Origin of the sequence: Nocardia speluncae NBRC 108251, assembly GCF_001613245.1 — a bacterium.
GTDB lineage: Bacteria > Actinomycetota > Actinomycetes > Mycobacteriales > Mycobacteriaceae > Nocardia > Nocardia speluncae.
The window spans coordinates 1-49,285 of sequence record NZ_BDBZ01000038.1 but is presented as its reverse complement, the minus strand read 5'-3'; the positions used below and the strand labels follow the sequence as shown (position 1 = coordinate 49,285).

Here is a 49,285-nt window from a genome sequence, read left to right as displayed (position 1 = left end):
CCGGCCGGGCCGCCCGATGGGCCGCGACGACGGCGGCGGGGTCCGCGCCGACCTTCGCCGCGACTGCGAGCACATCGTCATCCGTGGACGACTCCAGCTTGCCCTGCGGTACCAGGTAGAGATGGCCCTCCTCGGTGTTCGTGCCGATGAGCAGGCCGACCTCGCCGGCCGGCCCCTCCGCCAGGGCTTCGGCCGGCTGCACGGGCAGGACCAGGGAGAACGGGCTCAGCTCGACGAGTGGGTCCGTGGCCGTCGCGGTCCGCAGGTCGATCCCCGCGAGCGCCGGCAGGATCTCGAGAAACCCCTCGTCCGGGATCTCGGCGAATGCCTCCGCGGTGGGCGGCACGCCCAGCGCCCGGGCAGCCGCCGCGGTGACCCGCCGCGCCTGTTCGGGAGTGAAGGCGCCGGTGCCGCTGCCGCTCTGGATGATCGCGCGCCGGAACAGCCCCTTGGCTTCCGGCGTCGCCAGCAGGGCTCCGGTAATGGTGGCACCCGCGGACTGGCCGAACAGCGTGACGTTCGCGGGATCGCCACCGAACGCAGCGATCGTGTCCCGCACCCAGCCGAGCGCGGCGAGGACGTCGAGCAGCCCGCGGTTGGCGGGGGCGCCGTCCAGGTCGAGGAAGCCGGGGATGCCGACGCGGTAGTTCACCGTCACCAGCACCACGCCGTCGCGGGCGAATGCCCGGCCATCGTAGAGCGCGGCGCGGGTGGAACCGGTGACGAACCCGCCGCCGTGCACGAAGACCATGACCGGCCGCTTCCCGTCGTCCGCGCCGGGCGTGCGGACGTCGACAGTCAGGTATTCCTCGCCACGCACCCAGCCCGGACCGAAATAGGGGATCATGTCGAGCCGCCCGAAGTCCCGGGCCGGCTGCGGCGCAGTCGGCGACGGTGCGGTGGCGTCCCGGACACCGGACCAGCCCGGGTGGGACGCCGGTGGCGCGAACCGGCCGGCACCCCGGGGTGCCGCCGCGTACGGGACGGCGCGGTAGAACTCGCCGAAGCGGTCACGAACACCGCGCACGGCGCCCGCCGGGGTCTCTACGATCGGATTTGCCTGCTGGGGCACAGGAAACGCTTCCTCTCTCGGGTTACTGCGGGGCAGGGGCCGGCCCCACCGGGCTCAGGCGATGCGGGAGAAGCCCGCCCACTCCTTGATGGCGAACTTCGACCCGTCGCGCTCGACCTCGGCGCCACCCTGGCCGCCGAGGTGCGCGGGGAAGACCAGCGCGTTGTCCTCGGCCGCGCGGCCGAGGAGCTTGTGGCGGGTCACCCGGGCCTCGGCCGGGTCCTCGCAGAAGCAGGAGTTGGTCTCCGGCTCCACGAGCTGTAACGGGGTGTGCACCAGATCGCCGACGAACAGTGCGCGGTCGCCGCCCGATTCCAAGGTCAGCACGGACGACCCGGGGGTGTGGCCGGGCGCGAGATCCAGCCGGAGGTTCCGGTCGATCCGGTACGAGCCGTCCCACAGGTGGACCAGCCCGGCCTCGTGCACCGGAGCGACGCTGTCCTCGAAGACGTTCTGGTTGCCGCGACCCAGCACCGGTTCGTGGTTGTCGGCCGGGTTCCAGAAGTCGAAGTCCTGCTGCGTGATCAGGTACGTCGCGTTCGGGAAGGTCGGCACCCAGGTCCGGCCGTCGAGGTAGGTGTTCCAGCCCACGTGGTCGATGTGCAGGTGGGTGTTGATGACGACATCGACGTCTTCGGGCCGGACACCGGCGGCGGCGAGGTTGTCCAGGAAGTTCGTGTCCAGGCGGTTCCAGACGGGCGCGTAGGGGCGGTCCTTGTGGTTGCCGACCCCGGTGTCGACGAGGATGGTGCGGCCTTCGCTGCGCAGCAGCCAGGTCTGGATGGCCGAGAGGCATTCGCCGGTGCCGGTGTCCAGGAAGTCCGGGGCGAGCCAGCTCCGGTGCTCGTCCCAGGCACCGTCGGGGCTGTCGGGGAAGAAGTCCGCGGGGCCCATCTCGACGGAGCCGTAGTACTCCTTGACTCGGGTGACTGTCACGTCACCCAGCTCGATCTGATCCATGATCACTCCTCGTGAATCGGGGGCAGCTGCCCTGACCAGGTCGAGCCTGATCGTGTCCGTGCGCGGCAACCAGCCCCGCCTTGTCCTACCCCCGGCAGGGTGTGGCTGGGCGGTGCCGTCGGCGTGGATAGTGGAGTAATGGACGGACCAAGCCCGCTCGGCGACTTCCTGCAGGCACGGCGGGCCAGGCTGCGCCCGGAAGACGTGGGGCTGCACGACCTCGGGCCACGCCGACGGGTGGCGGGGCTGCGCCGGGAGGAGCTCGCGCAGCTGGCAGGGGTCAGCGTGTCCTACTACACCCGGCTCGAACAGGGCCTGTCCCGTGGCGCGTCGGCGGAGGTGCTCGCGGCGATCGCCGGCGCCCTGCTACTCGACGACCATGAGCGGGACCACCTGGAACGCCTCGCCGGGGCCTCCCGCCGGGTACCGCAGGCGCGAAGGCCCCGCCCCGAGAAGCTCGCCGACGAGACGCGGGACCTGCTGCGCTCCTTCGACGGCGTCCCGGCGCTCGTCCTCGGCCGGCGCACGGACGTGCTGGCGTGGAACCCACTCGGCCACGCCCTGCTCGCCGGCCACGTCGACCCGCTGAGCCCGGAGGACCCCGCGCGCCGGCCGAACATGAGCCGGATGCTGTTTCTGGACCCGCACTGCCGAGAGCTATACGGGGACTGGCGGCGCAAGGTGCGCGCGGTCGTGGGCAATCTACGGATCGCCGTCGGCCGTCATCCGGAGGACCGGCTGCTCGCCGAGCTGATCGGCGAGCTGACGATGAAGAGCCCGGAATTCGTGGCGTTGTGGGGTGACCACCGGGTGACGCCGTGCGACGCCGCCACCTACGAGCTGCGCCATCCTGTCGTCGGCACGGTGACGGTCACCCAGCAGACCCTCGCCCTCGCGCGTTCGCCGGGGCAATCCGTCGTGGTGTGCACGACGCCCGCCGGGTCACCGTCGGAGGCGGCCATGGCCCTGCTGCGTCAGGCGAGTGCGGCAGAGCGGTCCGGCCGGAGCGGTGGACCGGCCCTGCCCGACCGCTCCCCCGCCGCCCGATGACCACCTCGTAGCCGGGCCCCGACGCCCACCCCATCCGGATCAGCGCTACGTCTCCGGGTTTCGGCTCGGGTCCGGCCGCGAGGTCCGCCACCCCCCACGGCGCCGTGCTCGGGTGGGGGGATGGTTCCCGGAACTGGTCCGCCACTACTGGCGTGCGCACCGCTGGAAGTGTTCCCTTCGTGATCTCTCGGGCCTTCCGCCCTTTCGGCTGTGCACAGCATTCGAATGCTATCTGCCCTAGTGTGACGGAATATCCTTCCGGCAGCGCTCATAGCAGCGGTATCGGTACGCCTGACCGCCGTTACACCGCGAGTGATCCGGGAGCGGGTGTTCCGTCGTTGTTTCGGCCGCTTCCTGCGCGTCGTTATCGCTGTTCCGCGGCCTCGATTGCGAGGCTCGTGGCAGTGTCGATCGCCTCGACGATCTTCGGCGGGGTGTGAATCGCACCGTTGTCGACCAACTCCACCAGAATCGATTTGGCCTGCCGCAGATACACGGCGCGTTCGGGCGATGAGGCGGCGCCCTCGGCGTGACGGAGCAGTTTGGCTGCCTGCTCGAGCTTGCGCCGGTCCCTCGGATCAAGGTAGGTCGTGCCTTCGCGTTTCGCGGTGCGTTCGGCGGTCGCCCAAGCGACTGCGAGGCGGCGCACCGAGTCCCGGTATGCGGCCGCGAACTTCGAATCGGAGGGCATCGTCTCGGTGCGCAGCGCATTCGCCTCTTCCATGGCGTCATGGAAGCCTGCCGTCGCCGGTTGCGTGATATCGGTGAGCGCGGGATAGCGCATGAGTATCAACGGTTCGGTCTCGTAGGGCAAGTAGGCGAGTAGAACCTCGTCGTGTTTGCGCGTCGCTGCCGCCCAGAGCTTCTCGCCGGAAGAGGGTGACGCAAGGCCGGTCGGCGATTCGGGCGCAGCCGCCGGGGCTTCCAGCGGCCGCTTCGGTGGTCTCGCTGCTTGCGGTTCGAGCGCGGCGGGGCCGGCTGTCCGCCGCAGTTCACGGACTATCCGGTCATTGACCGGGTTGTTGTGGGGATCGGCGGCGACGCAGAAGATATCGTTGCTACGCAACGTGATCTGGATGTAGTGGTGCATCCGCCGCCGGAAATCGTGGCTGGGAGCCGCCGCCGTCGAGCTACCGGTCCACGGGCCGTTGCTCATCGTAACCTTCGTGACGGCGGCCCGTGGGAATCGGAAGGTGCGTTCCGGCCAGTTACCCAGCATGACCTCGGTGGGGCTGAGCTGGATCCCGAGTCGCGGCGGACGGCGCCTGGCTGCGAGGAGGACCGCCCCCAGGGCGATCACCATCGGGATCATCAGGGCGACCGTGGCGAGGACGCTGTCGCGGCCGAACTCCGTCCATGCCCAGCCGCTCACCATGAGCGTCGTCAGGGAGCCGACCCCGAACGCAACCGGGAACACCGGATCGCGGTCGGCAGCGACATACATGCCGTACTGGAGATTGTCGAGATTGTCCGTGCCGACACTTGCGACCGGAGTGCGCTCCGGAGCACCCCGCTCACCGGCGGATCGCGATTCCTCGCGAGAGGTCCGTAGAGGCACGTCGGGGTTTACCACACTTCGATATAACTACACGAACAGCCGGTTGCACAGCGTGTTAGCCTCGGGCCATGCCAGAGGTCACCCGCCGGTTCTCCTTACGGGCGACCGTTATCGGCGCTGCTACCGGCGCCGTATCGTTCACCGGTCTCGCAATCGCGGCCGATAATTCCTCGGTGTTGCTGTACGGTGCCGGCGCCGGAATCGCTGCTCTCGCGCTGCTGGCCGGGTCGCTGCGCTTACGCGGATCCGCCGACGACCTCATCGTGCGCCCGGACCTCGCTGCGGGCGGTCCGCGGCAGGCTGCTGCCGTGGACTCACCACATGCCAAGATCGCAGCAATCCATTCGGTGGAAACAGACCTCACCGGCGACACCCGGACCGCTGAGTTCGGCCTCACCGTGGTCGATCGGCAGTCCCAGGAGGGCTCCTACGCTACGACCACCCGCGCGATCGCTCCGCCCAAGGTGCTCGAATCGGCCGTCGGTGAGCGCCGGATGGCCACCGTCGAAGAAGTGCACCGGCTACCCGGCGCGGTCGTGATGCCGTGGAAGGACGCCGAACTCCAACAGTACGGTCAGGCGCTGGCTGCGGAGATACCCGAGGAGATTCCCCCTGAGCGCGTGTACACCGTGCCGCGCGACGGGGTCGTCTCACCGGCGCGGGTCATCCTCTGCTTCTGTACCGCCTTCGCGGTCTCCGGCGCGGCGACCGGACTACTGCTACCGGATACCGCGGGCCTGAGCTCCGCTATTCCCACCGCAATTCCTGCGGTCACCGATCTCGGCACCGGCACACACGAAATCGACAGCGCGATCGGCCGGTTCGGCCTCGATGCGCTCGCCGCGTTGACGGCAATGGCCGAAAAGAATATTCAGGGCAGCACCGCACATGTCCTCGAGCTGACCTTCTACGGTTTCTGGGCCGAGCTCGTCGTCCTCGACGAGGCGAATGCGCAGCGCGTCACCTATCACGCCAGCCAGGACTCGTACGGCAACTATGACGCCGAGCGGGTGGACGTTTCCCGTGGGTCGGGCAACGATGCCTCGGCCCGGGTCCGGAATACATTCCCGCTTTCGGCCGTCGATCCATCGGTTGTGGTCGCGGCCTACGACACCATCACCGCGACACTCGGAATCGACCAGACAGGTGATGATCGAGTCGAGATCAGCAAGGAGTCGCCGGACGCCGAGCCGCGAATCGAAGTACGCGTCGAAGTGAACGAGAACAGCGGCACCTACCTGGCCGAGCTCGACGGGACCATCGCGCCGATCTTCGACGTCCGCGATCCCGAGGCCGCCCTCGCGCAGGTCGCCGCCGCACTCCCCCTGGCCGGTATCGGCGCGACCGCACCGGGAATCGAGCGTCTCTGTCTCGGCTGCAATTCTCGAAAGATCGAGCTGGTTGTCCATCCGGCTACCACGCCGGGCGACCGGATCAGCATTTCGCTGGCATCGGGAGTCTTTCCAACGACGGAGACCGAGGCAGACACCCCACCGGATCCGGCCGGACTATTCGGCCTATCAGAGATCACCGCCAGCCGACTCGCCGCCATCGCCATGGCCAATGCCGCCCGGGTCGGCGCAGAACCAGCCGACACCGCCTCGGCGAGGTTCGAGATCACCACGCAGCAACTTCCTGACGCCGAGGACGACGCCCCGCCGGTCCATCAGGTACGTATCGAGTTCGCGACGATGAACGGAAGCGGGGCGATCTACCTCCCCGACGCGACCTTCGTCACCACCGATTAGCTTCGCCGAACTGATATTTCACGGATTATCGTCGGGGCGTGGTTCCAGAGCATCGCCGGAGGTGATTCCACCGCGAATCTGTGCGTTATCAGACCGGTGGTTCAACGCTCCTGCGCAGAATCTTGCCTGTAGGGCCTTTCGGCAAGCTGGGCACGAACCAGATTCGGCGGGGATACTTGTAGTCCGCCAGCCGTTCCCGCACGAAGTCCATTATTTCGGCGGGCTCGGCGTGGGCACCTGGCTTGAGTGCCACGGCAGCGCCGATTTGTTCGCCGAGATATCCGTCTTCGATCCCGACTACTGCCGCCTCGGCTACGGCGGAGTGCTCGTACAGCACCTCCTCCACTTCGCGTGGATACACGTTGTATCCACCCCTGATGATGATGTCCTTCTTCCGGTCCACAATGCTGTAATAGCCTTCGCGGTCTCGGGTTGCGATGTCCCCGGTACTGAACCAGCCGTCCACTATGGCTTCCTCGGTCGCCGCTGGGCGGCCCCAGTACCCCTTCATGACGTTCTCACCTTTGATCTGAATCTCCCCTGGCTCATCGAATCCGAGCAGTTCGTTGCCGTGGTCATCGACCAGGCGAAGCAGGCAGCCGCGGACCGGAATTCCGATCGTTCCAGCTCTACGCGGCGTTCCCTGCTGATTGAAACAAGCGATGGGAGCGGTTTCCGAGAGACCATATCCTTCGTATATCTCGCACGCGAATTTTTCCTCGAATGCCTTCAACACTTCGACGGGCATCGGTGCGCCTCCTACGATGCAGCAGCGAAGATGCGATAGATCCACGGAATCGGCATCAGCGGAATTCAGCAGCGCGGAGTACATGGTGGGAACGCCCTCGAGAACCGTGACGTTGTCCCGCACGAGAACACGAAGAGCTGTTTCGGCGTCGAACCTGGGAATCAGGGTGAGCAGAGCACCCGACTTCACGGCGGCGTTCAAACCGCACGTGAGACCGAATACGTGAAAGAGTGGCAAGCACCCCAGAATAATGTCATCGGGGGTTGTCTGGATGAGCGTATCGACGGTGGTGGACGCGTTTGTCGACATGTTGTCATGTGTGAGTTCAGCGCCTTTGGGGCTGCCCGTGGTACCGGAGGTGTAGAGCAGCACAGCAGTGTCGTCCCGACCGCGCCACACAGGTTCCTCGACCGGAAAACCGAGCAGATCCGCTCCGGTCGGCCCCAACTCCGTAATGAGAAATGCCGGAATGCCCGCCGCGCGTGCTGCTTCCGACACCACGTCCCCCGCTGTCAGCGAGCCGTAGACGAGCGACATCCCGGAGTCTTCCACGTAATACGTAACCTCCCGTGCCTTCAGCAGGGGATTCATCGGGACCGCGACGGCACCCGCCATCAGGATCCCGTAGAAGAGGATCGGAAACGCCGGCACGTTCGGCAGCACGATACCGACGCGGTCGCCGGCGCGGATTCCCCTGGCTTGCAGATCACCCGCCACGGCCGCTGCCGCGCGCCCGAGTTGGGAATAGTTCAGCGTGGTGGTTTCAAGTCTGATCGCCGGCCGATCCCCCAGGTAACGAGCAGTGTCGATGAGATTGTTCGCGAGATTTGACGATAGGGAAAGCGTCGAAGACATGGTAGAAGACATAAAGGAGTACTCCTGTTTGATCCGAGCGGCGTCACGAGGCAACTCGACCTCGTCGACAGCGGCTCGAGCCAGCGACAGTGGGAACCACGGCCGCATGGAAGCGTGGGCCGCACATCGTCACTGTGTACGAATGCGCGGCCCACTTGTCGTGCCCGGTCGGTGCTATTGAAGGGCTACCCGAAAGACCTGGAACTCGATCACCGGCCCCGGTGTGACGCGCCCCTGCCCCACGAAAATTGTCTGGTTGACCCAGCTGTACCTGGGATCGCCGGACTCGAGCCGCGGAGTGGTGACGAAGTAGTGATCGCCGAACTCTGTGCCCGAATCCCCTCCTGCCAAAGCGGCTGCCGCCACGTCCGTGACCTCGACCAGCCCCTGGTAGTTCATGTAGATGACGGCACCGTCGTCGGTATCGAACTGCGCGCGCACATCCAACCGCCCGAAGCCGTCCTCGCCGGCGAGGAGCCAGTCGCCGCCGCCGATGGCCGCCTGACCGCTGAGCCGGTCGCCCGTCACCGTACCGCCGGTGACCGGGAGCACTTGCCGTAAACCGTACGGCCCGGGGCCGACAATTTGCGGGGCACCCAACTCCGCGGTGTACGAGAACTCCGGAATGAGCTTCACTTGGAAACCTCCAGGCCCGCGGCAGCCATTACTGTGGCCATACCTTCACCGATCAGTTCGACTCCGAAAGCTCCGACAACGACGTTCGGATCGAAGTACTCGCGAATCAGAGTTACCTTGCCGTCCCTGGCACGCATATGCGTGCAATAGGTATTCGCATAGATATTCCCGTTCTGCGCCACGGTCGCCCGGCCATGAAGTTCGAGAACAAAGAGCTCAGGGTCTGTCGTGTCGTGGACGACCAGCGAATCGATCACCAGATCCGGCACGGATCCGAAGAACCAGTCGACGAAGTGGCCGATGAGCGCGCGGCCGGGGACTGCCTTCGCGAGCGGCTCTGGGGCGAACGGCATTTCCCAGACAGCCTCTTCCGCGAACCAGTCCTTCCACTCCTCCAGCTTCGCTCCGGACGGCGGCCCGCCATCGAGATCGCTCCAAAAATGGTCCACTACCTTGCGATTTTCCGCTTGGGTACTCACAATCGCCTCCTCGTTGCGGCCTGGCGACGGCTGATGTTCCAGTCGTCGTAACGTGAGAGAATGCCCGACCTGTCGGCGATAGTCAACAGTGTGTCGACAATTGGGATCGAGCGTCGTGGCGCTCACTGAGGTCGAATAGACATGGTGTTGACGATAATCCACTCCAAGTCTATTCTCAGGGTCTGGTTTGACCCGTGAGGCGCCCGAAATCATCTACGGACATGGGTTCCGGCGGTGTCGTCAGTCCGCGCATCAACCCTTACCTGCCCTTTCAGGAGACGTCATGAGCACACTTACCAACAGGCTCTATCGATTGCGGAGTCGACCGGAGGGGGAAGTAACGGACGCGAATCTAGAATGGACCGAAGAGCCAGTTCCCGAGATTTCCGAAGGACAGGCACTTATCCGCACACACTATTTGTCTGTGGACCCGACGAATCGGGTATGGATGAGCGCGATGCGTTCCTACATACCCCCGGTCGAACTGAACGCGGTCATGCGGGGGGCAGGTGCAGGCCAGGTGGTGGCCAGCAAGCGCGAGGATCTTCCCGTCGGCGCACATGTCGTGGGGTTGACGGGTTGGCAGGATTACTGCGTGGCCGATGCAGCGCGTGCGGATATGCCGTTCACGGTCCTGCCCGATCCATTGCCGGCGCCGCTCCCCGCGTTCGTCGGCGTGCTCGGCCACACCGGAATATCGGCGTACCTGGGCGTTGAGTTCGGGGATCCCCGGCCGGGCGAGACGTTCTTCGTCTCGGGCGCGGCCGGAGCAGTGGGGGCGGTTGCGGGCCAACTCGCGAAGCGGCGGGGAGCCCGAGTGGTCGGGATCGCCGGCGGTGCCGAGAAATGCCGGTACCTCGTCGAGGAGGTCGGCTTCGACGCCTGCGTCGATCGACATGCCGACGACTGGAAGGCGCAACTCGACCGGGCAACACCGGACGGAATCGACGTCGATTTCGAGAACGTCGGCGGCGAGATCATGGATCATGTACTCGATCGACTCAATATCGGTGCGCGCATCACGCTGTGCGGTCTCATTTCTGAATACAACGATTACAGCACCGCCGGCACCCAGCGCGGGCTACGTAATCTCAGCCAGCTATTGATGCAGCGGGCCACTCTGCGGGGTTTCATCGTTTTCGATCACGTGGATCGGTACGGCGAGATCATCGAGCAGCTGTCCCGGGACCTCAGCGCAGGCGCGCTGCAGGCCGAGGAAACGGTGGTCGATGGCCTGGAAAATGCGCGACACACTCTCAATCGTAGTATCGCAGGTGAGAACAGAGGGAAAGTCGTCGTTAAAGTCATCTAATCCTCGCGACCAGGCGCTGCGGCCGAATTCACGCATTACGGGCCGCAGCGCGTCTGCTCGAAATCGGCGGACATCTGCGGCACTCCGGCTTCCGAGTCGATCCCCCCACAGTCGTGACGTCGATGATGTCTCGGGCCAACGGAAGCCCGGCCGGTCACGTGCCGGACCGGCCGGGCGACCGGGAGCTGACGTAGCCTGAACGATTCGACGTATCTACTGCTCCACGGACGTACTGTCCACTAGCGCAGCAACCTGGATAGCTTCTCCGCGAAATCGGCGATGCAACGCTCGCCCTCGTCCAGCACACCGGCCAGCAGAAAGAAGCTATGCGGCATGCCCGCATACTCGTGGAACTCGGCCCCGACGCCCGAAGCCTCTAATTCTGCCGAGTAGCGCCGAGCGTCATCCGAGGCCGGATCGATTTCCGAGCTGAAGATGAGCGCAGGAGGAGACGCCGTCAGGGTTTCCCTCATCAATGGCGATACGGCCGGTGACCGTCGAGTCAGTACATTCGGAAAATACTGATCAATACACCATTCGAGAACGGGCCGCGACAAAATGGGCGCCGCGCTGTACCGCTCGGCGGACGTTCCGGTCATGGTCGCATCGAGGACAGGGCACAGCAGTCCCTGCGCCTTCACCGTCGCACCACGGGCGCGTGCCCGAACGTCTACGGCGGTCGCCGCCGCGAGCATCGCTCCTGCGGAGTCACCGGCGACTGCCAGTGCGTCGCTGTCGATATTCAGCTCATCGGAGTGCTCCGATACCCAGAGGAACGAGTCCATCGCATCGTCGTGCGCGCTCGGATAGGTATTTTCGGGAGCCAGTCGATACTCGACGGCGATGACGCTGAGCCCAGCCTGGACGCTCAACTCCCGGCACAGCCTGTCATGCGAATCGAGACTGCCCCTGACGAATCCGCCACCGTGGAAATAGATGACGCCGGGTACGCGACCTATCGCGCCTTTCGGGCGATAACCGCGCGCACCGACAGTCCTTCCGGGAAGTCGTATGTGAAAGTTCCGAACCTCGCAGCCGCGATTGGGTTCGCCCGCCAACGTGATCAGCTTCTCGCCGGCCGATCTATATGAGGAAATCGGCACGTCCCAGGGCTGCGCAGGTGGATTCCTGGACAGTGACTCGAGTAATTCGATTACCTGATCATTCAGAGTTCCCATTATCGAACCGCACAATCGGATGCGCGGAGATGATTCGTTTCCTGAAGCAATGTCATTGGTCCTCCTGGAGTCGGGCGCCAAAGTCTCGCGTGCGAACTCTGATGCCTGAGCGCATACGAGCGAGGAGCATTGTGCACATGATGTCGTGGATTGTCAACGATCTGTCTAGTTGAGCTACAGAGCCAGCTTGCGACGGGGTGGCATTCACTGCGATACCACCTCTCAACAGCTAGTTCATGAATACTAGACACACTGTTGACTCGAGCCAACAGTGAGTCTAGTCTCAATCCTGTTCAAGGTAGAACGCAGCTACTCGCCCCGGCGAGTGAACGAAAGGGACCCCCATGGTGACCCAGCCAGGTGTCGATCAGATCCAGCCGTCGACAACCCGAGACGGGGAGAGTTACGTCTCCCACCGCGATGACGTGCATTTCAAAATGACCGGCGATTTCATGACCGGTGTGGATTTCTGGATTCATGCGACCGGAGAGACCACTCAGGGCCAGCTAGTTGTCATCGAGACGAACTGGGTTCGCGGAACCGAGCCGGTCTGGCATATCCATCACCGCGAAGAAGAGGGCTTCTTCGTAATGAGCGGGGAAATTACGATTCACACCGAAGCGGGGTCGTACAATGCGGGCGCCGGCCAATTCGTGTGGGGGCGTAAGGACCAGCGGCATACCTATGAGGTCGTCGGAGAAGAGGCGAGGATCCTCGTCGTGTTCGTACCGGGACCAGCCGGTACTTTCGCACCCGGCAGTGGCATCGACAAGTACTTCTACGAGGCTCGCGATCGCGAACTGCGTACGCCCGAGCAGCTCGCGGCAGAGGTCGAGAATCTCAAGACGAATTACGGATTGGAAATGTTCCCGGAGCTGCCCCACCCTCGGGAGAAAAAATCCTGAACCTTCGAGAAATAATTCGCCAATTCGCTAATTTGGAGTAACTGTGACTACAAACGGTGTCCATCTCGAAACCGTTCCGCACTGGATCGCCGGCGCTCCCGTCAGCTCGACAAGCGCGACAAAGTCCGAAATCGTAGACCCGGCGACAGGCCACCCGATACGGGCCGTCGAGCTGGGGGGCGCTGACGTCGTCGACAAGGCTGTCGCCAGCGCACGAAGCGCAGCGGAAGCGTGGGCGTCGACTCCCACCCCCGCTCGGGCCACGATTCTTCTGGCATTTCGCACACTCTTGCTGGAACACGGCGAGGAGCTCGCATCGATCATCACCGCGGAACAAGGAAAGACCCTGGCTGACGCGAGGGGCGAGGTGGCCCGTTCTGTCGAAGCCGTAGAGGTGGCAACATCCGCGGTTCAACAGCTCAAAGGCGAGTTCGCGGAACAAGTCTCCCGAGGCGTCGACACATACTCCTTCCGCCAACCGCTAGGAGTATGTGTCGGCATCACGCCGTTCAACTTCCCCATTATGGTGCCGGTGTCGATGTTCGCGGCAGCGCTCGCGTGCGGCAACTCGTTTGTGCTCAAGCCCAGTGAGAAGGTCCCGTCGGCGTCTGTGCGCCTAGCGCAACTTCTGGCCGAAGCCGGTCTGCCCAGCGGTGTCTTCAACGTCCTGCACGGAGGCGTCGACGCGGTCAACGCGCTGATCGACCATCCCGATGTCGCCGCCATCTCTTTCGTCGGCTCCACTCCGGTCGCGCGGGAGATCTACCGCCGCTCGGCCGATGTCGGCAAGAAGGTGCAAGCGCTCGGCGGAGCGAACAATCACCTGGTCGTGATGCCCGACGCCGATCTGGATGCGGCGGCGGACGCGTTGGTGTCGGCCGCGTACGGCGCCGCGGGCCAAAGATGCATGGCTGTGCCCGTGGCGGTGGTGGTCGGAGACATCGCCGACCGGCTCGTTGCCAAGACAGTGCAACGAGCCGAGGCATTCCGCACAGGCCCGGGAGACGCGGCGAGTTCCGATATGGGGCCGCTCATCTCGGAGTCGGCGGTCGATCGAGTTCGCAGCGCCCTCGATACAGCTACCGGCCAAGGCGCAACGGTCGTCCTGGACGGTCGAAAGGACGACACCCATGACGCGGGGTACTTCATCGGCCCGAGTCTGGTCGACCACGTCCAGACCGACAGTGACCTCTACAAAGACGAGATCTTCGGCCCGATCCTCAGTGTGGTCCGCGTCGACGATCTCGACGAGGCCCTTCGCGTCGTCAACGCGAGCCCGTACGGAAACGGCGCGTCGATCTTCACCACAAGTGGAGTAGCCGGTCGTCGATTCGCCCACACTGTGCGGGCGGGAAGCGTCGGGATCAACGTCCCGATCCCGGTGCCGATTTCCTGGTTCGGGTTCGGCGGATGGGGCGACTCACGGTTCGGTGACGACGGATTGAATTACGACGCGTATCGCTTCTATACCAAGGCCAAGGTGATCACCCAGCGTTGGACCGAAACCCGCCAAGGTGTCGCGCCGCACTTTGTCGCCGCCGGAAGTCAATGACGATGCCGAAGCTGTCACCGGACGTCGCTGACGGGACCGAGGAACAATTTCCGCGTCTCGACCACGTCGGCGTATTGGTTCGCGACCTGGAGCAGGCTTCGGCCCAATGGCAGAGCAGGTTCGCAGTTCCCATCACGTCCACGTTCGAAGCGCCCGCACTCAATATTCGGGCAACGTTCTTCAACCTTGGGTCGGCAAAAATCGAGTTGTACACCATTGATGAGCCGAAGACCCTCGAGTACGCACTGGGCAGTGCACCGGCCAAAATAGATCATATCGCTCTCGCGTTCGGCGCGAGCCTGAGCGACGCCGATCTGAACGGATGCACCATTCGAGGTCCCGGCCGGCCCGATCCGATCAGTTCGCCATTTCGGATCGGCAGTTCTGACCATATCTGGACCGAGCCGCCCGGAATCGACATTCTGCTACAGCTGATCACGCCGTCCGACACCGCGTGATAGTTCTCCTGATTATCATAAATACCCGGTCTTGATCGTTGGATATGCCATTGATCCACGTCGCTGCGCGTCTGACGCGGAGATCGTCAACGCGCTTTACTGCCTTGGGTTCCGAGCCCCCGATGCGCAGTAATTGATTCACGAAAACCCCGCTCAAAGAGGAGATAACAATGGGACGAATGGATGGAAAAGTCGCTCTGGTGACCGGAGCAGCACGTGGAATGGGGCGAGCTCATGCGATTCGCCTCGCAGAAGAGGGTGCCGACATCCTTGCCCTCGACTGCCCCACCGACACCGGACTCCCCTACGCGACCGGATCGCCGGAAGATCTCCAGACCACCGTCGAAGAGGTCGAGGTATTGGGACGGCGCATCATCGCACACGAGGGCGACGTTCGAAAGCAGTCCTCGATCGATAAATTGGTCGCCGACGGCGTAAAGGCATTCGGCGGCCTGGACGTTGCCGTCGCCAATGCCGGAATTTGGACCGTTCGCCCGTTCGACGAAATCCCCGAAGAGGAGTTCGCGGCCGTCCTCGACGTCAACATCACCGGAGTATGGCGAACGTTGAAAGCTGTCACACCCGCGATCAAGGCGCGGGGCGGCGGGTCGATCGTGGTGACGTCCTCCGGAAACGGCGTTGAGGGATCGCCACACTATGTGCACTACGTCGCCTCGAAGCACGGCGTGATCGGGCTCGCGAAGAGTGCCGCGCTCGAGTTCGGGCAGTACGGAATCAGAGTCAACATTCTTCTTCCTGGGCCGACTGACACCCCTGCGCTGGATTGGCAGGGCGGATACGACCTCTGTTCGGGCAAGGGCCCGGGGCAAGGAGTCAAGGAGGATCTCCAAGGCGCGAAGTATTGGTCCGCCCTTCGCGACGTCGGGTTGCTCCCACCGCGCGCCATGAGCGAAGCCGTACTCTGGCTGGCATCCGATGAGTCGCGTTGGACCACCGGGCTGGAAATGCTCGTCGACGGCGGACACATGCTGATGCCTGGATTGAACATGGCAAAGATGGCTGCGGATCAACAGCAGTAGCGAGATCTCGACACCGAATTGCACCGTACAACATCGGCGAAAACGTACGTTGCGTACAACTATGACCAACTGAACAGACATCCGATCGCAGCGAACCGCTTCCTACGGAGTCCGGTTTGCTGCGATCGTACTATTCGACTCAGGCGTGGTTCGTCGTTCCCGCATATTCGAGGCCGAATACAGTTCTGAGCCACACGGTAGTCACCGTCTCCACCATATGTTCAGTCGGGATGGCATTCGCGCTGCGCATGCTCATCAGACCAAGATTTCTCTCACCCATCCATATAAGTGCTACCGCCAGCGCGCGGGCCGGGGGCCCGTCGATCGCCACGCCCGTGGAACGATCGCGCTCGATAGCGACAGAAGCGGCCTTGATGAATCGGCCCAATATTTTGTCCCACTGCGCCTGCAAGGCAGGTTCCGCCGCCGCGGCGTCACCAACTTCGCGAAGAATGTGACCGTGCCTCTCCCAGACAGCCGTGACTTCGGAAACCGCGTGCTCTATCGCGGCCTCCGGCGGGATTCCGGCCGGCCGTTCGAAAATCATCGACGACGCGACGAAAACATCGTCGGTCACACTCGACAGCAGCGCGGAAAGAACCTGCCATTTCGATTCGAAATAGAAGTAGAAGGATGACCGCGACAATCCTGCGCTCTTGGCGAGGTCATCGATCGAGACCGTACGCATCGACTCGGTGCGCAGCGTTTCATAAGCACCCTGAAGGATCGCTTGCTCTCGCATATCGCCCTTGAGGTTCCGCCGACCGGCCCGGGGTTCGGTGCCGTTGAGTCCGTTTGAGAACGAAGCCGCCATGGCCTCTATCGTAGTGACCGGCCTCGGGCATGGCGGCAGCCCGGTCTCAGAGTTGTTCGTTGTCAGGGGTATTCGATTGAGGGTCCACGCGGGACACGGAGCCTTCCGCGGCCTGCACCCGGTATCGCCCCGGTGTAGTGATGAAGGGTCTTCTACCTGGCTCTGTTCCGGACGTTGCCCGGACCAGGTTCAGTTGTCACGGCTCAGGTGTCGGCCAGTAGGTTGCGGACCGCGCGGGTGTGGACGGCGACAGTCGTAGCCCGCAGGCGTCCCGGCCCTTTGCCGGGGTGGTCGAACCAGGGCCTCGTTTACGAAGTCGGCTCCGGCAGCGGTGGCGAGGTCCGGGCCGAGGACGCCGGCCGGGGTGTGAGCGCCGGGCCGGCCCTTACCCGCAGCGAGCTGGAGCGCGGTCTGCGTGGCGACGGCAGAGGTGAACTCCATCGCGTCACCGGCCCGCAGCCAGCCTTCGCGGACGGTGCCGTCGGGCCAGGTGATGACGGCGTGGCCCCAGGTGTACGGGTGTGGGCGTGGGGCAGCCTTGGTCTTGATTCCGGCCATCCAGCCGATCGCGAAGGTCCGCACCGCTCGAACTCGCAGGATCGCCGAGAGCAGCGGTAGGGCCGCCCGAACGGCGAGCGAGGCGGGAATGAGCCCGGAGGTCGCTGACACCGAGGGAGCCCCACTGACCCGGTGTGCAGCGATGAGTTCGCCGGAGGGCACACCGACCGAGGACATGCGCTGCCCGTCGGGCAGGGTCAGGTGATGGACTTCCTCGCCGAGGCGGGTCTTGACCAGTCGGCCGCCCTCGTAGCGGCGGCCGCCCATCGCGAAGCTGTCCACGATGCCGGTGGCAAGGGCGGTGCCCAGCACGCCTTCCTCGACGGCGACCGAGGCGAAGGTGTCCACCCGGACCCGGCTCGGAACGGGATGGTTCGCACACAGGCGTGCCACGATCGCCTCGGTCCCGACGACGCCGAATCCCGCACCCGCCACCAGGGTGCTTCCCGCGGCGATGGCCTCGTCGTCGAGGGCGAACAGGCGACGGAAGGCGGCCGGGTCGTTGGCCTGGTCGAGGTAATGGCCGCCCGGCATGCAGGCACGGGCGAGCCGGACGGCGGTCTCGGCGTAGCCGCCGATGGTGTTGACGACCACGGCAGGCCGCTGCCGGGTGATCTCGGCCGCCATGGCCTCCGCCCCGGACGCGACGACAATCTTCGAGTCGGCGTCGAGCCCGAGGTCGGCGGCCGCGGTGCGCAGCCGACCGGCATCGCGCCCGACCAGCACGGGGCCAGCCCCGGACGCCACGATCTGCGCCGCGACGGCCCGCCCGACCCGTCCGGTGGCTCCGAGAATCCAGATCTCACCCTGCGCCATGATTCCTCCATCCGTGATGTCTCACTGTGTCATCACACGTTAGCATCGATGTCACAGTGAGTCACCGCGATAGGTAGGATGCGGGCATGGCACGGTGGGACCCCGGAGCACCGGAACGCCTGCGACAGGCTGCGTTGGACCTGTTCGGCGAGCACGGCTACGACGCCGTGACGGTGACGCACATCGCGGAGCGGGCAGGGCTGACCCGGCGGACTTTCCACAGGCACTTCCCGGACAAGCGCGAGATTCTCTTCGCCGGCTCCGAGCGGCTTCCAGCCGCCGTGTCCGAAGCGGTGCTCGCTGCGGACCCCGGGCTTGCGCCACTGCCGGCGGCACTGTCGGCCCTTCGCGAGGTCGGTGCGGCGGTCAGCGGAACGGTCGCCGACTCCGGACGACGCCGAGCGATCATCGAGTCCAGTACGGAACTGCTGGAACGCGAGCGCAGCAAGTCGGCAGCGATCACCGCCGCGCTCCGGGACGCCCTGCAACAGCGCGGGGCCGGGCCCAGCGAGGCGCGCCTCACCGCGCGGGTGGCCTCGATCATTTCCGAGGAGGCGTTCGGTCGCTGGGCCGACGGCGGGGGCGCATTTCCCGAGTGTTTCGACGCCGCCGAGGCCGCGCTCCATGCGGTACTGGCCGGGGACGCCTGAGCCGACGTCGTACCGCTCGCGGGAACGGGTCGATGCCGCCTGGCCGAGTGAATCCGCTCCACCGGGTGGACCGCGCCCGCGGACCGGGTCCGTTCCTAGTACTCCAGCCGTAGGCCGTGATCTTGCCGGGCCCGCCGCCGACAGAACGACGAAGTAGCCGCCTTTCGGCGTTCCGGAGCCCGTTCGACGATCACCGGCTGCCAGGCGGGCCCGCTGGGCGTTACGGTGTCAGCCGAGGCGTTCGATGATGGTCGCGTTGGCCATTCCACCGCCCTCACACATGGTCTGGAGGCCGTAGCGACCGCCGGCGTCCTCGAGGTAGTTGACCATTGTCGCCATCAACCGTGTCCCGGAGCCGCCGAGAGGGTGGCCGAGGGCAATCGCGCCGCCACGGGGGTTGAGCTTGGTCGGGTCCGCATCGAACTCTGCCGCCCACGCGAGCGGTACCGGCGCGAACGCCTCGTTGACCTCGTACGCGTCGATATCGCCGATAGCAAGTCCGGCCTTCTCGAGGATCTTGTGCGTCGCTGGGATCGGGCCGGTCAGCATGATTTCAGGGTCTGATCCCACGACAGCGAAGCTGTGGAACCGGGCACGCGGAGTCAGCCCGAGCTGTCCGGCCTTCTCCTCGCTCATGATCAGTGCCGCGCTTGCGCCATCGGTCAACGGCGAGGAGTTTCCCGCAGTGATGTGCCATCCGATCTCCGGGTACCGACCGGCCGTCTCGTCGTCGTGAAATGACGGTTTCAAACCGGCCAGCCCTGCCACGGACGTCGTCCCCCGGATGGTCTCGTCCTCGCTGTGAAGGCTGCCGCCCGGAAGCGCGATGGGGACTATCTCCTGGCCGAAGTCTCCGCCGGTGGCCGCCGTCGCGGCGCGGCGATGCGACTCGGCGGCGAACGTGTCGAGAGCCTCGCGGTCGAGCTTCCATCGGGCGGCGATCCGTTCGGCGCCGATGCCCTGGTCGGGCAGGGACGGGAATCGCTGCTCGAGGGGCGCCCGGGGATGCCCGCCGCGAACCGAGGAGAACATCGGGGCGCGGCTCATCGATTCGACGCCGCCGGCGATCACGACGTCGTACGCGCCGGCGATAACGCCCTGGGCGGCAAAGTGTGCCGCCTGCTGGGAGGAACCGCATTGTCGGTCGAGGCTCGTGCCGGGCACCTCGATCGGGAAACCTGCGGCCAGGACAGCATTGCGGGCGATGTTGAGGGCCTGGTCGCCTGCCTGGGTGACACAGCCGGCGATCACGTCGTCGACAACGGCCGGATCGAGGTCGTTGCGCTCGGCGAGCGAGGTGAGCAGGGTGGCGAACAGGTCGACCGGGTGGACCCCGGAGAGGACACCGCCTGGTTTGCCCTTCCCGGAGGCGGTTCGGACGATATCGACGATGACAGCTGAGTTCATGGTGGTGGCTTCCTTCCGGCCCGGTGTCGATGATCAGCGAGGTGCCAATCGCAAGGCCCCGTCCATGCGGATGGTCTCGCCGTTGAGGTAGTCGTGCTCGACGATGAACGCAACGAGGTCGGCGTACTCGGATGGCCGCGCGAGGCGCTTGGGGAACGGCACACCCGCGGCGAGGCTCTTCCGGACTTCCTCGCCGAGAGTGGCGAGCATAGGAGTGTCGACGATTCCCGGGGCCACGGTGTTCACGCGTATGCCGTGCTGGGCGAGGTCGCGGGCTGCCGGGAGGGTCAGGCCGACCACGCCGCCCTTCGAGGACGAGTAGGCCGCCTGGCCGATCTGTCCTTCGAACGCCGCGACCGATGCGGTGTTGACGATGACACCGCGTTGGGCGTGGTCGAGTGGTTCGGTTCTCGCGATCGCCTCGGCGGCGAGTGCGAGCACGGTGAAAGTGCCGATCAGGTTGACCTGGACAACCTTGGCGTAGTGGGCCAGGTCATGGACGCCGGCCTTGCCCAGGATGCGGGCGGGTGTTCCGATGCCGGCGCAGTTGACGACGATTCGCAGCGGACCTTGCTCGGCGGCGTGCGCGACTGCGGCCCGTACCTGGTCTTCACTGGTGACGTCGGCCTCGAGGTAGGTGACGCCGTCGATTTGAGGGGCGGTGGCGATATCGAGGTCGAGCCCGAAGACGCGGGCGCCCTTGGCCGCGAGTGCCGCGGCGGTCGCGTTGCCCAGCCCGGATGTGGCGCCGGTGACGACGGCCGCGACATTGTCGATCTGCATGATTCTCATTCCGTGGTGTCGGTCGATGGGTGGTGATCAGCTGGTACGAGGTCTCCGGTCAGGTGGGCCAGTCCACGCTGAGGTACTGCGTTTCCTGGTATTCGCGCAGGCCCTCGCGCGACCCCTCGCGCCCCAGGCCGCTCTGCTTCACGCCGCCGAACGGTGCCGACGGGTCGGAGACCATGCCGCGGTTGACCCCCACCATGCCGACCTCGAGCCGCTCGGCGATGCGGATGGCGCGGGCCAGGTCACCGGCGAACACGTAGGCCGCCAGACCGAGCTCGGAGTCGTTGAGGTGGTCGAGGAGGTCGTCTTCGTCGGTCCATTCGAGGATCGGGGCAACGGGTCCGAAGATTTCTTCGCTCACGATTGCGGAGTCGCGTGCGACGTCGACGAGGACGGTCGGTGGGTAGAAGTGGCCGGGTGCCGCGGGTAGCTCGGCCGCGTAGGCCACCCGCGCTCCGTTGCGGACGGCGAGCTGCACCGCGTCGCTGACGCGTTGCCACTCGTTCGCACTCACCAGTGGGCCGATCACGGCGCCGTCGAGCGCCGGGCCGACCGTCAGCTTGTCGACTGCGGCAACGAACGCGTCCAGGAACGGCCGGGCGATATCGGCGTGGACGTAGACGCGGTTGGCTGCCGTGCACGCTTGTCCGCCGTTGCGGAACTTGGCCACCAGTGCGCCCTCGACGGCCGCTGCCAGGTCCGCGTCCTCGGTCACGATCACGGGTGCATTGCCGCCCAGCTCCATCGACGCGTTGACGATCCGGTCCGCGGCCTGACGCAGCAGCGTGCGCCCGACCTCGGTGGAGCCGGTGAACGAGATCTTGCGGACGCGGTCGTCCTCCATCCAGGCCGAGACCACCGCGCCGGAGCTCCGTGTCGTCACCACCTCCAGAACTCCCTCGGGGAGACCGGCCTCGCCGAGGATCCCGGCAATCGCGAGCATGGTGAGCGGAGTGAGCGCTGCCGGTTTGACGACCGCCGTGCATCCCGCGGCCAGCGCGGGTCCGATCTTGCGGGTGGCCATCGCCGCGGGGAAGTTCCACGGAGTGACCAGCGCTGCGACCCCGACGGGTCTGCGCGTCACGATCGTGCGGGCCTCCCCCGCCGGTGAGTTGCCGTACTCACCGTCGGCGCGCACCGCCTCCTCGGAATACCAGCGGAAGAACTCGGCGGCGTACACCACCTCGTCGGTCGCGTCCTGGACGGATTTCCCGTTCTCGCGCGAGATCAGCGTGGCCAGCTCATCTCGGTCGCGCAGCATCAGCTCGTACGCGCGGCGCAGGACGTCGGCGCGGCGGCGCGGGGCGGCGCGGGACCAGCTAGAGAACGCGGCCGCAGCACGGTCGACCGCGGCTCTGGCATAGGCCGGACCGAGGTCGCGGACGTGCCCGACGACCTCGAGGGTGGCCGGATCCTCCACTGCGAAGGTCGGCGTGGTGATCTGATCGATCATGGTGGCTGCTCTCGGTAGGAGTGGGACCACTCAGAACAGGCTGAGCAGGTTGAGGTTGGTGCGCGCATCGCGCAGGCGCGCTCGATATTCGGCGCGAGCGACCAGTGCGTCGTCGACCGAGACCGGCTCGAAACGTATGGTGTCGGGCGCTCGTGCCTGAGCCAGCAGATCGAGGTCGGCACTGATCACCGTGCCGAGCGTCGCGTAACCACCGCCGGTGACGGCGTCGCGGAGCAGGCAGATCGGCTCGGCGCCGTTGGGGACCTGGACCGACCCGACGGGGTAGCCGAGATCGACGACGTTGCTCGGGTTGTCGCCGGCGCCGAAGGGCTGCTCCCGCTCCACGAATGTCAGCCTCGGGCCGTCGAGGCGGCAACCGATACGGTCGGAGCGGGGGGTCATGGTGTAGGTGCTGGTGAAGAACTGCTCCAGCGACTCGGCGGTGAAGCGGTAGTTACACAGTCCCGGGACGACCCGGACCGTCACCTGGTTCCCGGGGCGGCCGTGCAGGCGGTAATCGAGGTGTGCCCCCGGCCGCGGTGGTGCCACGGTCTCGGAACCGACTTGCAGAGTGTCCCCTGCGGCGAGGCATGTGCCGGCGAGGCCGCCGATTCCGGCAGCGGTGTAGGTCGAGCGGCTGCCGAGGAACGGCGGGCAGTCGATGCCGCCGCGCACCGCCAGGTACGACCTGGCGCCGGCTCGGGCCGTACCGATCGCCAGCTGCTGACCGGCGTGGATCGTATGCGCCGCCCAGGTCTGCACGTGACGGCCGTCGACGGTGACGGCTACATCCGCGCCGGTGATCGCGACGAGGGAGTCCTCTTCGAACTCGAGGGTGGGCCCGGCCATGGTCGATTCGAGGGTCGCGGCCGACTCGACGTTCCCGACCAGCAGGTTGGCGCACCGGTGCGCGTACTGGTCCAGTGCACCGGAGGGTGGCAGTCCCATGGCGTAGTGGCCGGGGCGGCCGACGTCCTGGATCGTCGTGTGCGGACCGGGGACGAGGATCGAGATCATGACAGGAGCGCCGCGAGCTCGAGCGCGTATTCCACCGGGTCCGCATCGAATTCGGCGAGTGAGAACTCGGCGGGCGCGCGGCGAACGACGTGCTGGTCGACGGCAACGAGACGGCGTATCTCGTCGTACTCCGCCCGATCGACCGGGCGGAACCGCAGCAGGGTCGAGATCGGGGTCAGCACCGGCGAGCGGCGGAACTCACGGGTGGCCTGGCCGAGGTCGACGACCGGGATCGCGCTGCGTCCGAGCAGCTGGTAACCGCCTACCCCGCTCGAGGGGTAGATGACCGTGAAGGCGCCACCGTGGGCGACGGCCCGGGCGGGCGTCTCGGTGCGCGGCGTGAGGTACTTGGGCGCCTGGAGTTGCCGCTCGTGCGGCACCAGCTGATAGGACTCGGCATTGCCGGGCTTGAAGCAGGGAAAGGTCACGATGAACGGCGCGCTCGAATGAGCCCGGACCAGCTCGTCGACGGAGGCGAAGCCGTTGATCCGTGCGGTGTACTCGATATCGCTCTCGGTGGCGGACTGATGCCCGCCGCGGAATCGCATGCAGATCTCGGCCGACCACGGATCGTCGTAGAGGACGGGCACGTCGAGGATTTCGGTGGAGATCGTCGTCGCGGTGGCCTGCCCGGCCTCGTGGACGTCGGCGAGGGCGCCGAGTGCCCGGCGCGGGTCGAGGGTGTCGGGGTCGACGCGGATCAGGTAGCTGCTGTTGGCGGGCGCGATATCGAGAACCCCCGGCAGCTCCAGATCGGCAATGCGTGCCGTAATCGACTGGACCCGGAGCGCGGTGCCGAGACTCATCGCCTCGTCGAGCTCGACGAAGACGTACTCGTCGCCTCCGAAACTGGCGCAGCTCCCATCGGAGAGCATTGTGTACATGGTCGAGTCCCGCACGGCGTCACACCCACGGCTCGGCCGGGCGGATGGCGAAGCCGGCGGCGGTGAGGGCACGGTTGACCGCCGCGGCGATGGGTACGGCATTGGGCCGGTCGCCGTGGACACACACCGAGCGCACCGGCATCTCGATACTGCGACCCGATACGGTGACCGCCCGGCCGCGTGCCACCGTCACGGCGGTCTCGGCGATTCGATCGGGGTCCTTGGCCATGGGCCGCGGCTCGATGACGTTGATGCCGTCGTCGGTGAAGTCGAGGTCGACGGCGTTCTCGGGGATGACCGGGTGGCCCGCCGTCCGTACCGCGGTGAGGGCAGTGGTGGGCGCCATCATCAGGGGCAGTTCGAATCCGGCGCTGCGCAGACCTGCCGCGACCTCGACAGCGAGCTCGGGGTCGCCACAGATCGCCCCCATCAGCGCCCCGTGCGGTTTGACGTGCCGGAGCCGGACGTCCTCGCTCTCGGCGATCGCGGCCAGTGCTCCGACCTGGTACACAACAGAGTCGACGGTCTCGGAGATCGACATCGCGAGGGCACGACGCCCGAATCCGGCCTTGTCGTCGTATCCGGGGTGCGCACCGACCGCGATACCGGCGTCTCGCGCGTTCCGGACGGCCGCCCGGAGGGTGGAGGGGTCGCCGGCATGGTGGCCGCAGGCGATATTGGCGCTGGAGACGAACGCGAACAGGCCGGCCTCGTCGCCCAGCCGCCAGCGGCCGAAGCTCTCGCCGGCGTCGGCGTTGACGTCTATCGATGTGGGCACCATGGCTCATACCTTCCGTGCGGTGCGGTCGACCGATCGGAGGGCCGCGGCGAGGGTCTCGGCCAGACGGTCGACATGGGTCTGGTCGAAGGTGAGCGGCGGGCGGATCTTCAGCACATTGCCCTGAGGTCCGGAGGCCGAGATCAGCACCCCGGCCCGGCGCATTCGGTTGACGACCTCGCGGGCGATCCGGGCGTTGTCGCCGCTGCTGCCGCCGGCGGACAGTTCGACGCCGTAGAACATCCCGACGCCGCGGACCGCGCCGATGAGGTCGGTCCCGTCGGCCAGGTCCCGCAGGGCGTCCCCGAGCGACGCGCCGACCTGCCGGGCGCGGGCGACCAGGTCCTCTTCCTCGATGACCGTCACGACGGCCTGTGCCGCCACGGCGGCGGTCGTACTGCCGCCGAAGGTGTTGAAGTAGCGGACCGCCGTCTCGAAGGCGCGGCCGATCTCGGCACGGAGCACGACCGCGGCGACCGGGTAGCCGTTGCCCATCGGCTTGCCCATCGTGACGATGTCCGGGACGAATCCATGGCGGGCGAAACCCCACCAATCGTCGCCGGTACGGCCGAAGCCGGCCTGGACCTCGTCGGCGATCAGCACCGCGCCGTAGGAGCGGACTTCGTCCGCGAGCGCCCGCAGGACACCTGGCGGGTGGGTGAAGACTCCGTCGGAGGAGAAGACAGTGTCGAGGAGACAGGCACTCACCCCGTACCCGGCACGGGTCAGATCGTCGGCGGCACGGCGTACATCGTCTCGCACCGCGGCAATCAGTGCGACCTCGTCGGGGTAGGCCGCCGGGTCCGGCGCGGCGATGGTGCGCACATGCGGACCCAGGGGTGCGCCGGGACCGAGAGAGGGCGAGTAGGCCGCCACGCTGCTCGTGACCCCGTGGTAGGCATTGGCGGTGACGATGATGCCGCCGGCGCCGGTGTGGTGCCGGGCGATCCTGGTCGCCAGATCGTTCGCCTCCGAGCCGGTGCAGGTCAGCGTCACCCGATCGAGCGGCGCCGGGAAATGCGCGAGAAGGTGCTCGGCCAGGTCCAGCAGTGGCTTCTGGAGGTAGCGGGTATTGGTGTTCAGGGTCGCCAGTTGGCGGGAGACCGCCTCGACCACACGCGGGTGGCAGTGCCCGATCTGCGCCACATTGTTGTAGGCGTCGAGGTACTCGGTCCCGTCGCGACCGTAGAGGTACACCCCCCGGGCGGCGGTGACCTCGATCGGATCGGCGTAGAAGAGCTGGTATCCGGGCCCCAGGAGCCCGTTACGTCGCTCGATCATCGAGGCGATATCCGCGGGCTGGGACGCGAGGTCGGCGACGTCGAAGCCGTTGACCATGCCGACGGGGCCGACGGCTGCGCGAAGTGGCGGTGATGACACGGACGTGATCCCTTGACTCGTGAGGGGCGGGTGGTCAGGTGGCTGCGAGGAAGTGTTCGGTTCCGGTGTCGAGGGTCTGGATCGCCGCCTCGGCGCGAACCCAGTCGTGGCGCGAGTGCTGCTCGGCATAGGCCGCGCGGGTGGGATCGACGGTGGCGCGCCACTGCGAGATCAAGGCCCGTTGCACACAGCGGGCGGCGGCGGCCGCGGCGAGGGTGCGGAGCTGGGCAGGTGCGACGTCGTATACGCCGAGGAAACCTCGCACATGCGCGGACGCCGACGTCCACGGGTCTGTGAGACGGTGGTCGAGGAGGTTGGCCACCGCGACCGCGAGGTCGTAGAGCACCGGCGCGATATGCACGTCACCGAAGTCGATGACGCCGGTGACGAAGCCTGGGGCGGCCGGGTTCGCCAGTACGTTGTGCACGCTGTAGTCGCCGTGCACGACCTGTCGCGCTCCGCCCTCGGCGACGGGACGAACGACGCTCGTGAAATGGCCGACCACCTGAGTGGCCAGCTGTGCCTGTGACCGCGGGGGCGTGATGCTGTCGGCAAGCTCGGGCAGCCCGGACAGATCCCAGAGGAGCCGGCGGGCAGCGGCGGGGTGCCGGAAGTCGGCGAGCGCCGCGGTGACCTCGCCGTGGACGGTGCCCACTCGCTCCGTCTGCTCAGGGCTGAGCCGCTGCTCGGCGAGGCCGGCGCCCGGCAGACAGGAGATGACGTAGACCAGCCGGTCGGGCCCGCCGCCCGGCCGTTCCCACCGGGTGATCGTCTCGCCCGCAGGGGTCGGCACGGCGACCGGCACCGGGACCGTCGTGGCTCGGGTGAGGTAATCGGTCACCGCGAGCTGGAGCTCGACGATCGCACGCGGCTCGCCGGGAGCGCAGACCTTGACGATCAGGTCTGCGGCCGATGTGCCGGACGCACGGTAGGTCTCGTCGCGCTCGGAGCCGAGGCGGGTGAGCGCGACATCGATGGCGTAGCGCACACGCAGGTATTCTGCGAGCTCGTGCTCGGGCACTCCCGGTAGCTCGGTCAACTGGCGATCCATCCGCCGTCGATCAGCAGGGACGACCCGTGGATGTAGGACGCGGCCGGTGAGGCGAGGAAGACGACCGCGGGTGCGATATCGCCGACCTCTCCGATGCGCCCGGCGGGGGTGGCCGCGAGCATCTGCCTCTCGTAGTCCGGGTCGGCGAGCAGATGCTCGTTGATGCTGGTCCGGATATTGCCGGGTGCGACCGCATTGACGCGGATGCCCCGCGGAGCGAGTTCGGCAGTAAGCGCCTTGACCAGGAGCTCGACCGCGCCCTTGATGGCGCAGTAGGCCGTCGAATTGGGGAATCCGGCGTAGCCGCAGATCGAGGAGACGAAGATGATCGACGAGCCTTCGCCGAGGTGGCCGGTGGCAGCGCGGGCGAGCCGGAACGGCGCCCGCACGTTGGCGTCCCACTGATCGTCGAGGTTCTGGTCGGTTGTCTCGAGGAACGGTGCCGGGGTGAAAACACCGGCGGCGTTGACGAGGATGTCGACCCGGCCGAACCGGTCCAGCGCACGTTGTACGACGGCGTCCGGTGCGGCCTTGTCGGTGAGGTCCACGCTGAGGGTCTCGGCCCGGCCCCCGTCCGCCTCCAGGCGCGCAGCGCTGGCGGCCAGCCGCTCCTCGTGCCGGCCCACCAGGAGGACCTCGGCGCCGGCTCGGTGCATCTCGCGGGCGATCTCGGCGCCGATTCCGGAGCTGGCGCCGGTGACGACGGCAACCTTGCCGGACAGGGGGTCAGGATTGACAGGACTCATGGACAGTACTTCCTCTCGGATATGTGGTCGGTCGTGACACGAGGCGGTGGCGTGCGGCGCAGGTCAGTCCGGGACGAGCACGACCTTGCCGAAGGCGCGCCCCGATTCGGCCCGGGTATGGGCCTGCGCTGCCGCGCTCATCGGAAAGACTCGGTCGAGCTTGGGCCGCAGCACGCCCCGCCGCACCATGTCCGACACTGCCTGCATGCCGGCACGATCGGCGTCCGCGAGCATGCCGATCACCCGGACTCCGTGCCGGCGGGCCTCGTCCACCACAACCTCGCGTCCGGTGGGCATGAGAGTGACCAGCGTGCCGCCCGGCCGGAGCACCGTGAGCGACCGGTTCGTGACCTCGCCACCGACCGTGTCGAGTACGACGTCCACGTCCGAGAGCTCGGCCTCGAAAGCGGTCGTCCGGTAGTCGAGAAGCTCATGGGCACCGATCTCGCGGAGGTAGTCGTGCTTCGAGGCGCTCGCGGTGCCGATCACCACTGCGCCCCGGTCGCGGGCGATTTGCACGGCGAGGTGACCGACACCGCCCGCGGCGCCGTGGACGAGCACCCGCTGCCCGGCCCGGATCCGCGCGCGTTCGACCAATGCCTGCCACGCGGTGAGCGAGGCGAGTGGGAGAGCTCCGGCCTGCGTGTGATCGAGTCCGGTGGGCTTGTGCACGAGTGCCCGAGCAGGGGCGAGCACGAGTTCGGCGTGTGCGCCGTGCCCGCGGGGGTAAGGCAACATTCCGAAAACCTCGTCGCCGGGGCGGAAATCGGCGACTCCGTAGCCGATCTCCGCCACGACACCGGATACGTCCCACCCGAGCACGAAAGGCGGGGGACCGAGAAAGACCCGCCGCGATCTGTGCTTGAGGTCCGTCGGGTTGAGACCGGCAGCTCCCACCCGTACCAAAACCTGGTTGGGTGTGACCCGTGGACGCGGGACCTCGGCCTGATGAAGGACCTCGGGACCACCCAGGACATCCTGGCGGACAGCCAGCATCGTCTCTTTCGTCCCTGTCACGACGAGGCTCCCTCATCGGTGCGTACCCGGCCGCGAAGGACGTGCTTCAAGATCTTTCCCGACGGGTTGCGCGGAATCTCCCCGAGAACAAGGCGGTGCGGGGCCTTGTAGTCGGCAATGAGCGTCGATACATGGGCCCGCACGTCCTCGAGCGTGATCGCGAAGCCCTCGCGAGGCGTCACGACGGCCACCACGCTCTCGCCGTAGACCGGGTGGGGCGCCCCGACTACCGCACAGTCCGCCACGCCGGGGTGGGCGGCCAGCGCGTTCTCGACCTCGACCGAGTACACGTTCATGCCGCCGGTGATGATCATGTCCTTCATGCGGTCGACGAGTGTGATGCAGCCGTCGTTGTCGATGCGCGCCACGTCGCCGGTGTGCAACCAGCCTTCGCGCAGGGCCTGCGCCGTGGCTTCCGGGTTGTTCCAGTAGCCCTTCATCACGGATTCGCCCCGCAGGACCACCTCGCCGGTGCTGCCGGCGGCGACGTCGCGTCCCTCGCTGTCCACGACCCTCGCCTCGGTGTTGAGGATGGCCCAGCCGTTGGCGCCCGGGCGCTGTGCGATGTGGTCGGGCCCGAGCCCGACGCCGCCCGGGCCGGCCTCGGTCGGTCCGCAGAGGTTGAAGAGCCGCACCCGCGGTGCCGCCTTCCGGAGTGCTTCTATCGTGGTCGGTGGCATGGGAGCCGCACCGAACAATCCGATACGCCAGCTCGACAGGTCCCGTCCGGCGAAGTCCGGGCTGTCCAGGAGCATCCGGTACATCGTGGGGACGCCGAAGAAGGTCGTGATCCGCTCGGACTCCATGAGTTCCAGGACGACGGCCGGGTCGAACGTATCGAGGAGCACATGGGTGGCTCCCACCGCTGTACCCCCGTGCAGGAAGAGGTTGAGTCCCGCGGAATGGTAGAGCGGAGCGACCTGCAGGATCCGTTCACCGTCCGCCAGCCCGGCGGTCAGGCTCACGTTGAGCCCCGCCCAGATCACCCGGTGATGGTCGAGCAGGACACCTTTGGGCCGGCCCGTGGTGCCCGAGGTGTAGAGGATTTCGGCGTCGTCGGACTCCGAGAGCGATATCGACGGCTCATGGTCCGCAGCGTCGGCCATGAGGCTTTCGAGGTCGTCGGGGCAGTCCGGCAGCGGGCCGAGCGCGAGGTGGGTCCGCGGTGGTGTGGACGCCGCGGCTCGTGCCGTGTCCGCGACGGTCGCGAGACTCGGGTGGAAGACGAAGCCGGTGGCGCCGCTGTCGTCGAGCAGCCAGGTGACCTCCGGCGCCGCCATCCGGGGATTGACCGGGACGACGAGAAGCCCGAGCTTTGCCGCGGCATACAGGACGACGACGAAGTTGTCGGAGTTCGTGCTCATCACCGCGAGCCGCTCGCCCTTGACCATGCCGCGGCGGTGGAGCACCGCGGCGGCACGGTTGACCGCACTGTCGAGCGCCGCCCAGGTGATCCGCCTTCCGTTGTAGACGAGCGCGTCGCGGGTCGGGGCTCGGTGGGCTTGTCGGGCCACCAACTGGCCGAGCGTAGGCATGGATATCTCCTGACAAAAGGGGAGGGCGGGGGCGGAACTCGTTCGGACCGGCTCGTCGTACCTGCTCAGAGCCAGGACGGGTCGAGGTCGACGGTGGTGCGGTCGAGAGAGGCGAGCAGATCGAGCCGAGGTGCGACCCCCGGGAGCTCATACGATCGGAAGTAGCGCGCTGCCGCGCGTTTACCGCGGGCGAACGCGTCGTCTCGGTCACCGAGCGCTATGAGCTGCTCCAGCCAGATCCAAGCGAGGACGATGTGTCCGGCGGCCTCCAAGTAGATCGAGGCATTACCCAGCCGGGTGACCGGCTCGGGGTGTGCATGGAGCAGCTTCGTCACCTCCAGGAGGCGCGCTCGGGCGAGGTCCAGATCGGCAGCGTGGGCCGAGGTCTCGGGCCCCAGCCGCGAGCCGGCCGCGACGGCTCGGCGTATCTCCTCGTCCAGCACTTGCAGACCCGCCCCGTCGTGTATGGACGTCTTGCGGCCCAGCAGATCGATCGCCTGAATACCGTGTGTGCCCTCGTGGATCGGGTTGAGGCGGCTGTCACGGTAGTGCTGCTCGACGTCATAGTCGCGCGTGTAGCCGTATCCGCCGTGCACCTGTATGGCCAGTGAGGTTCCGTGCAGGCACCACTGCGCGGGCCAGCTCTTCGCGATGGGTGTGAGGATGTCGAGCAGCAGCGCCGCGCGATCACGCTCGGCATGTTCTGGTGCAGTCTCACGGTCGTCCAGCAGCCGGGCACAGTACAGCGTCAGCCCGAGCGCCCCCTCGGCGTAGGACTTCTGGGCCAGCAGCATCCGGCGGATATCCGCATGCTCCACGAGCGGGACCTGCGGCAGATGCGCGGCTTTCGCATCCGGCCTGCGTCCTTGCGGACGTGTCCGCGCGTAGGCCAGCGATTTGAGGTAGGCGGTGTAGCCGAGGGCTGCGGCGCACACGCCTACCTCGAGACGGACCGCGTTCATCATGTGGAACATCTGGGCGAGCCCCTCCCCCGGCGCCCCGACCAAATAGCCGACGGCACCTGCGGACCCGCCGGGCCGATGGGTTCCATCGCCGAAGCTCAACACGGTATTGACCGTGCCCCGGAATCCCATCTTGTGGTTGAGCCCGACCAGTGACACGTCGTTGCGCTCGCCGATGCTGCCGTCGTCCCCGACCAGGAACTTGGGGACGATGAACAGCGACAGACCCCGGACGCCGGATTCGCCGGCACCGGTGCGGGCCAGCACGAGGTGCACGATATTCTCGCCCAGTTCGTGGTCTCCCCCGGAGATCCACATCTTGGTGCCGGTGATGCGGTAGGTCCCGTCGTCGGCCGGGTGCGCTCGGGTCATGGTGTCGGCGAGCGAGGAACCTGCCTGAGGTTCGGACAGGCACATCGTGCCGTGGAAGCGGCCCTCGAACATAGGCGTCACGAATCGGGCGATCTGCTCCGGAGAACCGTGTGCGCAGAGGAGATGAGCATTGGCCACGGTGAGCATGGCATATCCGTATGTGCTCACATTGGCCGCCGCGAACCATGCGGCGCATGCCAGGTGAACGACGCGCGGCAGCGCAAGCCCGCCCACGCGGTGATCCGCGGTCACGCCGAGGAAGCCCGTCTCCGCCAGCGCGTCGAGAGCCGGACGGATCTCCGGGTGCAGGCGGACCCGGCCCTGGACGAGCCGCGGCTCGTCCGCGTCACTGTGCCGGTTGTGCGGGGCGAAGCGGTCCTGGGCCAGATCGGCACAGAGGTCCAGGATCTCGTCGAAGGTCGACCTGGAGTGCTCCGCGAAACGCGGCCGTTCGGTGAGATCCCCGACCCGGAGCCAGTCGTGGAGCAGGAAGTCGAGGTCGGCACGGGAAAGCAGATCGGTGGAGGCTGGCACGGCTCATTTCTCCGGGGTCGTCGTCATCGCCGGGCGTAGTGGGTGACGCCGGAGGAACTCTGCGAACGAGGTGGCGTTCCGGCCCGCGAGCTGGGCGACCTCTCTGGTCACGCGGTCCTCCGCGCCGCTCGCGGTCAGCACGTCCGCGCCGACGAGCGCGTCGGCGAACGTCTGCGGGACCCCGGCATCGACGAGTTGGACGGTGCGCTCGGCGGGTGTGACCGGCCGGTAACGGACGGGGAGATCCCATTCGGCGGCAATGGTGGCCGCCACATCGTTATAAGCCAGGGCCTGCGGCCCGGTGAGCACGTGTTCACGACTGTCGTGATCGACGCGCGTCAGCAGTTCGGCCGCGACCGCGGCCACGTCCGCCGCATCGATCCACCCCATCCGACCGTCGTCGGCGGCCGCGACGATCTCATGGCGTTCGCGGACCGCGACGGCGGTGGGGTGGCTACCGAGGAAATTCTGCATGAACCCCGAGGCCAGCAGGACCGACCACTCCGGCATCTGCCCGACGGTGAGCCGTACTGCGTGCAGCCCGGCGGCTCGCAGCGGGAAGGCAGAAGAGTTGAGCAGCACCGCCCGCCCGACTCCCGCGTCCCGGGCCCTGCGCAGGAAGCTCCCGACGACGTCCGCCGGGTCGGCGTCGAGCGGCGGCGGCAGCAGGTAGATGCTGTCGACGTCGCGCAGCGCCTCGTCGTACGTCGCCGCATCGGCCCAGTCGAACCGGACCTGCCGCACCCCGGGAGCCGGCCGCTCCTGGGGGTAGTGCCGGCTCGCGACGACCACGTCCACACCACGCCGGTGCAGGAGGTCGGTGACGACCCGCCCGGTCTGCCCTGTACCGCCCGTGACGAGCACGGTTGCGATCGAGCTCATGATGCGACCTCTCCGGCGGCAGGCCCGGTTGTCGCCGAGGTCTGCGTGGGATTCCAGTAGTCGCGGAAGCGGACGATCCGGCCGTCTCGCTCCTCGAGGATCCAGACGTAGCGAACATCGTAGGGCGCACCGGACCCCACGACGGTGCCGTGCAGCGCGACCTCGGCCACGATCGTGTGCGGGTCGGTCAGATGGTGAACGACGAGACTCGGGAACGATTCGATCCTGACCGCGGCGCCGATCGCCATCACGTAGTCCCGCACGGACGACGGATCGTCCAGCCGACCGGGTCGACCGGGTGGTGCGAAGGGGAATTCGATGACGGCGTCCTCGGCGAAGAGGTCGACGTAGCCGTCGAGATCCATGGCGGCAAGAAGCTCGATCGACTGCAGCAGAACCGCATGCGCGGGGCTGCGGACCGGGGTCTGCTGGGATGTCACTGCTGTCCTCCTTGCTCGAGTGCAGAGATGGGGTGCGCGGGCTGCTCGGCTCGCGCGGGGTCCGCCGGGCCGGCGGCTAAGGTTTCGGCGAGCCAGTCGAGCATGCGGCCCGAAGCCAGCCGCTGGGCACCGACGTGGCAATGGGCGTCGGCTCCTTCGTCGCTGGTGAAGGTCATCAGCGTGGCGGGGGCCGACAGGTGCGCCATCAGCTGTCGAGGCTGCGATAGCGAGGTCTCGTCGCCCGCGAAGAACAGGTCGTCGGCCGCCTCACAGACCAGGACCGGGCAGCTGATCCGTTCGGCCACGCCGTCGAGCAGGTTGTACTGCGCGTAGGTCCGCACGAACTCGGCCGGGTCGGCGGCACCCATGACCCAGAGCCCGTGATCGAGCGCCCAGCGCAGCGTGGGCTGCTTCGCGGCCGCCGCCTCGACCTCGTCGCCGAACGCGGGATCATGCCAGCGCGCCTCCATCTCGGCGCGGGTCAGACCGAGAAGTGCCTCGACCGCGCCCAGGGCGTCGTATACCCCGTCGTTGCAGACGACCGCCGCGATACGTGGCTCGAACGCGGCAGCGCGGGGAGCCAGCACACCGCCCAAGCTCACGCCGAAGAGCGCGATGCGATCGGCGTCGACGATATCGCCGTGCTCGGCGAGGAGGAAGTCGAGAACGGGCCCCACGACGTTCTCCCAATCCGGACGGAATGTCAGACCGTGGTCGTGCACGGCGGCCGGCTGTCCCGGCCCGTCGAAGGTGAGCACGTGGAAGCCGCGCTCCACGGCGGCCTCGGCACCGAAGAAGTGCATCTCCTCCGCGCTGCCGTCGAATCCGTTGTGCATGACGATTACCGGACGCTTCTCCCCGCGGCCGGTCGCCGCCCGGTAGAAATAGCCGCGGAGCGTCCGGCCTTCGTAGGGGATCTGGACCGGGGTGATATTCGGCGCCTTCGCGTCCTCGAAGGGCCGGGGGATGGCAATCGCCGCCTCGAAACAGTGCACGCCGAGGCGGTAGGAGTACGCCACCCGGCGATCGCGCGGGTCGGCGTGCAGGAAGAAGTCGGCGTTGCGGTAGTAGTTCGCGGCCCGGAGAAGACCTTCGCGCGCGCTCACCGACCGGCCTCGAGCAGCGTCCGCACGGGCAGTTTCCGCGACGCGATCGGCCCTCTGCAGCCATGCCTCGTACCAGCTGTCGTGGTCGCCCGCGGTGATACTCGCCGATGTGGCGAGCACTTCACCGATTTCCGAGCCACCGTAGGCCGAGTGGCCGAGCACGCGCGCGGTCTCGAACCAGTACTGGGGATGGTCTGCGAAGAGCAACGGGGCGGAAGAAGTCACGTCGGTACGGTACCGTACCGTCGCGACGGTCGCAACCCGTGCTCCACTGGCACGCCCAGGGTGGAACCAGCCGTAGACCGCGACCAGAAAAGGCACCAGGGGCATCCACGCCACCACCCAGTGCTCACTGCCGGTGACGGTCGCGTAGTTGCCCGCGATTGCCCCCAGCACGACGACAAACCCCACACCGGCGAGAGCAGGCGCGACGATGGTCCGCCAAGGCCCCTCGGTCACCTGGCCACGCAGCCGCGCGACGATCACACTGACGCAGCAGCCGAGCATGAGCGTCACCAACGAGAGAGATGTGATCCCGGAGACCGCCGGAAAGAGGTTGGTGAGCGGATCCGCTCCCGCTGCCGTGAACGCGATCAGAATGCCGGCCGTGAGCGCGATCAGAACCGCCGTGCCGATCGCCGGGGTGCCGTGCCGGGGGTGCACCCGCGCGAGGACATCGGGCAGGCGCCCGGCGCGTCCCATAGCGAACAGGTAGCGGCTGCCCATGTTGTGCAGCGCGATGGCCGCCCCGAGAAAGCCGAAGGCCACCATCACACTCAGGACCGGGCCGGCCCATCCACCGAGGTAGGTCTCCGCAGTCGCCGGAACCAGCGCTCCGGCGTCCGCGGCCGCCGGTCCGACAACATCATCGTGGGCGGCCTGCAAAGTCCAGGTCCCGATCGCGAAGACGACCAGCAGCAGCCCCAGCGCACCGAACGTCGCCCGGCGAATACTCTGCCGCGGGGCCTGCGCCTCCTCGCCGTACACGGCGGTGGCCTCGTAGCCACCGAAACAGACCAAGCAGAACACCAGCGTCAGGGAGGCGGCACCAGAGAAGGGATCGGTCGGGAGCAGCCCGGCGGGCGACCACGCGGATGCCGGTCGCTGGACCAGTACGGCCACGAAAAGCACGACGATGATGACGAATTGCGCCGTGCAGAGCAGAGCCGTCACCCACTGGGCGATATCGAGCCCGCGCACGCCGAGGACCGCGACGACAACCAGCGCCACCGCCGACAGGACGAACCAGGGGGGCGAGGAGCCGAGGTACGAGGCCAGCGCCAGCTCGGCGAAGTATCCCGTGGCCGCGACCATCGCCGTCGACGCGAGGCCGTACGCAAGCGCCGCGACGAAGGCGGCAGCGGAGCCGAGCCGCCTACCGAGACCGAATGTCACGAATGCCGCGAACGCGCTCGGGTCGACGACGTACCGGGCCAGCACCAGGTAACCGACGGCGAAGAGTGCCAGCAGCGCGCCCACGACGACCAGATAGCCCACGGTCTCGGTGCCCGCGCCGAGACCGATGCTGATGGAGATATTGGAGCTCAGCGCGGTGAGCGGCGCCGTGGCCGCCACCACCAGGAAGATCATCCCCGCCGTGGTGACCGTTCCACGCCGGAGGCGTGGCGTATCGGCGTCGACGGGACTCTGATCGGAAAGGGCATCAGCGGCCATGACGGACCCCGGTGTCGTGGACGGGACGTGCGGAAGCGGCCGGCCCGATCGGATCGTCGGCCACGCGAGTGGATACGCCCGAAAAGTCGGCCGAGTACCAACGCTGCGGTCGGATAACGAACAACACCTGGTCGTCGGGGTCGTACCGGTCGACCGCCGCATCCGCACCTTCCGCACTGAGGTAACGCCGAGCGATATCCCGCCGAACCGCTATCGGAGCTGGATGGATGTCGTCGACGACCCCGCCCTCGACGACGACGTACCGGTACGGCGGAGCCCCGTGCTGCACCGTGAGCGTGGCGGCGCCCGCAGTGCGGAGGAGTCGAGCCTTCCGACTCGAGACCGAGGTGTTGACCACGATGTCACCGCCCGGCTCGTAGGCGTACCAGAGCGGGACGCTCATCGGAGGCCGGGCCGGGCCGGCGTCGACGGACAGTACGGCGATATGCGCCTCGGCCAGAAACCGCTCCTGGTCGGTACGGGAGAGCGAACGGGGCGGGTGGATCCCGTCCGACCGGGCCAGGCGGGCCGCGAGTGACCCCTCGCCCGCAACTCGGGGGGATTCTGGGGAGCTGAACGTCATGAGCTTCTCCAATGGAACGGACGAGACGGTTGCGTCCCGTCCATGCACCATAGAGCGGCCGGTACCGTCCCGTCCATAGGTTAGGGTGATCAATATGACCCAGCGCGCACCGTCCGGAGCGGCCGTTCTCAAGCCAGACGTCACCGCGGCGATCATCCGAGCCGTCCTCGCCGAGCTCGTCGAGCGCAGCTACGCCCGGCTGTCGATGGAAGGCGTCGCCAAAAGAGCGGGCACCAGCAAAAGTGCCCTGTACCGCCGCTGGCCCACCAAACAGGACATGGTGCTGGCAGTGCTCGCCGACATCAGCGTCCCCATGGCAGACGTCACCGAGACCGGCGACCTCCGCCGAGACATGCGCGCAGCCGCGGAGTCGATGGCAGCCTGGCTCGCCTCGGAGCCCTACGCCAAGATCATCCCGGATCTGATTGCCGAAGCACATCGGACACCCGCACTCGCCGAGGCGATCTCCGTGTCGCTGGCGAAGCCTCGGCGCGCCCAACTGCGTTCACTCCTGACGCGAGCAATCGACCGGGGTGATCTCCCAGCGGACACCGATATGGAAATGGCACAGGACCTCGTGGCCGCCCTCATCTACTGGCGCATGGTCGTACGGCAGGCACCGGCCGAGCCACGCTACCTCGACCATGTGACCGACACCGCCCTGCGCGCCCTGCGCGCCACCGGCACGGGAATGCGAGAAGCCTGACCGGCACCCGCGGAGAGTCCCCCGCTCCCGGCCGGTCGTATTCGCCGGAAGCGGGTCGGCAGGCTCAGGCGGGGGTCGAGGCAGGCGGGACCCGGTGCGCCGTGGCCTGTTCGTATGCGTACGCCAGCGACACGATTTTCTGGTCGCTGTAGGGACGTCCGAGGAAGGTGATACCCACCGGCAGCTCGTCTTCGGTGAAGCCCGCCGGCACCGTCATCGACGGTACGTCGTACAGGAACGTATTGATGTGGGGCGCGCCCTTCATGTTCACATACGGTGCGTTCACGCCGTCGGTGATCAGTGTCGGCGTATGTTCCACGGTGATGTGAACGATCGCGTCGAGTTCGTGTTCGGCCATCGCCACCAGCATGTTGGTCCGGAGATCGTCACGCGCCGCGAGATACTCCTCGTAGGTCGCCTGCCACGGAGAAGGCCGGCCGCCACCGCGCAACCACATCGCTTTCCGGTACTGCTCTTCGGCGACGAAATCCTCGTGCGCGCGGTACGGAGGATTGGCGTTGCGCCCCATCCAGCTCTCGAATGCTTCTTTGCCCGAATCGAAGGCGCGCTTGGCCAACAGCGGCAGGAGGTTCTCGATCGTCAGGGGATCGACGATCTGCGCTCCGGCGCTCGCCAGTTCACCGATGGCCGTATCGAAGACCGTCCGGCTCCGCGCGAAATCGGCAGCGGCGGGATCGCTTCCCAGGCCGATGATCTCCCGGATGATACCGATACGCGCACCTGCCAGGGCATTCGCATCCAGATGCGATACGAAGGTGCCTTCGATCTGCCCGACACCCCATGCCGTCGACGGATCCTCCGGATCGAACCCGGCCAGCGTGTCCAGGATCGCCGCGGCGTCGGTCACGGTTCGCGTTATCGGCCCCAGTGAACCCGATTTGCTCGGCCAGCATCCGTAGGCGCCCGTCCGGCTCACCAGACCCAGCGACGGCCGCATGCCGACACAGCTGTTCCAGGCCGCCGGGCGGCGGATCGATGCCAGCCCCTCCTGCGCCACCGACACCGCACCGAAATTGGCCGCTACGGCCGCACCCGATCCACCCGAGGAGCCCCCCGGCGTGCGTTCGAGGTCGTACGGGTTGCGGGTGGAGCCGAACAACGACCCGTGGGCATCGCCACCGGCCAGCTCGCCCAGCGTCGTCTTCGCCAGGATCAGTGCGCCTGCCTCCTTGAGTTTCCGGACGACGACTCCGTCGCTGTCGGGGTAGTGGTCCCGGAGCAGCACCGAACCGAGCGTGGTCGGCATGCCGGCCACGTCGACCTGATCCTTGACCAGCACGGGCACTCCGTGCAGGGGACCCACGGGACCGGTCTCCGCGTAGATTCGATCGAGTTCGGCAGCGTCTTCCAGGACGGTCGGTGAGATCGTGATGATGGAGTTGATCTCGGGACCGTTGCGATCGAACTTCGCGATCCGGTCCAGGTAGTACCCGGCCAGTTCGACGCAGGTGGTCGTACCGGCCGCGTAGGCCGCGCCGATGGACTCGATGGTCGCTTCGAACGGATCAAATTTCTCCGGCATGCGTTACTCCTCGGTACTGATTGTCGGTGCCACCGCGGTTGTCGCGCGGCGTGGATCGAGTGAGAATCGTGAAGACGGCGGCCGCAGCGCCGCTGATCAGGCTCAGCAAGCAGATCGCCACAGTGGTGTGGCCCTGTTCGATGAGCGTGCCGAGGGCGAGCGGACCGATGAGGATCGCCACATCGCCGGCGGTGCGGTAGATCCCGACCGCGGTGCCGCGCTTGCGCGGCGGTACCGAAGAGGCCAGGAAGGCGCCGGTCGACGGCCCGGTGAGGACCATGGCTGCGGAGGTGGCGACCAATGCCGCGATGAACAGGACCGCAGTCGTCGAGGCCAGGAACCCGAGTGTCGTGACGCCGACGGCCACCGACGAGATGATCACCATGGGACGTGGCCCCCACCGGTCGGTGACCTTGCCGGCCCGGCGGACCAGCAGCAGGCTGAATACCGTGGCCCCGGTGATGGCGCTGCCCAGAAGTTCCGGCGACATGTTCGCACGGTCATAGGCCAGGACCGGGAACATGAACTGCTGGCCCCCGAACCGCACCAGGAATACCGTGAATCCGACCAGCGAGACGGCTACCAGCCCACGAGTCCACACCGACGCCCCCGGCTCGGTCACCGCGGCGGCCTGCGTTCGTTGCCGGCGCCACTGCGGCAGCGGCAGGAAGATCCCCGCGACCGCCAGTAGGCCGAGAAATACACCACAGGCGATGAACGGTGTTCCGGTTCCCGCACCCACGAGGAGCCCACCGATAGCGGGACCGAGCGCGCCGCCGGCCATCTGAAAGGTCTGCAGCGTACTCATCGTGGCACCCAGCCGAGCCGGTTCGGTGGAGCTGAGCATCGTCATCCCCGTGGTGATCACGATCCCGCCGCCCAGCCCGGTGGCGAAGCGCAGGGCGAGCAGCTGTTCGACCGAGTCGACGAACCCCGTCACGCCTGTCGACACGGCCACCAGCAGGGTTCCGGTCACGAGCATCGCTCGTTGGTTCAAGAGATTCGTGGCCGCACCCGCCGGGATGTTGATCACCAGCCGGCCGAGCCCGAACGCGGCGACCGCCGCTCCCATGGCCGTAGTCCCGGCGCTCAGGCTGTCGACCAGCATCGGCAGGACAGGGATGACCAGCCCCCAGGTCGCCTGTGCTCCGGCGACGACACAGCAGATCAGCACGATTCCGGGCTGTCTGTCCGGGCGACGAGTGCGCGATCGGAACGAGAGTCGCCGGGGCGGGCGGGCGATTTCGCTGCTGTCCGCCCCGGGCGCTCTCCCGCTCATTCGTTCGTCACTTCTTCCCAGAGACCGATATCCACGACATCGTCGAATCCGACCGGATCCGCGGAGTCCTCCAGGATCCCGGCGGCCCGGACGACCGACAGATTCGTCTCCACCGAATCGGGTGTGATGGCGCCGGTCCACTCCCACAGTTCGTCGGCGATGGCACGCTCGACGGTCTCCACGAGGACGGTCTTGTCCATTGTCGGGAACTCCGCCTCGGCGATCCGGATGGCGGCCTCGGGGTCGCGCTGGATCAGCTCCAACCCTTTGCGGAGTGCCCGGATGAACGATTTCGCCGCTTCGGGATCCTCGGTGAGGGATTGCTCGCGGACATTGATGGTGGAGTACGCGTACGGACCGAGTTCGAGCGGGACATTGTAGAACGGTTCACCCCAGATACCCTGGGTGATGCCCTGTCCCAGAACAGGTTCGGATGTCACGGCGATATCGGCCTGGTCCCGCTGGATCGCTGCCAGCGCGGCGCTGGGGTCGGCCGACTCGATCAGAGTCACATCCTTGCCGTTCTCCAGACCGTGCTGGGCCAGCAGATACATCGTTATCGAATGCGGCGTACCCCCGGCCGCCCCCGTCGCGATCTTCTTACCCCGGAGGAAGGACGCCAGGTCACCGGTGTAGTCCTGGCCCTCATCGGCCACGAGATACACGTTGCCGCGGTTGACCACGTTGACGATGGATTTCAGGGCTGTTCCGCCACCTCGGGCCGCAGCGAAGGCGTTGTGCTCCGGGCCACCGATGAAGCCCCACGCCTGCCCGGTGAGCACCGCGTTGGTGTGCGCGCCGCCGCCCTGCAAGGTGATGATCTCCACCCCAGGACCTGCCTCGTCGAAGAATCCTTCGTGCCGCGCGACGTACAACGGCAGGTACCCCAGGCTGTGGGCCGGCTCGGCGATCACCAGTGTGCCGCCGCTTCCGCCTGTTCCGGAACCAGGTCCGGAACAGGCGGCCAGGGCAGCGACCATCATGGCCGCCACGGCGCCGACGGTCAGCGACCGGGTTCGGCGGCGAAGGGTGGAGAACTTCATGTCTTGCTCTTTCTCATGGGAGGACGTGGCCGGAAGCCGGTCACCGCGTGGCGTGCAGGGAAGCAAGCCAGCGTCGTTCGATAAAGCCGACCAGCGCGTACAGCACCATCGACAGGGCGGCGAGCACGAATATGCCGACCCAGATCAGCGAGATCTCGTAGGTCGAGCCCGCGTACTGGATCAGGCGTCCGACGCCTTGGGTCGATCCGATGTACTCCCCGACGATCGCGCCCGCGAGGGCCAGCCCGATCGTGACCCGCAGGCCGGAAACGATCCACGGCAGCGTGGTGGGCACGACCACCTTGCTGAAGATCTGCCATCGGGTCGCGCCCAGCGACATGATCATCCGGGTCAGGTCCTTGTCGACCGACTTCACACCCGAGTAGGTGTTCAATGCCTGGATCACGATCACCAAGGCGCATGCCATCGCGATCTTCGAGGACATACCGAGGCCCAGTATCAAGACGACCACCGGAGCCAATGCCAGCTTCGGCATGGCCTCGAAGGCAACCACGAAAGGTTCTGCCACCAGCGCGTATCGACGCGACCACCAGAACGACAGGCCGATCGCCACCCCACCCACGGTCCCCAGGACGAAGCCCATGATCGTAGAGGTGAAGGTGAAGATCGTGTCGGAGACAATGGTGCCTTCGGTGAAGGCGGTCACCCCGGTTTGCCAGATCTGCGAGGGCATCGAGTAGAAGAACGGATCGATGATCCCGGTCCGCGCCGCGACCTCCCACCCACCGACCAGGGCCACCAGCACCAGCAGCCGGATCGCCATGATCAATCTGGAGTCGATCTTGTGTTCGGGCCGATAGGTGCGGACGGAATCGGTTCGTCCCTCGATCGCGGCGAGCTCCGCGACCGCCTCGCGCACCTCCGGGCGAGTGTCGGTGATCTTTCCCGGCCCGAGAGCGGTTGCTGTCATGACGCCAACTCCTCATGGCGATCGTGTGCCCGGTCCAGATGGCCGAGCGCCACTCGCTTGATCTCGCCGAACTCCGGCGAGGTGACGATCGCCGGCTTACGCGGACGGTCCAGGGTGACTTCGAGCCGAGCGACGACCCGGCCCGGGCGCGGCGACATGACGTAGACGGTGTCGGACAGATAGATCGCCTCGTCGATATCGTGTGTCACGAATACGACGGTCTTGCCGAGGTCGTCCCACAGGTCCAGCAGCCATTCCTGCATCTGCGCCCGGGTCAATGCGTCGAGCGCCCCGAAGGGTTCGTCCAGCAGGATCACATCACGGTTGAACAGGATCGTGCGCAATAGCGCCGCCCGCTGCCGCATACCGCCGGACAGTTCACCGGGGTACCGATCCTCGAAGCCGCCGAGGCCGTAGAGGCGCAGGAACGTACGAGCGAGCTTCTCCCGCCGGGACTTACCGACCCCGGCGACCTCCAGTCCCAGCGCGACGTTCTGCACGATCGTGCGCCACGGCAGCATCAGGTCCTTCTGCAGCATGTAACCGACATGGCCCTGCTGCCCGGTCAGGTCCTTCCCGGCCAGCATCACCCGGCCTTCGGTCGGCAGGTCGAGCCCGGCGATCAGGTTGAACAGGGTGCTCTTGCCACACCCCGACGGACCGATGATCGAGGTGAACGAGCCGGCCGGAATGCTGATATCGGTGTCGTGCAGAGCGATGACCTCGGCTCCAGACGGCGTCACAAAGCTCCGCGACAACCCCTCGACGGATAACGCGGTCATGCCACGTCCTGAACCGCGGGCATGATCTGGCCCGGGAATACTTCGGCGGGCAACTTGTCGAAGTAGGCCAAGGTCTCTTCGAGGCCGACGACATCGGCGTACTTCGCGTTCATATCGAAAAGGTTCAGGGCGTGCGAGACCTCGCCGCGATCGAAACAGCCTTCTTCGACCACCGAGACATTGAAGTTGTGATTGAAGGCGTCCAGCACACTGGCCCGCACGCAACCCGAGGTCGTCGTACCGGTCACGATCAGGTTGTCGACACCGAGTTCGAGCAGGTAGTGCAGCAGCCCCGTGCCGAAGAAGGCGCTGGGCTTGCTCTTGCGGAACACCATGTCGCGTTCCTGCGGCGCGATCTCGGCGACGATATCGCTACCGGTGTATCCGGGCACTTCCGGCTTTTCGCCCTGCCGGCTGTTGCGCCACATCCCTCTGCCGAGCCTATCGGCCCGAGGAACCTCGGACGTGCAGTAGAAGATCGGTAGAGAGTGGGCCCGTGCGCCGGCGAGTAACCGGCGGATCGCCTCGACGCCGTCCCAGCCTTCTTCACCACAGCTGTGGCTCCAGGTCTTCGCCGATTCGAGAATCGGCCGCCGCTCGTGGCCGACGAAGTCGTAGTTGACGTCGATGACCAGCACTGCCGGTTTCGTGCCGAAGCCGCGATTCGCGCCGAAGCCACTGAGTGCGTAGACCTCACGGTCGCGCTCGGTGATGTAGGGATCCCAGATTGCCATGCGATGCCTCCGGTGGGGATGAGATGACTGGGTCGACGCCCATGTCGACCGGGTGTCCCGAACCTAGAAACGGCTTGTTTCCTCGAGGAAACGCTGCCGACCTTCAGCAGTTACGCCGTGTTTCGCCGCCTGTTCATGGCCTTGACTTGCATCGATTCGCCACAACGCGGCGGCACGGCCGATTCCTTTACATCGCCGCAACACGCCTTGGCGAAAATAACGCAATGAACAGCTCGGGTAGGGGAACGCGGTCGCAAGTACCCCGGGCGGCCGAGGGCCGACCACCCGGACCCGACAATGTGATGATCGTGCGCGATGCGCTTCGTACGGCTCTCGTCCGAGGTGACTACGCCGACCGGCCGCTCCCCGGCGAGCACGAACTGCAACGAGTCTTCGGTGCCAGCCGTGCGACTGTGCGCCGAGCACTGGATATTCTTCGCGACGAAGGCATGATCAAACGGCTCCGGGGCAGCGGGACACTCGTCGGCATCGAGAAGATCCCGCATCGAGACATCGGTTTCAAAGGACTCGGTGGCCCGGGTTCCTCGATTGTGCATATCGTTGCCGAACGCCGGGTGATCAAGGTTCCCGACATGGTCGCCGACCTGCTCGGCGTCGGGATCGACGAGCCGATTCTGTATCTGAGACGCAAAACGATCACAGGTACCGGGCAGATCGTGTCGATGTTCACCAGTTACCTCACGCTGCCCCTGGCAGAACCACTCGCTGACCCGGCGGCTGATCTCAGCGGCGAGTACTACGGAACCCTCGAGTCCCTCATCGGCCGGAGACTGCGCGAGAACACCATGGTCCTGGAGGCAGTGCAAGCCGATGACATCACCGCACACGAGATGGAAATCGAATCCGGGGCGCCGGTCTTCCGTTATGAGCGGGTGCTGCTGCTCGATGTCGATGAACCGCTCGAGTTCGGTGTGGGTTTCCAACGCGGCGACCGCATCCGCCTCCTCCTCGACGGCACGCGACCCTAGGGTTCAGTTCAGGTCTTGAGCTACTGACCTGAACTGCTATTTCTGCCGGTTGCAGAAGATCACCACAACGAGTCGGCAGCCGATCAGTGCACGTCGCACGATTGTGGTGATGGCCTCGGTCCAGCATCGACCGGTGCGGCTACGTAACAGCGGGCGGCTTCGCACAGCGGCGTGTGGGAGACTGTAAAGGCAGGTGGTTGCCGGTCGGTGGTCGACAGAACTCGGTATCGGGTGTCCGAATCCTCGGTGCGGTATCCCGCCGGCAGCGATATCCGGGCGTGATCGTCCACGGATGTTCACGTCGACCGTGGCGGGCGCGTGCCTCGCTGCCCGCAGTGGTTTCGTCGGGGGCATATCAGAACACGGCTCGGATGAGGGCTCGATCATGCGCATCGTCGTCGATCTGAATCGGTGTCAGGGGTACGCGCAGTGTGTTCCGCTGGCGCCGGAGGTACTCGAACTGCTGGGCGAAGAGGGGCTGGCCTACGATCCCAACCCCGCTGACGCGCAGCGCCGGCGCGTGTTGCGGGCGGCCGCGGCGTGCCCGGTCCAGGCAATCCTGGTGGAAAACTACATTCCCGAAGGGCAGGGGCCGGCGAGGTGAGCGCCGCGTCGCTGGTGACCGACCTGGTCCGGGCGTTCCGCGCCGAAGGACGCATTGTGATCGTGGGGGCCTCACTGGCCGGACTCCGCGCCGCGGAGGCGCTGCGGGAGCGAGGTTTTCGCGGGCCGCTGACCCTCATCGGTGCCGAACCGCACCTGCCCTACGACCGGCCACCGTTGTCCAAACAGGTCCTCGTGGGCCGGGTCCGCGCCGACCACACCGAGCTACCCCGGATGCGCGCCGTCGATGCCGACTGGCGGCTGGGTGTGGCCGCCACCGGCCTGGACCGGGTGAACCGGCAGGTCCGGCTGGCCACCGGGGATACGGTGCCCTACGACCGGCTGCTGATCGCCACCGGTGTCCGGGCACGGCCGTGGCCCGATCCGGCCGAGGGCGCCCTGCAGGGAGTGTTCACCCTGCGCACCCGCGATGACGCCGCCCGGCTCCAGGCGGCGTTGCGCAAAGGCCCGAAGCGGGTGCTCGTCGTCGGCTCGGGATTCGTCGGCTCGGAGATCGCCTCGGTGTGCTGTGCGCTGGGGCTCCCGGTCACCGTCACCGAACGCGGCGGCGGGCCGCTGACCGGGCCGCTGGGTGGGGTCATCGCCGATATCACCGCACGGATGCAGCGCGACGCCGGTGTCGACCTGCGTACCGGAGTATCGGTGCACGCGCTCGACGGCGACGCCGACGGGCGGGTGCGCGGGGCCCGGCTGTCGGACGGGACCACGGTGGAAGCCGATGTGGTGGTGGCATCGCTGGGGTCGATCCGCAATGTCGAGTGGCTGGCGGGCGCCCGTCTGGCCACCGGTTTCTGGGGAGTCGGCTGCGACGCGGGCTGTCGCGCATTCGATATCAACGGGGTGGTGACCGACAACATCTTCGTGGCCGGGGACGTCGTGCGTCAGCCACATGTGCTGTACGAGTACCAGTTCATCTCGATGGAACACTGGGACAACGCGGTGTGCGGGGCCCGGGTCGCGGCGAACAATATGCTGAGCCTGGAGACCGAGCGGCGACCGCATCTGCCGCTGCCCTCGTACTGGTCGGCCCAATTCGGAGTCAACATCAAAGGGGTCGGGGTGTGCTCCTTCGCCGACGAGATCGTGTTCACCCAGGGTTCGCCCGGCGACTATCGTTTCGCCGCGGCCTACGGCCACCGCGGCCGGACCGTCGGGGCGGTGACGTTCGATCACGGTAAGTGGCTGCCGTACTACGCGGCGATGATCGAACGCTCGGCGCCCTTCCCGCCACCGCCGCCGGGCTACGACCGCGCCGCCGACTCGGTCCCGGTGCCCGCCCGCTTCCCCGATCCGCGGGTGCCGACCGAAATTCCCGATGTAGTGCTGACCGGCCACGACCCCACTTCCCGGTGCGCCGAGTTCCATTGAACGCCGAATTCCGTCGAACAAGGGAGCAGGCATGACTGCCGCAACCGTCTGGGCAGAGGCGATGAAATACGAACATCGCGCCGACCCGTATCCGTTCTTCGACCAACTGCGCCGGACCCCGGTCGCGCGAGTGGCCGACGATCAGTACGTGGTGACCGGCTACTGGGAAGTGCTGGCCCTGACACACGATCCGAGGATCAGCTCCGATATCGGCCGCAGCCCCCTCGGCGCTGCTCTCGCGGCGGGCCCCGTCCCGGACGCCGGTGCCCGGGACGGGCCGGTCTACGAACAGGTCCCGAGCATCATCGTGACCGATCCGCCCGAGCACGATCGGGCGCGACAGCAGGTGATGCGCCACTTCGGCCCGCCGCACGCGCCCGATGTCATCCCGGGCACCGAACCGGGCATCGTCCGGCTGTGCAACGAACTGCTCGACAATATCGCCGCGGACGGCCGGACCCGGTTGGACGTGGTCGACGATTATGCCTATCCGGTGCCGGTGACGGTGATCTGCGAGATCCTGGGGATTCCGGTCGCCGACGAGCCGACCTTCCATGTCTGGATCCACGACATGCTGACCGGTACGGATCTGGGGCCGGACGCATCCACCGCGGAGGGGAAGGTCCGGGCCGAGAAGGCCCGCGCCGGCCGTATCGCGCTCACCCGATATCTGACCGACCTGATCGAGCGCGTGCGGCGGGAGCCCCGGCCGGGTCTGTTGTCCGCGATGATCCACGACGACGGTCCCGCCGGTCCCATGCCCCTCGAGCGGGTGTTGTCCAACGCGAGGTTGCTGCTCGTCGCCGGCCACGACTCGACGGTCAACACGATCTCCAACTGCGTGCTGACGCTGCTGCGCAATCCGGGCACCTACGAGCGCGTACGTAGCCTGCCGGAGCTGATTCCGCGGGCGATCGAAGAGGTCCAGCGGTTACAAGCGGCCGTGCAGTTCTTTCCCAGCCGCAGCGCCACCGCCGATATCGATATCGCCGGCATCACCATCCCGAAAGGGGCCGCGGTGCACCTGGTCTACGCCGCCGCCAACCGCGACCCTAAGCGGTTCGCCGATCCGGACCGCTTCGATATCGGGCGCCCCGACAACGAGCACTTCGGCTGGGGCAGCGGCATCCACACCTGCATCGGCGGCCCGCTGGCCCGACTGGAGGTCAACCTCGCGCTGGAAACCTTCGTGCAGCGAGTCGCCGCGCCCGGCCTGGTCGTCGATCCGCCGCCCTACCGGCGCAGCCAGATCTTCCGCGGGCCGCGGCACCTGCTCGTCCAGTTCGACCACCTCGCCGAGCGAGACGACTCGGGATCACGGCAGACGGCGGAAACGACTCGCGGCTGAGCGGTGATCCGCGCGCCCTGTGCGCGGTTGGTTCCGATACCGCAACGTGCGGCGCGCGCATCCCGGATTGCCCTTTCCCACGCCTACACTCGCCCGAATGCATCGACCGATCACTCGGGAAGCCTGAGCGCATGCGGGGTATCGAATTCGGTGGGTTCGCGCGGCTCGCGGCCGGCGCGATGGCATCGACCGTCCGTATCGGATCCGCGACCGCGCTGGTCGCGCCGGCGCTCGTGGGGCCGGCGGTCGGACCGGTTCGCGACTGGGCCCGTGTTGTACTCGGCGGTCCGCCGCGCGAGCGCACGGCCGCGGCGGGTGTCTCGCCGGCGTGGGAGTCCGGCCGCAGGCTGCACATCGATCTCGACCGGACCGCGCTGGGGACGGACGGCGCCGTGGGTCGCGCGGAGCTGGAACGGCTGGTCGCTGCCGGGCCCGGTGTCGTCTCCGCGCATATCGAGGACATACTCGGGCGATTGGTGATCGAGCTGGCGGAGGAAGCGGATCCGGAGGAGATCCGCCGGATGATCCGTTCCGCCGCCGACCTACCGAGTGACGGGGCGGAGCCGGGAACACACCACCGCGGGCTGATCACCGATCCTGGGGACCCACTGGCGGTCGCGGTTCCGGTGGCGGCTGCCGTGGCCGATGCCCTGGCGATCGGTACCTCGGTGATCGGCCTGCTGGGCCGGTTTCCCCGGGTACCACGGGCCGCCCGGGCCGCCGCAGCGGTGATCAACCATCAGCCACGGATCATCGCGCTGCTGGAGTCGAAGCTCGGCCGGGCGGGCACCGATCTGCTGACGACCGTGTTCTCCGCCACCGCGCACGGGCTCGGCCTGGCGCCCGCCGCGCCGCTACTGGATCTCGTCGCGCGAACCGCCCAGATCTCCGAGGCACTGGCGCGCCGGCAGGTCTGGTGTGCGCGGGAACCCGGGCTCG

General features: G+C 66.9%; 44 protein-coding genes and 1 pseudogene. 14 read left to right on the top strand and 31 right to left on the bottom strand.

The window, feature by feature from the left end:
• Together NS6_RS28920 and NS6_RS28915 are read right to left on the bottom strand one after the other, a co-directional pair.
• Nucleotides 1–1,072: carboxylesterase family protein (locus NS6_RS28920; RefSeq protein ID WP_068048417.1), on the bottom strand; the 1,072-nt coding region annotated here is incomplete at its 3' end.
• 54 nt (nt 1,073–1,126) lie between these two features.
• Nucleotides 1,127–2,032 (bottom strand): MBL fold metallo-hydrolase, encoded by a 906-nt coding sequence (locus NS6_RS28915; protein ID WP_068048414.1) that lies wholly within the window; start codon nt 2,030–2,032, stop codon nt 1,127–1,129.
• 138 nt (nt 2,033–2,170) lie between these two features.
• On the opposite strand from NS6_RS28915, the gene NS6_RS28910 reads away from it, so the two are divergent.
• On the top strand, nt 2,171–3,082 hold the full coding sequence (locus NS6_RS28910; RefSeq protein WP_068048394.1) for a helix-turn-helix domain-containing protein: 912 nt from the start codon (nt 2,171–2,173) through the stop codon (nt 3,080–3,082).
• A gap of 364 nt (nt 3,083–3,446) precedes the next feature.
• Here the strand turns inward: NS6_RS28910 and NS6_RS28905 are convergent, their stop codons facing one another.
• Nucleotides 3,447–4,640 (bottom strand): hypothetical protein, encoded by a 1,194-nt coding sequence (locus NS6_RS28905; protein WP_068048391.1) that lies wholly within the window; start codon nt 4,638–4,640, stop codon nt 3,447–3,449.
• A gap of 68 nt (nt 4,641–4,708) precedes the next feature.
• Between NS6_RS28905 and NS6_RS28900 the strand changes: the two genes are divergently transcribed.
• Nucleotides 4,709–6,388, top strand: a complete 1,680-nt coding sequence (locus NS6_RS28900; protein WP_068048387.1) for a hypothetical protein — start codon at nt 4,709–4,711, stop codon at nt 6,386–6,388.
• Between the two features lie 88 nt (nt 6,389–6,476).
• On the opposite strand, the gene NS6_RS28895 is transcribed toward NS6_RS28900, so the two are convergent.
• From NS6_RS28895 to NS6_RS28885, 3 genes are all read right to left on the bottom strand, one after another.
• Nucleotides 6,477–8,003 (bottom strand): long-chain-fatty-acid--CoA ligase, encoded by a 1,527-nt coding sequence (locus NS6_RS28895; protein WP_245669547.1) that lies wholly within the window; start codon nt 8,001–8,003, stop codon nt 6,477–6,479.
• A gap of 162 nt (nt 8,004–8,165) precedes the next feature.
• Complete coding sequence (locus NS6_RS28890) at nt 8,166–8,627, bottom strand: DUF3237 domain-containing protein (protein ID WP_068048382.1); 462 nt, start codon at nt 8,625–8,627, stop codon at nt 8,166–8,168.
• On the bottom strand, nt 8,624–9,106 hold the full coding sequence (locus NS6_RS28885; protein ID WP_084471504.1) for a nuclear transport factor 2 family protein: 483 nt from the start codon (nt 9,104–9,106) through the stop codon (nt 8,624–8,626). The genes NS6_RS28890 and NS6_RS28885 overlap by 4 nt, the downstream gene beginning before the upstream one ends.
• A gap of 283 nt (nt 9,107–9,389) precedes the next feature.
• Between NS6_RS28885 and NS6_RS28880 the strand changes: the two genes are divergently transcribed.
• Nucleotides 9,390–10,418 carry an NADP-dependent oxidoreductase gene (locus NS6_RS28880; RefSeq protein ID WP_068048378.1) on the top strand — a complete coding sequence of 343 codons (1,029 nt, stop codon included), beginning with the start codon at nt 9,390–9,392 and terminating at the stop codon, nt 10,416–10,418.
• Between the two features lie 239 nt (nt 10,419–10,657).
• Here NS6_RS28880 and NS6_RS28875 read toward each other — a convergent pair whose 3' ends face one another.
• Nucleotides 10,658–11,596, bottom strand: coding sequence for an alpha/beta hydrolase (locus NS6_RS28875; protein WP_068048375.1), 939 nt, complete (start codon nt 11,594–11,596; stop codon nt 10,658–10,660).
• Nucleotides 11,597–11,940: 344 nt separating this feature from the next.
• Here NS6_RS28875 and NS6_RS28870 point away from each other — a divergent pair, with 344 nt between their 5' ends.
• The 4 genes from NS6_RS28870 to NS6_RS28855 all read left to right on the top strand — a co-directional run bounded on the left by NS6_RS28870 (nt 11,941) and on the right by NS6_RS28855 (nt 15,551).
• On the top strand, nt 11,941–12,501 hold the full coding sequence (locus NS6_RS28870; protein WP_068048373.1) for a cupin domain-containing protein: 561 nt from the start codon (nt 11,941–11,943) through the stop codon (nt 12,499–12,501).
• A gap of 43 nt (nt 12,502–12,544) precedes the next feature.
• Nucleotides 12,545–14,053 carry a CoA-acylating methylmalonate-semialdehyde dehydrogenase gene (locus NS6_RS28865; protein ID WP_068048370.1) on the top strand — a complete coding sequence of 503 codons (1,509 nt, stop codon included), beginning with the start codon at nt 12,545–12,547 and terminating at the stop codon, nt 14,051–14,053.
• Entirely contained in the window at nt 14,050–14,511 is a 462-nt protein-coding gene (locus tag NS6_RS28860) for a VOC family protein (protein WP_174552643.1), read from the top strand. Before NS6_RS28865 ends, NS6_RS28860 begins: the two co-directional genes overlap by 4 nt.
• A 170-nt stretch (nt 14,512–14,681) precedes the next feature.
• Nucleotides 14,682–15,551, top strand: a complete 870-nt coding sequence (locus NS6_RS28855) for a mycofactocin-coupled SDR family oxidoreductase (protein WP_174552642.1) — start codon at nt 14,682–14,684, stop codon at nt 15,549–15,551.
• Between the two features lie 139 nt (nt 15,552–15,690).
• Here NS6_RS28855 and NS6_RS28850 read toward each other — a convergent pair whose 3' ends face one another.
• Together NS6_RS28850 and NS6_RS28845 are read right to left on the bottom strand one after the other, a co-directional pair.
• Nucleotides 15,691–16,365 carry a TetR/AcrR family transcriptional regulator gene (locus tag NS6_RS28850; RefSeq protein WP_068048365.1) on the bottom strand — a complete coding sequence of 225 codons (675 nt, stop codon included), beginning with the start codon at nt 16,363–16,365 and terminating at the stop codon, nt 15,691–15,693.
• 189 nt (nt 16,366–16,554) lie between these two features.
• Nucleotides 16,555–17,739, bottom strand: a complete 1,185-nt coding sequence (locus tag NS6_RS28845) for a saccharopine dehydrogenase family protein (RefSeq protein ID WP_068048362.1) — start codon at nt 17,737–17,739, stop codon at nt 16,555–16,557.
• 86 nt (nt 17,740–17,825) lie between these two features.
• Here NS6_RS28845 and NS6_RS28840 point away from each other — a divergent pair, with 86 nt between their 5' ends.
• Nucleotides 17,826–18,389, top strand: coding sequence for a TetR/AcrR family transcriptional regulator (locus NS6_RS28840; protein WP_068048359.1), 564 nt, complete (start codon nt 17,826–17,828; stop codon nt 18,387–18,389).
• A 228-nt stretch (nt 18,390–18,617) separates the two neighbouring features.
• On the opposite strand, the gene NS6_RS28835 is transcribed toward NS6_RS28840, so the two are convergent.
• The 16 genes from NS6_RS28835 to NS6_RS28760 all read right to left on the bottom strand — a co-directional run bounded on the left by NS6_RS28835 (nt 18,618) and on the right by NS6_RS28760 (nt 36,999).
• Nucleotides 18,618–19,796, bottom strand: a complete 1,179-nt coding sequence (locus NS6_RS28835; protein WP_068048356.1) for a thiolase family protein — start codon at nt 19,794–19,796, stop codon at nt 18,618–18,620.
• 33 nt (nt 19,797–19,829) lie between these two features.
• Nucleotides 19,830–20,579: an SDR family NAD(P)-dependent oxidoreductase gene (locus tag NS6_RS28830; RefSeq protein ID WP_068048405.1), complete on the bottom strand. Its 750-nt coding sequence runs from the start codon at nt 20,577–20,579 to the stop codon at nt 19,830–19,832.
• A 58-nt stretch (nt 20,580–20,637) separates the two neighbouring features.
• A complete protein-coding gene (locus NS6_RS28825) occupies nt 20,638–22,038 on the bottom strand; it encodes an NAD-dependent succinate-semialdehyde dehydrogenase (protein ID WP_068048353.1) in 1,401 nt (466 codons plus the stop codon).
• A gap of 30 nt (nt 22,039–22,068) precedes the next feature.
• Nucleotides 22,069–23,055 (bottom strand): 5-oxoprolinase subunit C family protein, encoded by a 987-nt coding sequence (locus NS6_RS28820; protein ID WP_068048347.1) that lies wholly within the window; start codon nt 23,053–23,055, stop codon nt 22,069–22,071.
• The gene (locus NS6_RS28815; protein WP_245669546.1) at nt 23,052–23,930 is read right to left on the bottom strand and encodes a 5-oxoprolinase subunit B family protein; all 879 of its coding nucleotides are present in this window, start codon (nt 23,928–23,930) and stop codon (nt 23,052–23,054) included. The genes NS6_RS28820 and NS6_RS28815 overlap by 4 nt, the downstream gene beginning before the upstream one ends.
• A 28-nt stretch (nt 23,931–23,958) precedes the next feature.
• Nucleotides 23,959–24,720 carry a LamB/YcsF family protein gene (locus NS6_RS28810; protein ID WP_068048341.1) on the bottom strand — a complete coding sequence of 254 codons (762 nt, stop codon included), beginning with the start codon at nt 24,718–24,720 and terminating at the stop codon, nt 23,959–23,961.
• A 3-nt stretch (nt 24,721–24,723) separates the two neighbouring features.
• Nucleotides 24,724–26,097, bottom strand: coding sequence for an aspartate aminotransferase family protein (locus NS6_RS28805; RefSeq protein WP_245669545.1), 1,374 nt, complete (start codon nt 26,095–26,097; stop codon nt 24,724–24,726).
• A gap of 34 nt (nt 26,098–26,131) precedes the next feature.
• Nucleotides 26,132–27,148 (bottom strand): phosphotransferase, encoded by a 1,017-nt coding sequence (locus tag NS6_RS28800; protein ID WP_068048328.1) that lies wholly within the window; start codon nt 27,146–27,148, stop codon nt 26,132–26,134.
• Nucleotides 27,133–27,894: an SDR family NAD(P)-dependent oxidoreductase gene (locus NS6_RS28795; RefSeq protein ID WP_068048325.1), complete on the bottom strand. Its 762-nt coding sequence runs from the start codon at nt 27,892–27,894 to the stop codon at nt 27,133–27,135. Before NS6_RS28795 ends, NS6_RS28800 begins: the two co-directional genes overlap by 16 nt.
• A gap of 63 nt (nt 27,895–27,957) precedes the next feature.
• Nucleotides 27,958–28,911 (bottom strand): NADP-dependent oxidoreductase, encoded by a 954-nt coding sequence (locus tag NS6_RS28790; RefSeq protein ID WP_307648617.1) that lies wholly within the window; start codon nt 28,909–28,911, stop codon nt 27,958–27,960.
• Nucleotides 28,908–30,446 (bottom strand): class I adenylate-forming enzyme family protein, encoded by a 1,539-nt coding sequence (locus NS6_RS28785; protein WP_068048322.1) that lies wholly within the window; start codon nt 30,444–30,446, stop codon nt 28,908–28,910. The genes NS6_RS28790 and NS6_RS28785 overlap by 4 nt, the downstream gene beginning before the upstream one ends.
• A 65-nt stretch (nt 30,447–30,511) precedes the next feature.
• On the bottom strand, nt 30,512–32,314 hold the full coding sequence (locus NS6_RS28780; protein WP_068048319.1) for an acyl-CoA dehydrogenase: 1,803 nt from the start codon (nt 32,312–32,314) through the stop codon (nt 30,512–30,514).
• Nucleotides 32,315–32,317: 3 nt separating this feature from the next.
• Nucleotides 32,318–33,196 carry an NAD-dependent epimerase/dehydratase family protein gene (locus NS6_RS28775; protein WP_068048312.1) on the bottom strand — a complete coding sequence of 293 codons (879 nt, stop codon included), beginning with the start codon at nt 33,194–33,196 and terminating at the stop codon, nt 32,318–32,320.
• Entirely contained in the window at nt 33,193–33,636 is a 444-nt protein-coding gene (locus NS6_RS28770; RefSeq protein ID WP_068048308.1) for a nuclear transport factor 2 family protein, read from the bottom strand. The genes NS6_RS28775 and NS6_RS28770 overlap by 4 nt, the downstream gene beginning before the upstream one ends.
• Entirely contained in the window at nt 33,633–36,416 is a 2,784-nt protein-coding gene (locus NS6_RS35515; RefSeq protein ID WP_068048305.1) for an amino acid permease, read from the bottom strand. The genes NS6_RS28770 and NS6_RS35515 overlap by 4 nt, the downstream gene beginning before the upstream one ends.
• A complete protein-coding gene (locus tag NS6_RS28760) occupies nt 36,406–36,999 on the bottom strand; it encodes a pyridoxamine 5'-phosphate oxidase family protein (protein ID WP_068048302.1) in 594 nt (197 codons plus the stop codon). The genes NS6_RS35515 and NS6_RS28760 overlap by 11 nt, the downstream gene beginning before the upstream one ends.
• Before the next feature lie 94 nt (nt 37,000–37,093).
• Here NS6_RS28760 and NS6_RS28755 point away from each other — a divergent pair, with 94 nt between their 5' ends.
• Nucleotides 37,094–37,705 carry a TetR/AcrR family transcriptional regulator gene (locus NS6_RS28755; RefSeq protein WP_068048399.1) on the top strand — a complete coding sequence of 204 codons (612 nt, stop codon included), beginning with the start codon at nt 37,094–37,096 and terminating at the stop codon, nt 37,703–37,705.
• Between the two features lie 64 nt (nt 37,706–37,769).
• On the opposite strand, the gene NS6_RS28750 is transcribed toward NS6_RS28755, so the two are convergent.
• From NS6_RS28750 to NS6_RS28725, 6 genes are read right to left on the bottom strand one after another with little or no spacing between them, the layout of a single operon-like run.
• Nucleotides 37,770–39,248: an amidase gene (locus NS6_RS28750; RefSeq protein ID WP_068048299.1), complete on the bottom strand. Its 1,479-nt coding sequence runs from the start codon at nt 39,246–39,248 to the stop codon at nt 37,770–37,772.
• Nucleotides 39,232–40,527, bottom strand: a complete 1,296-nt coding sequence (locus tag NS6_RS28745) for an MFS transporter (protein ID WP_084471502.1) — start codon at nt 40,525–40,527, stop codon at nt 39,232–39,234. Before NS6_RS28745 ends, NS6_RS28750 begins: the two co-directional genes overlap by 17 nt.
• Entirely contained in the window at nt 40,524–41,570 is a 1,047-nt protein-coding gene (locus NS6_RS28740; protein ID WP_068048293.1) for an ABC transporter substrate-binding protein, read from the bottom strand. The genes NS6_RS28745 and NS6_RS28740 overlap by 4 nt, the downstream gene beginning before the upstream one ends.
• 40 nt (nt 41,571–41,610) lie before the next feature.
• The gene (locus NS6_RS28735) at nt 41,611–42,501 is read right to left on the bottom strand and encodes an ABC transporter permease (protein ID WP_068048291.1); all 891 of its coding nucleotides are present in this window, start codon (nt 42,499–42,501) and stop codon (nt 41,611–41,613) included.
• Nucleotides 42,498–43,283, bottom strand: a complete 786-nt coding sequence (locus NS6_RS28730) for an ABC transporter ATP-binding protein (protein ID WP_068048288.1) — start codon at nt 43,281–43,283, stop codon at nt 42,498–42,500. Before NS6_RS28730 ends, NS6_RS28735 begins: the two co-directional genes overlap by 4 nt.
• The gene (locus NS6_RS28725) at nt 43,280–44,017 is read right to left on the bottom strand and encodes a cysteine hydrolase family protein (RefSeq protein ID WP_068048285.1); all 738 of its coding nucleotides are present in this window, start codon (nt 44,015–44,017) and stop codon (nt 43,280–43,282) included. The genes NS6_RS28730 and NS6_RS28725 overlap by 4 nt, the downstream gene beginning before the upstream one ends.
• A gap of 308 nt (nt 44,018–44,325) precedes the next feature.
• On the opposite strand from NS6_RS28725, the gene NS6_RS28720 reads away from it, so the two are divergent.
• The 5 genes and pseudogenes from NS6_RS28720 to NS6_RS28700 form a co-directional block, all read left to right on the top strand.
• A complete protein-coding gene (locus NS6_RS28720; RefSeq protein ID WP_168443408.1) occupies nt 44,326–45,006 on the top strand; it encodes a GntR family transcriptional regulator in 681 nt (226 codons plus the stop codon).
• Between the two features lie 385 nt (nt 45,007–45,391).
• A complete protein-coding gene (locus tag NS6_RS28715) occupies nt 45,392–45,610 on the top strand; it encodes a ferredoxin (RefSeq protein ID WP_068048396.1) in 219 nt (72 codons plus the stop codon).
• The gene (locus NS6_RS28710; RefSeq protein WP_068048280.1) at nt 45,607–46,998 is read left to right on the top strand and encodes an NAD(P)/FAD-dependent oxidoreductase; all 1,392 of its coding nucleotides are present in this window, start codon (nt 45,607–45,609) and stop codon (nt 46,996–46,998) included. Before NS6_RS28715 ends, NS6_RS28710 begins: the two co-directional genes overlap by 4 nt.
• 31 nt (nt 46,999–47,029) lie before the next feature.
• Entirely contained in the window at nt 47,030–48,346 is a 1,317-nt protein-coding gene (locus tag NS6_RS28705; RefSeq protein ID WP_068048277.1) for a cytochrome P450, read from the top strand.
• A 131-nt stretch (nt 48,347–48,477) separates the two neighbouring features.
• Nucleotides 48,478–49,285, top strand: a pseudogene (locus NS6_RS28700) (cation-translocating P-type ATPase); the annotation flags it as partial.

Coding starts and splice junctions, on each gene's coding strand:
- NS6_RS28825 (WP_068048353.1), bottom strand. CDS start 22,038: ATGATCGATCAGATCACCACGCCGACCTTCGCAGTGGAGGATCCGGCC.
- NS6_RS28915 (WP_068048414.1), bottom strand. CDS start 2,032: ATGGATCAGATCGAGCTGGGTGACGTGACAGTCACCCGAGTCAAGGAG.
- NS6_RS28785 (WP_068048322.1), bottom strand. CDS start 30,446: ATGCCTACGCTCGGCCAGTTGGTGGCCCGACAAGCCCACCGAGCCCCG.
- NS6_RS28735 (WP_068048291.1), bottom strand. CDS start 42,501: ATGACAGCAACCGCTCTCGGGCCGGGAAAGATCACCGACACTCGCCCG.
- NS6_RS28795 (WP_068048325.1), bottom strand. CDS start 27,894: ATGAGTCCTGTCAATCCTGACCCCCTGTCCGGCAAGGTTGCCGTCGTC.
- NS6_RS28775 (WP_068048312.1), bottom strand. CDS start 33,196: ATGAGCTCGATCGCAACCGTGCTCGTCACGGGCGGTACAGGGCAGACC.
- NS6_RS28715 (WP_068048396.1), top strand. CDS start 45,392: ATGCGCATCGTCGTCGATCTGAATCGGTGTCAGGGGTACGCGCAGTGT.
- NS6_RS28870 (WP_068048373.1), top strand. CDS start 11,941: ATGGTGACCCAGCCAGGTGTCGATCAGATCCAGCCGTCGACAACCCGA.
- NS6_RS28760 (WP_068048302.1), bottom strand. CDS start 36,999: ATGACGTTCAGCTCCCCAGAATCCCCCCGAGTTGCGGGCGAGGGGTCA.
- NS6_RS28740 (WP_068048293.1), bottom strand. CDS start 41,570: ATGAAGTTCTCCACCCTTCGCCGCCGAACCCGGTCGCTGACCGTCGGC.
- NS6_RS28875 (WP_068048375.1), bottom strand. CDS start 11,596: ATGGGAACTCTGAATGATCAGGTAATCGAATTACTCGAGTCACTGTCC.
- NS6_RS28900 (WP_068048387.1), top strand. CDS start 4,709: ATGCCAGAGGTCACCCGCCGGTTCTCCTTACGGGCGACCGTTATCGGC.
- NS6_RS28880 (WP_068048378.1), top strand. CDS start 9,390: ATGAGCACACTTACCAACAGGCTCTATCGATTGCGGAGTCGACCGGAG.
- NS6_RS28730 (WP_068048288.1), bottom strand. CDS start 43,283: ATGACCGCGTTATCCGTCGAGGGGTTGTCGCGGAGCTTTGTGACGCCG.
- NS6_RS28830 (WP_068048405.1), bottom strand. CDS start 20,579: ATGCAGATCGACAATGTCGCGGCCGTCGTCACCGGCGCCACATCCGGG.
- NS6_RS28895 (WP_245669547.1), bottom strand. CDS start 8,003: ATGTCTTCTACCATGTCTTCGACGCTTTCCCTATCGTCAAATCTCGCG.
- NS6_RS28815 (WP_245669546.1), bottom strand. CDS start 23,930: ATGCTCTCCGATGGGAGCTGCGCCAGTTTCGGAGGCGACGAGTACGTC.
- NS6_RS35515 (WP_068048305.1), bottom strand. CDS start 36,416: ATGGCCGCTGATGCCCTTTCCGATCAGAGTCCCGTCGACGCCGATACG.
- NS6_RS28845 (WP_068048362.1), bottom strand. CDS start 17,739: ATGGCGCAGGGTGAGATCTGGATTCTCGGAGCCACCGGACGGGTCGGG.
- NS6_RS28755 (WP_068048399.1), top strand. CDS start 37,094: ATGACCCAGCGCGCACCGTCCGGAGCGGCCGTTCTCAAGCCAGACGTC.
- NS6_RS28840 (WP_068048359.1), top strand. CDS start 17,826: ATGGCACGGTGGGACCCCGGAGCACCGGAACGCCTGCGACAGGCTGCG.
- NS6_RS28910 (WP_068048394.1), top strand. CDS start 2,171: ATGGACGGACCAAGCCCGCTCGGCGACTTCCTGCAGGCACGGCGGGCC.
- NS6_RS28850 (WP_068048365.1), bottom strand. CDS start 16,365: ATGGCGGCTTCGTTCTCAAACGGACTCAACGGCACCGAACCCCGGGCC.
- NS6_RS28860 (WP_174552643.1), top strand. CDS start 14,050: ATGACGATGCCGAAGCTGTCACCGGACGTCGCTGACGGGACCGAGGAA.
- NS6_RS28725 (WP_068048285.1), bottom strand. CDS start 44,017: ATGGCAATCTGGGATCCCTACATCACCGAGCGCGACCGTGAGGTCTAC.
- NS6_RS28810 (WP_068048341.1), bottom strand. CDS start 24,720: ATGGTGCCCACATCGATAGACGTCAACGCCGACGCCGGCGAGAGCTTC.
- NS6_RS28820 (WP_068048347.1), bottom strand. CDS start 23,055: ATGATCTCGATCCTCGTCCCCGGTCCGCACACGACGATCCAGGACGTC.
- NS6_RS28750 (WP_068048299.1), bottom strand. CDS start 39,248: ATGCCGGAGAAATTTGATCCGTTCGAAGCGACCATCGAGTCCATCGGC.
- NS6_RS28855 (WP_174552642.1), top strand. CDS start 14,682: ATGGGACGAATGGATGGAAAAGTCGCTCTGGTGACCGGAGCAGCACGT.
- NS6_RS28835 (WP_068048356.1), bottom strand. CDS start 19,796: ATGAACTCAGCTGTCATCGTCGATATCGTCCGAACCGCCTCCGGGAAG.
- NS6_RS28800 (WP_068048328.1), bottom strand. CDS start 27,148: ATGGATCGCCAGTTGACCGAGCTACCGGGAGTGCCCGAGCACGAGCTC.
- NS6_RS28705 (WP_068048277.1), top strand. CDS start 47,030: ATGACTGCCGCAACCGTCTGGGCAGAGGCGATGAAATACGAACATCGC.
- NS6_RS28745 (WP_084471502.1), bottom strand. CDS start 40,527: ATGAGCGGGAGAGCGCCCGGGGCGGACAGCAGCGAAATCGCCCGCCCG.